Source organism: Streptomyces sp. UG1, from assembly GCF_049974585.1.
Classification (GTDB): Bacteria; Actinomycetota; Actinomycetes; order Streptomycetales; family Streptomycetaceae; genus Streptomyces.
The window spans coordinates 1-57,671 of sequence record NZ_JBNGGG010000018.1 but is presented as its reverse complement, the minus strand read 5'-3'; the positions used below and the strand labels follow the sequence as shown (position 1 = coordinate 57,671).

Sequence of the window (57,671 nt, the reverse complement as noted above, 5' to 3'; positions counted from 1 at the left end):
GGGGACGCTGTCGGTCGACAACTACGAGGCGCTGGTCTTCCACCAGGCGCGGCAGCCGCAGGCGGGTGGCGGACTGCGGCTGAGCAGGCTGGAGTTCGACCCCAGGGACACGGATCTGCTCGCCGACACGTTCCGGGCGACGGTGGTGCCGAGGCTCGACGCCCTCCCGGGATTCGCCAGGGCGTCCCTGCTGGTAGACCGGGAGCGGGGGCGCGGCCTGGTCGGGGCGATCTTCGTCGACCAGGCGTCGCTCGCGGCCTCCCGCGCGGGCCAGGCGGCGGCCCGGCACGAGGGCGCGGCCAAGGCGCATGTCACGGTGACCGGACTGGAGGAGTTCGAGGTCGTCTTCACCGACGTGCACGGCGACTGACGCGTCCGCCCGCCGCTCGAGCGCTCGAGCGGCGGGCGGATCGAAGCGGCCGGCTCTGCCGGGCCGGTGTCAGGCGCCGAACGTCGCCGGGTCCGGGCCGAGCCGCCGGTCCTCGTTCAGCGCGCTGATCGCGGCCAGGTCCTCGTCGTCCAGGCTGAAGTCGAAGACCTCGATGTTCTTCTTGATCCGCGACGGCGTCACCGACTTCGGGATCACGACGTTGCCGAGCTGGAGGTGCCAGCGCAGCACGATCTGCGCCGGGGTGCGGCCGTGCTTCTGCGCGATGGCGACGATCGCCGGGACCTCGAGGAGGCCCTTGCCGGAGCCGAGCGGCGACCAGGCCTCGGTGGCGATGCCCTGCTCGGCGTGGTACTCGCGGGAGGCGCGCTGCTGAAGGTGCGGGTGCAGCTCGATCTGGTTGACCGCCGGGATCACCGACGTCTCGGCGATGAGGTGCTCCAGGTGCTCGGGAAGGAAGTTCGAGACGCCGATCGCGCGGATCCGGCCGTCGGCGTGCAACTTCTCGAACGCCTTGTAGGTGTCGACGTACTTGCCCTGCGACGGCAGCGGCCAGTGGATGAGGTACAGGTCGACGTAGTCCAGGCCGAGCCTGCCGAGCGACACGTCGAAGGCGCGCAGCGTCGCGTCGTAACCCTGGTCGCTGTTCCAGAGCTTGGTGGTGAGGAAGATGTCCTCGCGGGGGAGACCGGAGGCGGCGATGGCTTTGCCGGTGCCCTCCTCATTGCCGTAGATCGCCGCTGTGTCGATGCTGCGGTACCCGGCCTCCAGCGCGGTGCCGACCGCCTTCTGCGCCTCGTCGTCCGGCACCTGCCAGACGCCGAAGCCGAGCTGGGGCATCTCGACGCCGTTGTTGAGGGTGATCGGGGGGACCTTGCTGCTCACGAGCTCTCGATCCTTACGGTTGTCGTCAGGTGGTACTCATATCGTCAACGATCACGAGACGTTGTGCATTCCTGACCGAGAAATCCGCTGCCGTCACGCCTGATACAGCGCCTCCACCTCGTTGGCATACGCGTTCTCGATCGCCTTGCGCTTCAGCTTCAGGGACGGGGTGAGCAGCCCGTGCTCCTCGGTGAACGGCTGGGCGAGGATGCGGAAGGTGCGGATCGACTCGGCCTGGGAGACCAGGGTGTTGGCGGCGACGACCGCCCGCCGCACCTCGTTCTCCAGGTCCGCGTCACGCACGAGCTGGGCCTGGGTCAACTGCGGCTTGTCGCGCATCATCAGCCAGTGCTCCACGGCCTCCTGGTCGAGCGTGACCAGGGCCGCGATGTAGGGGCGGTCGTTGCCGACGACGATGCACTGGGAGACCAGGGGATGGTCGCGGACGCGCTCCTCCAGCAGGCCGGGCGAGACGCTCTTGCCGCCGGAGGTGACCAGGATCTCCTTCTTGCGGCCGGTGATCGTCAGATAGCCGTCCTCGTCGAGGGAGCCCAGGTCGCCGGTGGCCAGCCAGCCGTCGTGCAGGGCCTGGTCGGTGGCCTTCGGGTTGTTGAGGTAGCCCTGGAAGACATTGGCGCCGTACAGCCAGATCTCCCCGTCGTCCGCGATGTGCACGGTCATGCCCGGGATGGGCTGTCCGACCGTGCCGTAGCGGGTGCGTTCGGGCGGGTTGGCGGTCGCGGCCGCCGTCGTCTCGGTGAGGCCGTAGCCCTCGTAGATGTGCACGCCCGCGCCCGCGAAGAACAGCCCGAGCCGCCGGTCCATGGCCGAGCCACCGGTCATCGCCTGCCGGATGCGGCCGCCCATCGCCGCCCGCATCTTCGAGTAGACCAGCTTGTCGAAGAGCTGGTGCTGCATGCGCAGGCCCGCCGACGGGCCGGGGCCGATGCCCCACGCCTTGGCCTCCGTCGCGTCCGCGTACTTCACGGCGACCTCGACGGCCTTCTCGAACGCCTCGGACCTGCCCTCCTTCTCCGCCTTGCGGCGCGCGGCGTTGAAGACCTTCTCGAAGATGTACGGCACGCCGAGGAAGAACGTCGGCTTGAACGCGGCCAGATCCGGCAGCAGCGCGGCGGCGTTCATCTGCGGCTGGTGCCCGAAGCGGACCCGGCCGCGGATCGCGGCGACCTGCACCATCCGCCCGAAGACGTGCGCGAGCGGCAGGAACAGCAGGGTCGCCGCCTCGTCGCCCTTCCTGGAGTGGAACACCGGCTCCCAGCGCTCGATGACGGTGTCCGCCTCGTACATGAAGTTGCCGTGCGAGATCACACAGCCCTTGGGGCGCCCCGTGGTGCCCGAGGTGTAGATGACCGTCGCGACCGAGTCCGGCGTGACCGCCTGCCGGTGCCGGTGGACCACCTCGTCGTCGAGGCGCGCGCCGGCGTCGTACAGCTCCAGCACGGCGTTCGCGTCGAGCTGCCAGAGCTGGTGCAGCCGGGGCAGCCGGTCGATGACGGTCGCGATCGTCATCGCGTGGTCCTCGTGCTCCACGATCGCCGCCGAGCACTCGGCGTCGTACAGCATCCAGAAGCACTGCTCGGCCGACGAGGTGGGGTAGATCGGCACGACCTGCGCCCCGATCGTCCACAGGGCGTAGTCGAAGAGCGTCCACTCGTACCGGGTGCGGGACATGATCGCGACCCGGTCGCCGAACCGGATGCCCCGGGCCAGCAGGCCCTTGGCCAGGGTCAGGACCTCGTCACGGAACTCGGCGGCGGTGACGTCCCGCCAGTGCCCGTCCTCGTCCTTGCGGCCCAGGACGACGTACGACGGGTCCTCCTGGGCATGCTGGAAGACGACGTCGGCCAGGCCGCCCACCGGCGGTGCCAACGCCAACGGAGGGTTGGTGAACTCGCGCAAACCCCGCTCCCCGCTCCGAATGCCTAGGCTGACACTCCGCACAGCGCGGTGAAAGCTACCCCACCCTTCTTTCGGACGGGAGGGGGCCGAAAATCGACTGCTGCTCAGGTTTGCACTGGTCAGTGAAGGAAAATGCGCTCACATGGGGAAGGGTCGGACAGAAAACTGACCGTTGAGTAAGTTTCGGGCCCGTAATCTCCACCGAATCTGTACACCCGATGGCCCGGCTCGAACCCCGTCGATCATGTCATCCGTGTTGTGCCGTCGCCTCTTCTGTCAGCGTCCGGGTGGCCGAATCTGTCACTGCGGCCTTCTTCACGGCTGACGCCGGTGCAACCGGTCCCCGCCCGCCAGAATCGCCGCCGCCAACGCGTCCGCCGCCCCTTGCGCGGCCGTACGCCGCCGCCCGTGCACCAGCACGAAGTCGACCCGCCCCAACTCGGGAAGCCCCGACCGGTCCGGCACCCGCGTCAGCCCCGGCGGAATCAGCCCCCGTGAGTGCGCCATCACCCCGAGCCCGGCCCGCGCGGCGGCGATCAGCCCGTTGAGGCTGCCGCTGGTGCACACGATCCGCCACTCGCGCCCCTGCCGCTCCAGCGCCTCCAGGGCCAGCGCCCTGGTGATGCCCGGCGGCGGATAGACGATCAGCGGCACCGGACGATCCGGCTCCAGGCGCAGCCGCTCCGCGCCGATCCACACCAGCCGGTCGTGCCAGACCAGCTCCCCGCGAGGGTCCTCCGGACGCCGCTTGGCCAGCACCAGATCCAGCTTTCCGGCGGCGAGCTGCTCGTGCAGGGTGCCGGACAGCTCGACCGTCAGCTCCAGGTCGACCTCGGGATGGTCGTAGCGGAAGCCCTCCAGGATCTCCGGCAGCCGGGTCAGGACGAAGTCCTCGGACGCGCCGAAGCGGAGCCGGCCGCGCAGCCGGGTGCCGGTGAAGAACGCCGCCGCCTGATCGTGCACCTCCAGGATCCGGCGCGCGAAGCCGAGCATCGCCTCGCCGTCCTCGGTCAGCTCCACGGAGTGGGTGTCCCGGGAGAACAGCGGCCGCCCGGTCGCGTCCTCCAGGCGCCGCACGTGCTGGCTGACGGTCGACTGGCGCAGGCCGAGCCGTCTGGCGGCCTGCGTGAAGCTCAGCGTCTGGGCCACCGCCAGGAACGTACGGAGGTGGGAGGGGTCGTACACGCCGATCAGGCTACCCGCTGTTATCGCGAAACGTGATGACAGTCAGAGTGGTATGCCGGATTCCCGATCGCTGACCGCCGGAGGACGATGGAGAGGGCACGTCCGTGTCCGCGACCGGAAGTTCAGCCCGGAAGTTCAGCGAAGCAAGCGACGTAGTGGAGCACAGTGAAACGCCTGCAATGGCCGCGTTGGATGCCCATCGACCCGTACATCCTGCTGCTGCTCGGGACCGTGGGCCTCGCGGCCCTGTTCCCGGCGCGCGGGACGGCCTCCGACGTGGCGTCCGGTGCCTCCACGGCCGCGATCGCCTTCCTCTTCTTCCTCTACGGCGCCCGGCTGTCCACCCGTGAGGCACTGGACGGGCTGAAGCACTGGCGGCTCCATGTCACCGTCCTGGCCTGCACCTTCGTCGCCTTCCCGCTGCTGGGCCTGGCGGCGCGCGGCCTCGTCCCGGTGATCCTGACCCACCCGCTCTACCAGGGCCTGCTGTTCCTCACCCTCGTCCCGTCGACCATCCAGTCGTCGATCGCCTTCACCTCGATGGCCCGCGGCAACGTGCCCGCGGCGATCTGCGCAGGCTCCTTCTCCTCCCTGGTCGGCATCGTCATCACCCCGCTCCTCGCGGCGGCCGTGCTCGGCAGCAGCGCGGGCGGCTTCTCCGCCGACTCGCTCGTCAAGATCGTGCTGCAACTGCTGGTGCCGTTCGTCGCCGGGCAGGTGCTGCGCCGCTGGATCGGCGGCTTCGTCGCCCGGCACAAGAAGGTCCTCGGGCTCGTCGACCGCGGCTCGATCCTGCTGGTCGTCTACACGGCGTTCAGCGAGGGCATGGTCCAGGGCATCTGGCACCAGGTGAGCCCGCTGCGGCTGGGCGGCCTGCTCGCCGTCGAGGCGGTGCTGCTGGCCGTGATGCTCGCCCTGACCTGGTACGGCGCCAAGGCGCTGCGCTTCAACCGCGAGGACCGCATCGCCATCCAGTTCGCCGGCTCGAAGAAGTCCCTCGCCGCCGGGCTGCCCATGGCGAGCGTCCTGTTCGGCGCGCACGCCTCGCTGGCCGTGCTGCCGCTGATGCTCTTCCACCAGATGCAGCTCATGGTGTGCGCGGTCATCGCCAAGCGCCGCTCCCACGACGCCCAGGAGACGATCACCGTGCCGGCGCCGCCGTCAGCGTCACGAACCGCGGTCGGTACAGGGACACGTTCCGGCTGAGCTGCGCCGCCGCGTCGCCGGTGTCCAGCCAGTTGACGTCGTAGCTGAGCACCAGCCGCCCGTCGCCGCTCAGCTCGGGGTGCACCTGCGGGTTGTAGGCGGCGACCTGGCCGCCCGCCGGCAGCGACGGGCTGAAGCCCTTCGTCGGCCCGTGCCAGGGGCCGGCGGGGGAGCAGGCCCAGTACGAGGTCACCGTCGTCAGCCCCGCGCTGCCGGCGGCCATCGTGAACAGCACGTACGTCCCGCTCACCCGCGCCACCGAGAACGCGCTGCCCACCCCCGTGCGCTGCCCGTCCCCCAGCACCGGAGGCAACCGGGCACCGGGCTTCCCCCACTCCGACCCGTTCCAGTACTGCCAGGCACCCGGCTCGGCGAGCCCGCCCTCGGGCACGCGCGCGACGTACGCGTGCGAGACCGGCCGGGAGGTCGCCTGGCCGTCGTCGCCGCCGAAGACGTACGTCCAGCCGTCCTCCTCGACCAGCGTCGTGCCGAACAGCACCCGCCGCGACGGGTCCGGCACGAGCTGCTGGTCGAGGACCTTCACCACCGACTCGACCCGCAGCTCGGGCAGCGAGAGCGTGGCGACCTCGGTCGCGGTCGGCACCCCGTAGATCCAGGGCGCCTGCCCGGCCGTGCGCACCCACAGCAGCACCCGCAGCACCTGCTCCGACGAACCGGGGGAGCGGGGCTCGACGCGGGCCGCGACCGGCCAGCGCCACTGGTTCGGGGCGGGGTTCGCAAAGAGCGGGGCGGGCAGCGTGCGCTCCAGGCGCCCGTCGCGCATGACGACCGCCGAGTTGCGCACCAGCGGGGCGGACGCCTCCCGCCAGGTGTAGGACTCGCCGAACGGGTTGGGCGGGGCGTGCACCCGGCCCAGGTAGGTGTCCGAGAACAGCCACAGCACCCGGCCGTCCGGCAGCCGCACCGAGTGCGTGCCGTCACCGCCGGTCCAGTCGTCCGCGCGGGAGGGGTCATCGCCATAGCGGGCGAACTCGCCCGTGAGGTCCTTGTCCGCCGACCAGGACGCCACCGAACGAGGCACGCACGCGCCGCCGCCCTCCCGTTCGCCGTCGTCCGGGAGGGCGGTGAGCAGCACGGCCGCGAGAACCAGGGCCAGCAGAAGTCCCAGACCGGTTCCCGTGCGCTGCCGTGCCAGGGGGTGTTTTGAAAGGCCCGCACAGCACCCGCGGCGCCCGGCACGCACCCTCGCCGCACCGGGCGAAGGCCCAAGTAGCTCCGCTACGAGGGCCTTCGCCCGGCACGCCGAGAGCACGCACCGAACACCGCGGGCACCGCACGGGCCTTTCAAAACACCCCCTGTGCGTCGTCGGGCACGCCCGGGACGTTAGTGGCCTCAGCCCACTTGGTCCATGGGCAGCCACAGGACGGTGTCGCGGGTGTTCACCTTCTTGCCGGCGCCGGCCCGCACCGCCGCGGCGGTGAGCTCCTCGTCGCCGAGCGCCCGGTTCCACACGCGCACGTCGTCGATCGCGCCGGTGAGGAAGGCCCGGCTGTCCATGCGCTGCCCGACGTGCACGCCGAACGGCGAGTTCCGGCTGACCGGCCCGGGCACGTCCATGGTGCTGACCGCCCGGCCGTCGAGGAACAGCGTCAGCCGCCCGCCGCCGCGCCGCAGGACGAGGTGATGCCACTGGCCGTCGTTCGCCGCGCCGCCGGCCCACACGGACGACGTATGCACGGTCCCGAACCCCTCCCGAGTGGTGATCAGGCCGCGCACCCGGTCGTTGTCCGGCTCGCCGCGCAGCCAGACCTGGGGCTGACTGCCGCCGATCCCGCCCATCCACAAGAACGGCTGCTCACCTCGGGTGGCGGAGTACCGGAAGAACAGCGACACGGTGAACTCACGGGTCCCGAGCGGCAGGCTGGTCCGGTACGGCAGCCGTACGGCGTCGTCGTCCCCGTCGAACTCCAGGGCGTTGCCGAGCACGCCGTCCCGCACCTCGGGACGGCCGAGCACGGTCGCGCGGGGTGCGCCGATGGCGAGGTCGGGGGTGGTCGGGTCGGGGCCGCGCCGAGGCCCGAGCCAGTCCTCGTTGAACCGGGCGAAGCGGATCTCGTCCCGCGCGTCGACCGCGCCGCCCTCGTACATCAGCCCCACCGTGGACGCGTCGATGTCCACCATGTCGGAGTACCCGGACCAGTCGGTGGTGACGACCTTGCCGCGGTCCACGCTGTCCCAGGTGGCGCCGCCGTCGTAGGAGCTGCGGATCATCATCGTCCGGCGCCGGTCCGGGTCGCCCGGGGCGGACAGCAGGATGCGGTTGCCCAGGCGGAGCGTGGCGCCCTGCACCTGGGGCGTGTAGAGGTCCGGGAGGTCGCGGAACGGCTCGGTGAAGCTGTCGCCGCCGTCGTTGCTGTACGTCTGCGCGCGGTGCCCGAGGTCGGTGCCGTCCTGCTCCCGGCCGCTGATGAGGATCGTGCCGTCCGTGCGCTCGGTGAGGGTCACCTCGGACGGCTTCTGCCGGAAGGTGCCGTCGGCGGCGGAGATGGGCCAGGAGTCGGTCGCGCCGATCCGCCAGTTGTCACCGCCGTCGTCGCTGACGATGAGGGCGGCGTGGTTGGCGGTGACCCGACTGCCGTCCCAGGTCTCGGTGTTGACGCCGAAGACCAGACGTCCGGCGTGCTTGCCCTTGGTGAGCTGGATGCCGTGCACGGGGCCGGTGGCGTACCAGGAGTTCCAGTTCGCGGGCAGTATCGAGTCGCTCAGATCGCGGGGCCGGGACCAGGTCCGGCCGTCGTCGTCGCTGTACTGCAGATGCGGTGTGCGATCACACGGCACGGAGCAACTGCGGCTGTCCGTACGCCCCGTGTTGTACGTCTCCGCCAGCAGGATGCGGCCGCTCTCGCGGTCCACGATGGGCGCCGGGTTGCCGTGCGTGTCGCCGCCGCCCTCGTTGACGACCTGGAGCGGCCCCCACGTACGCCCGCCGTCGGTGGACCGCTTGAGCACGATGTCGATGTCGGCGGCGTCCCCGCAGTTGAGCACCCGCCCCTCGGCGAACGCCAGCAGCGTGCCGTCCTTGGTCTTCACGATCGCGGGAATGCGGAAGCAGGCGTACCCGGGGTCCTGGGACGCCCTGAACAGAACCTGTTGCTCGAACACCGGCGCCGTCCTGGCCGGTTGGGACTCCGCGGGACTTAACGCCGCGGCCGTCGCCGAGAGGGCGACGGCCGTGACGAGGGCAGCTCTGAGACGTGCGCGAACTCTTGAAGGCATGGTGCGGCCCGCCCTTCATCGTCTGGTCATGCGTCCAGGCATCTGAACATTCGGACATCCCACGTCCAAAGTACGCATCACAGACGTTAATTGGGCTATCGCACACATCACAAGAACCGTGCACGTGTCACATCACGGATGGAGTACCACTTTCCCTCTGTTGCCCCGAGACTCGATCGCCGCGTGCGCCCGTGCCGCCTCCTCCAGCGCGAACTCGCCATGTACGGCGGGCTTCACGGCCCCCTCCTCGAACAGCTCCCACAGCTCCCGCCGCCATCGTTCGTACAACTCCGGCTCGCCGCGAGCGATCCGGGCCATCTGGAACCCGATGACGGACTTGGCGCCTATTAGAAGGTCGTATGCCTGAATTGTCCTGCCGCCCGAACTGTATGCCACGAGCCGCCCGCCCGGCGTGAGCGACGCGAGGGCGGGGCTCAGCATGTCGCCCCCGACCGCGTCGAGGACGTAGTCGACGGGCTCCCCCCCAGCTCCCCTCCCCGTAGAGGACCACGTCGTCGACCCCGAGGAGCGCACGAAGCCCGCCTTGCCCGCATCGGACACGGCACCCACGACCCGCCCCGCGCCCCGCACCCGCGCAAGCTGTACGGCAAGATGCCCGACCCCGCTCGCCGCGGCGGTGGCCAGCGCCGCCTCCCCCTTCCGGGGCCGGGCGGCCTCCAGGGCTCCGATCGCGACCAGGCCGCTGCGCACCAGGGCAACCGAACCGGCCGACCCCGGCGCCGACGGCCGCGACCTCGCCGGCGATCTCGCCGCCCAGCGGGACGGGCTCGGCGGCCTCGGTGACCTTGCGGACGACGGGGAGCGTCACGCCGATGGCCTCGCAGCGGACGAGGAGCTCGCCGGGGCCGGGTTCGGGGATGGCGGCCTCCTCCAGGAACAGGGGGCCGCCGGTGGATTCGTAGCGGACGCGGCGCATCGCACCTCCAGAAGTCATTGGGAAGGCCAACGTTTTCAGCGTCGCCGACGCTATCGGAGTAATCGTTGGTGAGTCCAATGAATTCCGATAGGCTGCCGCCATGTCCGAAGCCCCCCTCCCCGCCATCCGCTCCCTCCCCAGTTGGCTGCTCGGCCGTGCGGCGGCCCGGGGGCGGGCGCTGGTGGCCGAGGCGCTCGCGGCGGAGGGTATGAAGATGTGGCACCACGTCGTCCTCTCCGCCGTCCGCGACCTCGCCCCCGTCGCGCAGGCGACCCTCGGCCGCAGCGTGCGGCTCGACCCCAAGGACCTGGTCGGGATCCTCAACGACCTGCAGTCGGCCGGTCTCGTCGTGCGCGAGCCGGACCCCGTCGACCGCCGCAAGAACGCCGTCTCCCTCACGGACGAGGGTGCGCGTCTGCTCAAGCGCTGCGAGAAGGCGGCCCGAGCGGCCAACGACGAACTCCTCGCACCCCTCTCGCCCGCTGAACGCGACCGATTCATGGACCTGTTGATCCGGATTTCCGGTACGCAGAGCTGATGACGGATAACGTTCCGTCATGACCGCACCTCTCGTGCTCGAAGCCGCACGCACCGCCCTCGTGCTAGTCGATCTCATGGACCGCATCGTCGCGCTGCCCCTGGAGCCCCGTAAGGGAACCGAAGTCCTCGCGACCTGCGAGGAGTTGGCGGCGACCTTCCGCTCCGTCGGCGCCACCGTCGTCCTCGTCCGCGTCGAACGCCCCGGCGTCGCCGAGCAACCGCCGGGCAGCGGCCTGGTGGCAGGACTGCTGAAGGACGGCGACGTCGAGATCGTGAAGCGGACCATCGGCGGCTTCCATGGCACGGGCCTGGACGACCGCCTCCGCGAACGCGGCGTCACCACCCTGGTGTTCGGCGGCATCGCCACCAACCTGGGCGTCGAGTCCACGGCCCGCGCGGCCGGCGACCTCGGCTACGACCTGGTCTTCGTGCAGGACGCGATGACAGCGTTCACGGCGGCGGAACACGACGCGTCGGTCCGCCTGGACTTCCCGAGGCTGGGGTCGGTGGTGGAGGCGGCAAACCTGACCCTCACCCCCGGCTGAACAGCCAACCAGCCCACACCGACGCCGAGCAACGGCCCACCGACAGCCACCGGGCCGACGCGCCGGCCGTGAGGGAGCCGGAGGGGCGCGCCGGTGTCGAGAGCCCGAACGCGCGGAGGCGCGAAGCGCCGAGCACGATCGGGCTCTCGACACCGGCATGTGGCGCCCCGCAGGCGACCGAACCATCAAACAGCGGGGCCCCAGCACGGCGCAGGGGGCGCTCCCCGCCGGTCGGGGCCCCGCCGCCGTGTCGCGGGGAGCCGGTCAGGCCTGGGCGGCCGCGGTCCGCAGAGCGAGCCGGTGTTCGCCCGCGTACACGTTCATGGAGCTGCCGCGCAGGAAGCCCACCAGCGTCAGCCCGGTCTCCGCGGCGAGATCCACCGCCAGCGAGGACGGCGCCGAGACCGCCGCGAGCACCGGGATCCCCGCCATCACCGCCTTCTGCGCCAGCTCGAAGCTGGCCCGCCCCGAGACCAGCAGGAGCGTCCGGGACAGCGGCAGGTCGCCGTTCTGCAGGGCGCGGCCGACCAGCTTGTCGACCGCGTTGTGCCGGCCCACGTCCTCCCGTATGTCCAGCAGCTCACCGTCCTCGGTGAACAGGGCCGCCGCGTGCAGGCCCCCGGTCCGGTCGAAGACCCGCTGGGCCGCGCGCAGCCGGTCGGGGAGGCTCGCGAGCAGTTCTGGGTCGACCCGGACCGGGGGAGTGTCGGCTATGGGCCAGCGGGCCGTCGTACGGACGGCATCGAGTGACGCCTTGCCGCACAGGCCACAGGACGACGTCGTGTACACGTTCCGCTCGAGGGTGATGTCGGGGACGGTCACGCCCGGCGCGGTCTTCACGTCCACCACGTTGTAGGTGTTCGAGCCGTCCACCGTGGCGCCCGCGCAATAGACGATGTTCTGAAGGTCCTGCGCCCCTCCCAGAACCCCCTCGCTCACCAGGAACCCCGCCGCCAGCGCGAAGTCGTCACCCGGCGTGCGCATCGTGATCGCCAGCGGCTTGCCGTTCAGCCGGATCTCCAGCGGTTCCTCGGCGACGAGGGTGTCCGGCCGGGTGGAGACCGCCCCGTCCCGGATCCGGATCACCTTGCGTCGTTCCGTGACTCGTCCCATGTCGTGTCTCAGTCCCGGTTCTGTACGTGCTGGTAGCCGAAGCGGCCCTTGATGCAGAGGTTGCCGTGGGTCACCGGGTTGTCGTGCGGCGAGGTGACCTTGACGATCTCATTGTCCTGCACGTGAAGTGTGAGATTGCAGCCCACACCGCAGTACGCGCACACGGTCGTCGTCTCGGTCTGCCTGCTCTCGTCCCAGGTACCCGCCGCCCGCATGTCGAACTCGGACTTGAAGGACAGGGCCCCCGTCGGGCACACCTCGATGCAGTTCCCGCAGTACACGCACGCCGAGTCGGTCAGCGGCGCGTCGTGCTCCACCGCGATCCGCGCGTCGAACCCGCGCCCGGCCACGGAGATCGCGAAGCTGTTCTGCCACTGGTCCCCACATGCGTCCACGCACTTGTAACAGAGGATGCACTTGTCGTAGTCCCGTACGTACAGCTCGTTGTCGATCTTCGGCTCCTCGTTGAGCCGCGCCGCGTCCGGGCCGAACCGGTCCGGCTTCGCCTCGTACTCCTTGATCCACTCGGCCACGCGTGGTGTCGTCGACAGATCCACCGACGACGCCAGCAGCTCCAGCACGACCTTCCGGCTGTGCCGCGCCCGCTCGGTGCCGGTCCGCACCTCCATGCCGGCCTCGGCCTTGCGCGAGCAGGCGGGGACGAGCGTGCGCGACCCCTCGACCTCCACCACGCACACCCGGCAGGCGTTCTTCGGCCTGAGCGTGTCCCCTTCGCACAGGGTCGGGATGTCCTTCCCCGCCGCCCGGCAGGCGTCCAGGATCGTGGCGCCCTCCGTCGTGCGCACGGGCTCCCCGTCGATCGTGAACTCCAGCAGCCGGCGCGGGATCCCCAGCGGTACCACGGTCATTCGTACGCCCCCAGTCGGTCGATGGCGGATTCCACGGCGTTCCACGCGGTCTGCCCCAGACCGCAGATCGAGGCGTCCCGCATCGCGCGGCCGACCTCCCTGAGCAGGGCGATGTCATCGGCGGCCGCCGCACCCGTGCGCTCGGCGATCCGGTGCAGCGCCTCCTCCTGCCGTACGGTCCCGACCCGGCACGGCACGCACTGCCCGCAGGACTCGTCCCGGAAGAACTCGGCGATGCGCAGCAGCAGCCGCGGCAGCGGGACGGTGTCGTCGAAGGCCATGACCACACCCGAGCCGAGCGTGGTGCCTGCCTCGCGCGTGCCCTCGAAGGTCAGCGGGATGCCGAGCTCGTCCGGCCGTACGAAGCCGCCGGCCGCCCCGCCCAGCAGCACCGCCCGCAGCCCGTTACGGACCCCGGCCAGCTCCAGCAGTTCGCCCAGCGTCGCGCCGAACGGCAGCTCGTAGATCCCGGGCCGCGCCACACTGCCGGACACGCAGAACAGCTTCGGCCCGGTGGACCGCTCGGTCCCGATCGCCGCGTACGCCGGGGCGCCCATGGTCAGGATGGGCAGCACATTGACCAGCGTCTCGACGTTGTTCTCGACCGTCGGCTTGCCGAACAGCCCCTTCTCCACCGGGAACGGCGGCTTCGAGCGCGGCTCGCCCCGGTAGCCCTCGATGGAGTTGAACAGGGCCGTCTCCTCGCCGCAGATGTACGCCCCCGCACCTCGCCTGATCTCGATGTCGAAGGCGTATCCCTGCCCGAGGACGTCGTCCCCGAGCAGCCCGCGCGCGCGTGCCTGCGCGATGGCGTGCTCCAGACGGGCCAGCGCCCGCGGGTACTCGCCGCGCAGATACAGATGGCCCTTGTGGGCGCCCGTCGCATACGCCGCGATCGTCATCGCCTCGATCAGCGCGTACGGGTCGCCCTCCATGATCACGCGGTCCTTGAAGGTGCCCGGCTCCGATTCGTCGGCGTTGCAGACGAGGTAGTGCGGGTGGTCGGGCTGGGACGCCGTGGCCTGCCACTTGCGGCCGGTGGGGAAGGCGGCGCCGCCGCGCCCGACCAGGCCGGAGTCGGTGACCTCACGGATGACTCCGGCGGGACCGAGCTCGAAGGCCCGGCGCAGCGCGGTGTAGCCGCCGTGGGCGCGGTAGTCGTCGAGGCTCGAAGGGTCCACGACACCGACCCGGCGCAGCAGCACCAGCGACGGGTCCCCGGCCTGCGGCACCGCCAGCGCCGCCGGCGGCTCCTCGGGCGCCGAGTCCGGCGCGCTCGCGGCGAGGACGGCGTCGTGCACGGTCGCCGGCGCCGAGACCGCCGTACGCACCGGATCCCCGGCCTTGATGGCGAGCGCGGCCGGAGCCCGTTCGCACAGGCCCAGACAGGGGCTGCGCTCGACATGGACACCGGGACCGAGAGCCGACTCGATCCCGGCGCACAGCTCGGACGCCCCCGCAGCGGCGCACGCCAGGTCGGTGCAGACGTGCAGCACCGTCGCCGGACGCGGCTTGACCGAGAACATGGCGTAGAAGGTGGCGACGCCGTACGCCTCCGACGGCGGCACCGTCAGCCGCCGGCACAGGTAGTCGAGGGCGCCCTCGCTGATCCAGCCGATCCGGTCGTTGATGGCGTGCAGCCCCGGCAACAGCAGGTCGCGGCGGTCCCGGGCCTCGCGTCCGCCGCGCGCCCACCTGAGGTCCGCGGCCCGCATCTCATCGCGGGCGGCGCCCTCCCAGGAGGACTCCGGGGGGCCCAACAGGGCGTCGACGGCCGCCCGTTCGTCGTCCGTCGGCTTGCTGTCGCCGAAGTGCAGGTCCACTTACGTCACCTCACGATGGTCGCGACGGGGAGCTTCTCGATCCGGATCGCCGACGCCTTGAACTCCGCCGTGCCCGCGATCGGGCAGTTCGCCTCGATGGTGAGCTGGTTGGTGTCCACCTCGTCGGGAAAGTGCATGGTCATGAAGGCGAGCCCGGGCCGCAGCGCCGTGTCGACCCACACCGGCGCCACCACCGCACCGCGCCGCGAGGTCACCTGGACCTCCTCGCCGACGACGACCCCGTACCGCTCGGCGTCCTCCGGGCTGAGCTCGACGTACTCGCCGCGCCGCAGCGGGGAGGCGAAACTCCCGCTCTGCACCCCGGTGTTGTACGAGTCGAGCCGCCGCCCGGTGGTGAGCCGGAGGGGGTACTCCTCGTCGGTGAGGTCGACCGGCGGATCGTGCTGGACGATCCCGAACGGCGCCGGCATGCCGCGCCGCGCCGGGTCCGCCTCCCACAACCGGCCGTGCAGATAGGTCGGTTCGAGCTGTTCGGTGCTCGGGCACGGCCACTGGATGCCCTGGTGCTCCTCCAGTCGTTCGTACGTCATCCCGTAGTGGTCCGGGGAGACCGAGCGCAGCTCGTTCCACACGGCTTCGGCGTCCGTGTACTTCCACTCGTGGCCGAGCAGTGCCGCCAGCTCGCAGATGATGTCGATGTCCTCGCGCGCCTCGCCGGGCGCGGTGACGGCCCGGCGCACCCGCTGGACCCGGCGCTCGCTGTTGGTGGTGGTGCCCTCGGTCTCGGCCCACCCGGCGGTCGCGGGGAGGATGACGTCCGCCAGCTCGGCCGTCCTCGTCAGGAAGATGTCCTGGACGACGAGGAAGTCGAGCTGCCGCATGCGCCGTACGGCCTGCTCGCTGTCCGCCTCCGACTGCGCCGGGTTCTCGCCGATGCAGTAGACGGCCTTGAGCGTGCCCTCCTCCATCGCCTCGAACATCTGGGTGAGGTTGAGGCCGTAGTGCGGCTGGATCACGGTGTCCCAGGCCGACTCGAACTTCAGTCGGGTGTCGGGGTCGAGGATGTCCTGGAAGCCGGGGAGGCGGTTGGGGATCGCGCCCATGTCGCCGCCGCCCTGGACGTTGTTCTGGCCGCGCAGCGGCTGCAGCCCGCTGCCGTAGCGGCCGACGTGGCCGGTCAGCAGGGAGAGGTTGATCAGCGCGCGGACGTTGTCGGTGCCGTTGTGGTGCTCGGTGATGCCGAGGGTCCAGCAGAGCTGGGCGCGCTCGGCGCGGGCGTAGGCGTGCGCCAGCTCCTTGATGGCGGCGGCCGGCACGCCCGTCACCTTCTCGGCCAGCGACGGCGTCCACGGCTCGACCAGCGCCTGGTACTCCTCGAAGCCGCTGGTCGCCCGCTCGATGAACGCCTCGTTCGCCAGGCCCGCGTGGATGATCTCGCGGCCGATCGCGTGCGCCATCGGGATGTCGGTGCCGACGTTGAGGCCGAGCCAGCTCTCCGCCCACTCGGCGGTGGAGGTGCGGCGCGGATCGACCGCGTACATGCGGGCGCCGTTCCTGATGCCCTTGAGCACGTGCTGGAAGAAGATCGGGTGCGCGAAGCGGGCGTTGGAGCCCCACATCACGATGACGTCGGTGTGCTCGATCTCCTCGTACGAGGAGGTGCCGCCGCCCGAGCCGAAGGCCGCCGACAGGCCTGCCACGCTGGGCGCGTGGCAGGTGCGGTTGCAGGAGTCGACGTTGTTGGTGCCCATGACGACGCGGGCGAACTTCTGCGCCACGTAGTTCATCTCGTTGGTGGCGCGGGCGCAGGAGAACATGCCGAAGGCGCCGCGGTTGCGCTCGATGCCGCGGGCGGCGCGGTCCAGGGCCTCCTCCCAACTCGCCTGCCGGAAGGGCTCGTCGCGGGAGTCCCGTACGAGCGGGTGCGTCAGCCGGGTGTAGTTCTTCGGTTGCCGTTTCCTCATGCGGCGCTCCTCAGCGCGAGCAGGTCCGAGATGGCGTGCACGGTGCGCAGGGTGGGCACCTGGACGCCGGTGATCTCCGCCAGCTCGACGACCGCCGCGAGGAGGACGTCGAGTTCGAGCGGCTTGCCGCGCTCCAGGTCCTGGAGCGTGGAGGTGCGGTGGTCGCCGACCCGCTCGGCGCCCGCGAGCCGGCGCTCGATGGAGACGCCGACCCGGCAGCCGAGGGCCTCGGCGACCGTGAGCGTCTCGGTCATCATGATCTCGATGACCTTGCGGGTGCCGCCGTGCAGGCACATCTGCCGCATGGTGGCGCGGGCCAGTGCGCTGATCGGGTTGAAGGAGATGTTGCCGAGCAGCTTGAGCCAGATGTCATTGCGCAGGTCGGGTTCGACCGGGCATTTCAGGCCACCGGCGATCATGGCCTCGCTGAGGTCCAGGCAGCGCTTGGACACACTGCGGTCGGGCTCGCCGATGGAGAACCGGGTGCCTTCCAAGTGCCGTACGACACCCGGGCCTTCGAGCTCGGTCGCGGCGTAGACGACGCAGCCGACGGCCCGTTCGGGCGCGAGCACCGCGCTGACCGCGCCGTCGGGGTCCACGCTCTCGACGCGGTGGCCGTCGTGCGGGCCGCCGTGCCGGTGGAAGTACCACCAGGGGATGCCGTTCTGGGCGGCCACGACCGCGGTGCGATCGTGCAGAAGGGGCTCGATCAGCGGCCCGCACGCCGCGTACGAGTTGGCCTTCAGGCCCAGGAAGACGTAGTCGACCGGGCCGACTTGGGCCGGGTCGTCGGTGGCGTGGGCGCGGGCGGTGAAGTCGCCGCGCGGACTGAGCACCCGCACTCCGTGCTGCCTCATGGCCGCCAGATGCGGTCCACGGGCGATCAGGTGCACGTCGGCGCCGGCGCGATGGAGCGCGGCTCCGACGTAGGCGCCGATGGCACCGGCGCCGAGGACTGCGACTTTCACTTCGGAACGCTCCGTTCGGTCGAGGGAGTACCGCGGAGGTGGCTGGGAAGTTGTCGGACCGGCCGCAAGGCGGCCGAATCCTGTCGACGGAATATTGTCTACAGTATGGATGAGGGGTCAGCAAGGGTTCGCGCACGGCGTTCGACCGTTCGTCGCGCCCTGCATACCGCTCACCGCATACGGTCGACGCGCCGCCTTCTCAACTTCCTTGGTCATCCCTACCGTTCGGGATCATGAGTCCACCGCTCGCACCCGCGGGATGGAGCCGCTGGCTGGTTCCCCCCGCCGCACTCTCGGTCCATCTGTCCATCGGCCAGGCCTACGCGTGGAGCGTGTTCAAGCCCCCGCTCGAATCCGCACTCGGCCTCAGCGGCACGCAGAGCGCGCTGCCCTTCCAACTCGGCATCGTCATGCTCGGGCTGTCGGCCGCGTTCGGCGGCACGCTGGTGGAGCGCAACGGCCCGCGCTGGGCGATGACCGTCGCCCTGGTCTGCTTCTCGTCCGGCTTCCTGCTCTCCGCCCTCGGCGCGGCCACCGAGCAGTACTGGCTGATCGTCCTCGGCTACGGCTTCGTCGGCGGCATCGGCCTTGGCATCGGCTACATCTCGCCGGTCTCCACTCTGATCAAGTGGTTCCCGGACCGGCCCGGCATGGCCACCGGCATCGCCATCATGGGCTTCGGCGGCGGCGCGCTGATCGCCTCGCCCTGGTCGGCGCAGATGCTGGAGTCGTTCGGCAGCGACAGCTCCGGGATCGCGATGGCGTTCCTGGTGCACGGGCTGTCGTACGCCGTCTTCATGCTGCTCGGCGTGCTGCTGGTCCGCGTGCCGCGCACCGAGAAGCCCGTCGGCGAGGGGCCCGGCGCCTTCGACGGGCCGCAGGTCTCCGCCCGCAGCGCCGTGCGCACCCCGCAGTTCTGGTGTCTGTGGATCGTGCTCTGCATGAACGTGACCGCCGGCATCGGCATCCTGGAGAAGGCCGCGCCGATGATCACGGACTTCTTCGCGAACACCTCGACAACGGTGTCGGCCTCGGCCGCGGCCGGCTTCGTCGCCCTGCTGTCCGCCGCCAACATGGCGGGCCGCATCGCCTGGTCGTCGACCTCCGACCTGATCGGACGCAAGAACATCTACCGGGTGTACCTGGGGGTGGGCGCGCTGATGTACGGGCTCATCGCGCTGGCCGGTGACTCCTCCAAGCCGCTGTTCATCCTGTGCGCGCTGGTGATCCTGTCCTTCTACGGCGGCGGCTTCGCGACCATCCCCGCCTATCTGAAGGACCTCTTCGGCACCTACCAGGTGGGCGCCATCCATGGCCGGCTGCTCACCGCCTGGTCCACGGCCGGCGTCCTCGGGCCGCTGATCGTGAACTGGATCGCCGACCGGCAGGAGGAGGCCGGCAAGGACGGATCGTCCCTGTACACCATGTCCCTGTTCATCATGATCGGGCTGCTCGTCATCGGGTTCGTCGCCAACGAACTCGTCCGGCCCGTCCATCCGCGCCATCACGTTCCCGCCCCGGCGTCGAACGCGCAGCAGGAGAAGGAGGCCGCCGATGTCCAGCGACAGCAGTAGCAGTCCGCCTCGCCGGCGTGGGCTGATCGCCTTCGCCTGGGTGTGGGTGGGGGTTCCGCTCGCCTACGGGCTCTACGAACTCGTACAAAAGGCGACGCAGCTGTTCACCGGGTAGGTGTTCGGGAGTTGTCCGGGCGTCCGAGGGGCTGATGGAAGCTGACAATACGGGCGCCCGATTCCTGTGGCATCACGTGCCGCCGTACCCGTGAGTCACTGATCAGACTGGTGAATCCCGCTACCCGAGGCCCGAGGGGATCACCATCGATGAACGGCTCGCGCATCGCCGCAGTCGGCCACTATCAGCCCGCGAAGGTACTCACCAACGAGGACCTCGCGGGCATGGTCGACACCAGTGACGAGTGGATCACATCCCGGGTGGGCATCCGTACGCGCCACATCGCCGGGCCCGACGAACCGGTCGACGAGCTCGCCGCGCACGCTGCCGCCAAGGCGCTCGCGGCGGCCGGCCTCGCGCCCGGCGACATCGACCTGGTCCTGGTCGCCACCTCCACCGCCATCGACCGCTCCCCCAACATGGCCGCACGCGTCGCGGCCCGGCTCGGCATCCCCTCGCCCGCCGCGATGGACGTCAACGTCGTGTGCGCCGGCTTCACCCATGCCCTGGCCACCGCCGACCACGCCGTGCGGGCGGGGGCCGCGGCCCGGGCGCTGGTGATCGGCGCCGACAAGATGTCCGACGTGACGGACTGGAGCGACCGTACGACCTGTGTGCTGGTCGGCGACGGGGCCGGCGCCGCCGTCGTGGAGGCGGCCGAGGAGGCCCGCATCGGGCCGGTGCTGTGGGGTTCGGTGCCCGAGATGGGGCACGCGGTGCGCATCGAGGGGCAGCCGGCGCGGTTCGCGCAGGAGGGGCAGAGCGTCTACCGCTGGGCGACGACGCAGCTCCCGGCCATCGCCCGCCGGGCCTGCGAGCGCGCGGGCCTCGCACCCGAGGACCTCGCCGGGGTCGTGCTGCACCAGGCCAACCTGCGCATCATCGAGCCCCTCGCCCTCAAGATCGGCGCGGTCAACGCCGTGGTCGCGCGGGATGTCGCCGAGTCGGGGAACACCTCGGCGGCGAGCATTCCGCTGGCGCTGTCCAAGCTGGTGGAGCAGGGGCGGATCTCGACCGGGGACCCGGTGCTGCTGTTCGGGTTCGGCGGGAACCTGTCGTATGCGGGCCAGGTCGTGCGCTGTCCCTGACGCTGTGCGACGACCCGCGTGTGACGTGGCCAACTCCCCGGCCCCCTGGCCTTTGTGCGCCGTAGACTGTAGACGAAAGACAATTGATACTGGCTTTCAGTGACGGCCCGCTACGGGACGCAGTCGCCCGGCGTTCGCCCAGGAGGGGAACCGATGTTGTCGACAGGACTGCCGCAGGGTGCGGTGCCCAAGCTCGAACGGCCCGGCCCGCTGCGCGACCGTGTCTACGAGGCGCTGCTGGAACTCATCACCACCCGCGCCCTCCAGCCCGGCCAGCACCTGGTCGAGAGCGAGCTGGCAGGTCACCTCGGCGTGTCACGCCAGCCGGTGCGCGAGGCGCTGCAGCGGCTGAACACCGAGGGCTGGGTCGATCTGCGGCCCGCGCAGGGCGCGTTCGTGCACGAGCCGACGGAGGCGGAGGCCGACCAGCTCCTCACCGTCCGCACCCTGCTGGAGGCCGAGGCCGCCCGGCTCGCCGCCGCCCACGCCGACACCGCCGGCATCAAGGCCCTGGAGGAACTGTGCGCCGAGGGCGAGAAGGCCGTCGCCGCCGATGACGTGGACGCCGCCGTCGCCCTCAACGCCCGCTTCCACGCGAAGATCATGGAGCTGGCGGGCAACGCGGTCCTCGCGGAACTCGCGGCCCAGGTCGACCGCCGTGTCCGCTGGTACTACACGCCGGTCGCCCGCCAGCGCGGCCACCAGTCCTGGATCGAGCACCGCGGCATGATCGCCGCGATCACCGCCCGCGACGAACAGCGGGCCACCCAGCTCATGCGGGAGCACACGGAGCACACGCGACGGTCGTATCACGCGCGCGCCAAGTCCTGAGCGCGGCGTTGCCGGGGGGCGGCTGTGCGGCGGCCGGAGGCTGTGCGGCCTACGGGTTCATGCGGCCTATGGGTTAGTGCGGCCTACGGGTTCATGCGGCCTGCGGGCCCTCTCTGAACCGGGACCGAGACGGAGACTGCCGTCCGCGACCTCGCACGCTCTCGTCTTTGTCCTGTGAGTGGAGAAAGTTGACGGCAATCTCTGCTCAAGTTCTTCCCACCTTCGGCAGCCGCTGCTACGTTCCCCTCGAAAGCAGGTCACGGAAGTGGCCGAAACCCGGCGCGCTCAGGCCGATTGAGGCGGGGAGGGGCTCGTGAGACGCATGACGGCACGACCCGCGAACGCCCATCAGGCCAAGCTGCTCCGGCTGCTGCGCGACGCAGGGCCCAACTCCCGGGCTCAGTTGGGCGATCGGATCGACCTCTCACGGTCCAAGCTGGCCGTGGAGGTGGACCGCCTGCTGGAGACGGGCCTGGTCGTGGCCGACGGACTCGCCGCCTCGCGCGGTGGCCGGCGCTCCCACAACATCCGGCTCAACCCCGGGCTGCGCTTCTTCGGCGTCGACATCGGCGCGACCTCGGTCGACGTCGCCGTCACCAACGCCGAACTGGAGATCCTCGGCCACCTCAACCAGCCCATGGACGTACGCGAGGGCCCGGTCGCGGTCTTCGAGCAAGTCCTGTCCATGGCCGCGAAGTTGAAGGCCTCCGGGCTCGCGGAAGGATTCGACGGCGCCGGCATCGGCGTCCCCGGACCGGTCCGCTTCCCCGAGGGCGTCCCGGTGGCCCCGCCGATCATGCCGGGCTGGGACGGCTTCCCGGTGCGGGAGGCCCTCAGCCAGGAACTGGGCTGCCCGGTCATGGTCGACAACGACGTGAACCTCATGGCGATGGGGGAGCAGCACGCGGGCGTCGCACGCTCCGTGGGCGACTTCCTCTGCGTCAAGATCGGCACCGGCATCGGCTGCGGCATCGTCGCCGGCGGTGACGTCCACCGCGGTGTCACCGGCAGCGCGGGCGACATCGGGCACATCCAGGCCGTGCCCGACGGCCGTCCCTGCGCCTGCGGCAACCGGGGCTGCCTGGAGGCCCACTTCAGCGGGGCGGCCCTGGCCCGGGACGCCGTGGAGGCGGCCCAGGCGGGGCGGTCGGAGGAACTCGCCTCGCGGCTGGAGGCGAACGGCACCCTGACCGCCGTAGACGTCGCCGCCGCGGCCGCCGCCGGCGACGCCACCGCACTCGACCTGATCCGCGAGGGCGGCAACCACGTCGGCCAGGTCATCGCCGGACTCGTCAGCTTCTTCAACCCCGGCCTGGTGGTGATCGGCGGCGGGGTGACCGGCCTCGGCCACAACCTGCTCGCCGCGATCCGCACCCAGGTCTACCGCCAGTCGCTGCCCCTGGCGACCGGCAACCTCCCCATCGTCCTGGGCGAGTTGGGCCCCACCGCCGGCGTCATCGGCGCGGCCCGGCTCATCAGCGACCACCTGTTCTCACCCGCGTAAGCACTCAGTTCAGTACGGCTGTACCAGCACCGCGCCCTGCTTCGCCCTGCCCTGAAACCGGCCCGCACGCCCGCCAAGGGGACCTCATGGCACCAGAACCACCGCTGCTCAGCATGAACGGCATCACCAAGTCGTTCCCCGGAGTCCGCGCCCTCGACGGCGTCGACCTCGACGTCCAGGCCGGTGAAGTGCACTGTCTGCTCGGCCAGAACGGCGCCGGCAAGTCCACCCTCATCAAGGTCCTGGCCGGCGCCCACCAGCCCGACACCGGCACCATCCGCTGGCGCGGCGAGGAGGTCACCCTCCGCTCGCCGATCGCCGCGATGCGCCTCGGAATCGCCACCATCTACCAGGAACTCGACCTGGTGGAGCACCTGTCGGTGGCCGAGAACGTCCACCTCGGCCATGAACCCACGGCGGCCGGCTTCGTCGTCCGCGGAAAGGCCGCCAGGGCATCGACCACTCAACTCCTCAAGCGGCTTGGACATCCCGAGATCGAACCGGGACGCCTGGTGGGGGACCTGTCGGCGGCCCAGCAGCAGATCGTCTCGATGGCCCGGGCGCTCTCCCACGACGTACGGCTGATCGTGATGGACGAGCCGTCCGCCGCCCTCGACCCCGACGAGGTCGACAACCTCTTCCGCATCGTCGGCGACCTCACCACCGCCGGCGTCGCCGTCGTCTACATCTCGCACCGGCTGGAGGAGATCCGCCGGATCGGCGACCGGGTGACCGTGCTGAAGGACGGGCGGGCCGTGGCGGGCGGGCTGCCGGCGAAGACGACGCCGACGCGTGACGTGGTGGCGATGATGACGGGACGCAACGTCGAGTACGTCTTCCCCGAGCGGCCGATGAAGGACGTCACGGCCGACAAGCCGCTGCTGGAGGTGCGCGCACTCGCCCGCGAAGGGGAGTTCGAGCCCCTCGACCTGAGCGTGCGGCCCGGGGAGATCGTCGGGCTCGCCGGACTGGTCGGCTCGGGGCGCTCCGAGATCCTGGAGACGATCTACGGCGCCAGGAAACCCACCGCGGGCCAGGTCCTCGTGGACGGCCGGGCGCTGAAGCCGGGCAGCGTACGGGCCGCCGTGCGCGCCGGGCTCGGGCTCGCCCCCGAGGAACGCAAGGCGCAGGCCCTGCTGATGCTGGAGTCCGTCACCCGCAATGTCTCGGTGTCGTCCATGTCCCGCTTCTCGCGCGGCGGCTGGATCGACCGCACCGCCGAACTGGGTGCGGCGCGGGCCGCGACGCGCGAGCTGTCGCTGCGCCCCGACAACCCTTCGGTGCCGGTGCGCACCCTCTCCGGCGGCAACCAGCAAAAGGCCGTCCTGGCGCGCTGGCTGCTGCGCGGCTGCCGCGTCCTGCTGCTCGACGAACCCACCCGCGGCGTCGACGTCGGCGCCCGCGCCGAACTGTACGCGGTCGTACGCCGACTGGCCGACGAAGGCCTCGCCGTGCTGCTGGTCTCCAGCGAGGTGCCCGAGGTGCTGGGCCTCGCCGACCGCGTCCTGGTGCTGCGCGAGGGCCGCGTCGTACACACGGCGCCCGCGCGCGAACTCGACGAACACCGCGTACTCGACCTCGTCATGGAAGGAAGCCCGGCGTCATGACGCAGCACGCCTCCCCGCCGCGCGACAGCACCGGCAAGGTGCCGTCGGCCGACGGAGCCCCCGCCTGGCGGGGCCTGATGGCCCGCGCCGACGTGCGCACCCTCTCCCTGCTCGGCGTCCTCGCCGCGCTGATCATCATCGGCGGCATCACCAAGCCGGACCAGTTCCTGGACACCCGCAACCTCCAGCTCGTCCTCACCCAGGCCTCCGTGATCGGCGTCGTCACCGTCGGCATGACCTTCGTCATCATCTCCGGCGGCATCGACCTGTCCGTCGGCGCGATCGTCGCGCTCGCCTCGGTGTGGGCGACGACGGTCGCGACCCAGGACTTCGGCTTCGGCGGCATCCTCTTCACGGCGGTGCTCGTCGGCGTGGGGTGCGGGCTGGTCAACGGGATGTTGATCGCGTACGGCGGGATGGTCCCGTTCATCGCCACGCTCGCCATGCTGGCCTCCGCCCGCGGACTGGCCCTGCAGATCACCGACGGCAAGACGCAGATCGTCACCGTGCCCTCCGTGCTGGACCTCGGTGAGCGCGACGCGTATGTGCTCGGCATCCCGCCGCTGGTCATGGTGTTCGCGGTCGTGACGATCATCGGCTGGCTGATCCTGAACCGCACGACCTTCGGGCGCCGCTCGGTCGCCGTCGGCGGCAACGCGGAGGCCGCCCGCCTCGCCGGCATCGACGTACGCCGCCAGCGGCTCTACCTCTACCTGCTGTCCGGACTGTGCTGCGGCATCGCCGCCTTCCTGCTGATCATCCTGTCCGGCTCCGGCCAGAACACCAACGGCAACCTCTACGAACTCGACGCCATCGCCGCCGCCATCATCGGCGGCACGCTGCTCACCGGGGGCCGCGGCACCATCGTCGGCTCCGTGCTCGGCGTCCTGATCTTCACCACGATCACCAACATCTTCGCCCTGAACAACCTGCAGAGCGACGTCCAGCAGATCGCCAAGGGCGCGATCATCGTCGCCGCCGTGCTGGTCCAGCGCCGTACCGCGAGCACGACCTGAGGAAAGGGTTCACCGCCATGCCAGAGCTCACCAGTCGCAGAGGGCTGCTGTTCGGAACCGCCGCCGTAGGGGCGGGTGCCCTCCTTGCGGGTTGCACGAGCAACGAGCCCAAGGACGAGCCGGCCGCCAACGACCAGCCGGCCGCCGACGACAAGCCCGGCAAGCAGGTCACCATCGGCTTCGCCGGACCGCAGGCCGACCACGGCTGGCTCAACGCGATCAACGACAACGCCAAGAGCCGGGCGCAGAAGTACTCCGATGTGACGCTGGAGATCACCGAGGGCTCCAACGACACCGCCGCGCAGATCGGCCAGATCGAGACGCTGATCAACAAGAAGGTCGACGTGCTGGTGGTGCTGCCCGCCGACGGCAAGGCCCTCACCCAGGTCGGCCTGAAGGCGATGCGCGCGGGCATCCCGGTCATCAACCTCGACCGGATCTTCAACACCCCGCAGGCGTACCGCTGCTGGATCGGCGGCGACAACTACGGCATGGGCCTCAACGCCGGGCACTACATCGGCGAGAAGCTCAAGGGCAAGTCGGGCGCCACGGTCATCGAACTGGCCGGCCTGGACAACCTGGAGCTGACCAGGCAGCGCACCCAGGGCTTCGACGACGCGCTGAAGAACTACCCCAACATCAAGAAGGTGGCCCGGCAGGCGGCCGAGTTCACGGTCGAGTCGGGGCAGGCGAAGATGGCGCAACTGCTGCAGGCCCAGCCGAAGTTCGACGCGCTGTGGAACCATGACGACGACCAGGGTGTGGGCGCCATGCGCGCCATCGACCAGGCCGGGCGCGACGACTTCCTGATGGTCGGCGGCGCGGGCGCGCTGTACGCCTTCGAGGCCATCAAGCAGGACAACGGCGTCATGAAGGCCACGGTGCTGTACCCGCCGACCATGGCCGCGTCCGCCGTCGACCTGGCCCGTGCGCTGGGCCAGAGCAAGGGCGTCGGCGGCATGGCGGAGTTCGAGATTCCCGCCTCGATCACGCTCTACTCGGCGGTCGTCGACAAGACCAACGTCGACCAGTACATGTCCACCGGCTTCAAGTGAGGCGCACCCTGCCCGAGGGGACCGAGCGTCCGTCGGGCAGGGCAGCCGGGAGCGTCAAGCGGATCGAGCCGGGGAGATGCCGGGCGGGCTGTTTCGTGGTCCAGGTTCGTGGCCCGGGTCGTCGTACCTGCGCGGCCGGGCCGGCCACACGGCGGACGGGTTTCGCGAGTGGGTCGGGCCGGGGCACCGGTTCGGGACGCGGGTCCGGGGCCGACGCCCGGGGCGCGGGCCTTGGCCGGTGCGCGGGCCGACGCCCGTGCGCGGGCTGGCTTCGGCTGGTGCGCGGGCCTGGGGCCGGTGCGCAGGCCTCGGGTCGGTACGCGGGCCTCGGGCCGGTGCGCGAGCCGGCTCTGCGGTCCGGGCCGGCACCGCAGTCCGGGCCGGCACCGCCGCCCCGGGCATGGCCACCGCGCCGCCCGTGACACGGCTCCGGCCGCTCCGGACACGGCCGTGGTCACGGTCACGGCGGTGACGACCGCCAGGTCCGTGCGCCAGGCGGTCAACGCCCGCACGACTCGACCGCGACGTTCGCAGGACGCCCCCAACCCCCCACCGCTCCACGACGACGAGGAGGACCATCGCATGGGACAGCCGCAGCAGCCCGAAGAGGCCGAGGCGGAGGCACGGGCCACGGCCGGCGAGGCGGGAGCACCGGGCACGGGAGCCGGCAGGCCACCGCTGCGCGTCGGCATGGTCGGCTACGCCTTCATGGGCGCCGCCCACTCGCAGGGCTGGCGCACCGCGGGCCGTGTCTTCGACCTCCCCCGCACCCCGGTCATGGCCGCGATCTGCGGACGGGACGCGGCGGCCGTGCGCGCGGCGGCCGACCGGCACGGCTGGGCGGCGGCCGAGACCGACTGGCGGGCCCTGATCGAGCGGGACGACATCGACCTCGTCGACATCTGCACCCCGGGCGACAGCCACGCCGAGATCGCGCTCGCCGCGCTGGCCGCGGGCAAGCACGTCCTGTGCGAGAAGCCCCTCGCGAACAGCGTCGAGGAGGCCGAGGCGATGGTCGCGGCGGCCGAAGAGGCCCACGGACGGGGCCAGTTGGCGATGGTCGGCTTCAACTACCGTCGCCTGCCGGCCACCGCCCTCGCCCGCAGCATGGTCGCCGAGGGCCGTCTCGGCAGCCTGCGCCACGTGCGGGTGACGTACCTTCAGGACTGGCTGGTGGACCCGCAGTTCCCGCTCACCTGGCGGCTGCGCAAGGAGCTGGCCGGCTCGGGCGCGCTGGGCGACCTGGGCGCGCACATCATCGACCTCGCGCAGTACCTGGTGGGGGAGCGGCTGAGCGGCGTGTCCGCCCTGACCGAGACCTTCGTAGGGGAGCGCCCGCTGCCCGGCGGGGCCGTGAAGGGCCTGTCCGCCGTCTCGGCCGAGGGCGCCACCGGCCAGGTCACCGTCGACGACGCCGCCGTGTTCACCGGCCGCTTCGGCTCCGGCGCCCTCGCCTCCTTCGAGGCCACCCGCTACGCCACCGGCCGCAAGAACGCGCTGCGCATCGAGCTCAACGGCGAACGCGGCTCGATCGCCTTCGACCTGGAGCGGCTCAACGAACTCGCCTACCACGACGGCACGGAAGCCGCCGCGCACGCCGGCTTCCGCCGCATCCTCGTCACCGAACCCGACCACCCCTACCTGGAGGCCTGGTGGCCCCCGGGCCACGGCCTCGGCTACGAGCACACCTTCGTCCACCAGGCCCGCGACCTGGTCCACGCCATCGCCGAGGGCCGCCGGCCCGAGCCCTCCTTCGCCGACGGGCTGCAGGTGCAGCGCGTGCTCGCGGCGGTGGAGGAGAGCGCCGAGAAGAACTCCGTCTACACCCCGATCGCGGTCTGAGGAGGCTGACGCGCCATGCCGCGTACGTTCACACTGTTCACCGGCCAGTGGGCCGACCTGCCACTGGAGGAGGTCTGCCGGCTCGCCCGCGACTTCGGCTACGACGGGCTCGAACTCGCGTGCTGGGGCGACCACTTCGAGGTCGACAAGGCACTGAGCGACCCCTCGTACGTGGAGTCCAGGCGCCAGCTCCTCGACAAGTACGGCCTCAAGTGCTGGGCGATCTCCAACCACCTGGTCGGCCAGGCCGTCTGCGACGCCATCATCGACGAACGCCACCAGGCCATCCTGCCGGGCGAGGTGTGGGCCGACGGCGACCCGGAAGGGGTACGGCGGCGGGCCGCGGACCGTATGAAGGACACCGCGCGCGCCGCGGCCGCCTTCGGCGTCGACACCGTGATCGGCTTCACCGGCTCCGCCATCTGGCATCTGGTCGCCATGTTCCCGCCCGCGCCGGAGTCGATGATCGAACGCGGCTACGCGGACTTCGCCGAGCGCTGGAACCCGATCCTCGACGTCTTCGACGCGCAGGGCGTGCGGTTCGCGCACGAGGTCCACCCGAGCGAGATCGCCTACGACTACTGGACGACCGTACGCACCCTCGAAGCCGTCGACCACCGCCCGGCCTTCGGGCTGAACTTCGACCCGTCGCACTTCGTGTGGCAGGACCTCGACCCCGTCGGCTTCCTCTGGGACTTCCGCGACCGCATCTACCACGTCGACTGCAAGGAGGCCCGCAAGCGCCTCGACGGACGCAACGGCCGCCTCGGCTCCCATCTGCCGTGGGGCGACCCGCGCCGCGGCTGGGACTTCGTGTCGGCCGGGCACGGCGACGTGCCCTGGGAGGACGTCTTCCGGATGCTGCGCTCCATCGGCTACCAGGGACCGATCTCCGTCGAGTGGGAGGACGCCGGCATGGACCGGCTCCAGGGCGCCCCCGAGGCGCTGGCCCGCCTCAAGGCGTACGACTTCGAGCCGCCGTCCGCCTCCTTCGACGCGGCGTTCGGCAACTGACCTCCTCTCAAGGGCTCGTCGAGCCCTGCCCTCGCTCTCCGGGATGACGGCGCATCCCGGCGTACGCACCCGCCCGTACAACCGGCCCCATTCTGGAGGCACTCGTGCACGGGAACGACCGCACCACCAGCACCGGCAGAAGCGAGACCCACAGACGACGCCCGACCTTCCGCAAGGCGGTGGCGCTGCTGAGCGGCGCGCTGCTGGCGGGCGCCACGCTCACCTTCACCGCGCCCCAGGCCGGCGCAGCCGTCGCCGGCGAGGCGACCTCCGCCGCGGCGGAGGACTTCCAGCAGGTCACCCTCGCCAAGGGCGAACCGGAGGTCGGCGAGCCCATGTCGCTCGCCGTCCTCCCGGACCGCTCGGTCCTGCACACCTCCCGCGACGGCGAACTGCGCGTCACCGACGCGGCCGGCAACACCAAGCTCGCGGGCAAGCTCGACGTGTACACGCACGACGAGGAAGGCCTGCAGGGCGTCGGCGTCGACCCCGGATTCGCCGAGAACCGCTTCATCTACCTCTACTACGCACCCCCGCTCGACACCCCTGCCGGTGACGCCCCCGAGACCGGAACGGCGGCGGACTTCGCCCCGTTCGACGGCGTCAACCGCCTCTCCCGCTTCGTCCTCAAGACCGACGGCACGCTCGACACTGCCAGCGAGACGAAGATCCTCGACATCCCCGCCTCCCGCGGCCTGTGCTGCCATGTCGGCGGTGACATCGACTTCGACGCGGCGGGCAACCTGTATCTCTCAACGGGCGACGACACCAATCCGTTCCAGTCGGACGGCTTCACCCCGATCGACGAGCGCTCCAACCGCAACCCGGCCTTCGACGCCCAGCGCTCCGCCGGCAACACCAACGACCTGCGCGGCAAGATCCTGCGCATCAAGGTGAACGCCGACGGCTCCTACTCGATCCCCGAGGGCAACCTCTTCGCGCCGGGCACCGACAAGACGCGGCCCGAGATCTACGCGATGGGCTTCCGCAACCCGTTCCGCTTCAGCGTCGACCAGAAGACGGGGATCCTCTACGTCGGCGACTACGGCCCCGACGCCGGCGCCGCCGACCCGGCGCGCGGCCCGGCGGGAAAGGTCGAGTTCGCCCGCGTCACCGCCCCCGGCAACTACGGGTGGCCGTACTGCGTCGGCGACAACGAACCCTACGTCGACTACGACTTCGCCACTGGCCAGTCCGGCGCGTCCTTCGACTGCGCCGCCCCGAAGAACACCTCACCGAACAACACCGGCCTGACCGACCTTCCCCCGGCCCAGGCCGCCTGGATCCCCTACGACGGCGGATCCGTACCCGAGTTCGGCACCGGCTCCGAGTCCCCGATGGGCGGCCCGGTCTACCACTACGACCCCGCGCTCGACTCGCCGGTGAAGTTCCCCGAGGCCTACGACGGGAACTTCTTCGCCGGGGAGTTCGGCCGCCGCTGGATCAAGCGGATCGTCAGCGACGACGCCGGGACCGTGCAGTCGATCAACGACGTCCCGTGGACCGGCACCCAGATCATGGACATGGCCTTCGGCCCGGACGGCGCGCTGTATGTGCTGGACTACGGCACCGCCTGGTTCGGCGGTGACGAGAACTCGGCCCTGTACCGGATCGAGAACGCCACCGACGGACACTCGCCGGTCGCGCAGGCCGCGGCGAGCAGGACGTCCGGGAAGGCCCCGTTCAAGGTCCGGTTCTCCTCGGAGGGCACGTCCGACCAGGACGGCGACGCCCTGACGTACAGCTGGGACTTCGGCGACGGCGGCAAGTCCACGGCGGCCAACCCGACGCACCGCTACAAGAAGAACGGCACCTACACCGCGTCCCTGACCGCCGAGGACCCCTCGGGCCGCACCGGCAGCGCGAGCGTGCAGATCGTGGTCGGCAACACCGCGCCCAAGGTGACGCTGGAACTGCCGCGGGACGGGCAGCTCTTCAGCTTCGGTGACGCGATCCCGTTCAAGGTGCGGGTCAGTGACCCCGAGGACCGGACCATCGACTGCTCCAAGGTCAAGGTCAGCTTCATCCTCGGCCACGACAGCCACGGCCACCCGCTGACCTCGGCCAACGGCTGCACGGGCACCCTGCAGACCAGCGCCGACGGCGGCCATGACGAGGACGCCAACATCTTCGGCGTCATCGACGCCGAGTACACCGACAACGGTGGCGGCGGCCAGGCCTCGCTCACCACAAACGACCAGAACGTCACCCAGCCCAAGCACCGCCAGGCCGAGCACTTCGGCAACGGCTCCGGCGTCTCCGTCATCACCAAGGACACCGCGCACGGCGGCCGGACGGTCGGCAACATCCACAACGGCGACTGGATCTCCTTCACGCCGTACGCCCTGAGCAACGCGCGGCAGATCACGGCCCGTATCTCCTCGGGTGGCGCGGGCGGCACGCTCGAGGTCCGTGCGGGATCCTCGACGGGCAAGCTGCTCGGCAAGGCGACCGTGCCGGTGACCGGCGGCTGGGAGACCTTCCAGGACGTCAGCGCCGACCTGTCCAGCGCGCCCAGGGGCACGACCACGCTGTACCTGGTCTTCAAGGGCAGCGGCACCGCGGCCCTGTACGACGTGGACGACTTCACCTTCACGACGGGTTGAGAGGAGGCACGGAGCATGCGTCCAACCGGACGACTGACAACGGCAGCCGTAGGAGCCGCCGTACTCCTGGGCTGCGTCTCGGAACCGGCCGCGTCCCAGGCCCCGCGGCCCGGCGCGAAGAGTGAACGGGTACTGGTCTTCTCCAAGACGGCCGGCTTCCGCCACGACTCCATCCCCGACGGCGTCGCCGCGGTCAAACAGCTCGGCGAGCAGGGCGGCTTCACGGTCGACGCGACCGAGGACGCCGCTGCCTTCACCGCCGGCAACCTCGGCCGCTACGCCGCGGTCGTGTTCCTGTCGACGACCGGAGACGTCCTGAACGCCGCCCAGCAGCGGGCGTTCGAGGGCTACATCCGGCAGGGCGGGGCGTATGTCGGCATCCACGCGGCCGCCGACACCGAGTACGACTGGGAGTTCTACGGCGGCCTCGCCGGCGCCTATTTCCAGTCGCACCCGGCGATCCAGCCCGCGACGGTCGACGTCGAGGACCACGCCCACCCGGCGACCTCGGGGCTCGCCCAGACCTGGAACCGCACGGACGAGTGGTACAACTACCGCTCGAACCCCCGTGAGCGGGCCCATGTCCTGGCGTCCCTCGACGAGTCCTCGTACACCGGCGGCACCATGAACGGCGACCACCCGATCGCCTGGTGCCAGAACTACCAGGGCGGCCGCGCCTTCTACACCGGGGGCGGCCATACGAAGGAGTCCTTCGCCGAGCCCGAGTTCCGCGAGCACCTGCTCGGCGGGATCCGCTGGGCCATCGGAGACGCGCAGGCCGACTGCCGCCCGGAGAACGGCTACCGTCCGCTCTTCGACGGCACGCAGGCCTCGCTGGACGCCTGGCGACAGGCGGGCCCCGGCTCCTTCACCCTGGCCGCCGACGGCACCCTCACCTCGACCGGCGGGATGGGGATGCTCTGGTACGCCGGATCGGGTTTCGGATCGTACTCCGTGAAGCTCGACTGGAAGATGGCCGGCGACGACAACTCCGGTGTGTTCGTGGGCTTCCCGCCCTCGGACGACCCGTGGTCGGCCGTAAACAACGGTTACGAGATCCAGATCGACGCGACCGACGCCGCCGACCGCACCACCGGCGCGGTGTACGGCTTCAAGTCCGCCGATCTGAAGAAACGCGACCGTGCGCTGAACCCGCCGGGTGAGTGGAACACGTACGAGATCCGCGTGCAGGGCGAACGCCTGCGCGTCTATCTCAACGGTGTGAAGATCAACGACTTCACCAACACCGACCCGGCCCGGAGCCTCACCGACGGACACATCGGCATCCAGAACCACGGGGCCGACGACGAGGTGTCCTTCCGTGACATCCGGATCAAGGAACTGCCCGCGAAGTCCACGCAGGGCGACTGAGCGACGGCGGGCGGGCGACGCCGGACTCCCGCCCGCCGTCTTCACCCCACCGGGCCTCGCCGCAGGCCCGGCCCATGGGGCTCGCATACGACGCGCTCGACAAGGAGGCTGCCATGTCCGCGTCCGTTCCCCCGCCCGCATCACGCGTCGGCGTCTGGCTGATCGGGGCGCGCGGCTCCGTCGCCACGACCGTGGTCGCCGGATGCGCCGCCGTCACCGCGGGACTGCACCCGCCGACGGGCCTGGTCACCGAGACGCCGATGTTCGCGGACAGCGGCCTGCCCGCGCTGTCGTCCCTCGTCTTCGGCGGACACGACACGGTGGACTGCCCCCTGCCCAAACGCGCGGAAGCCCTGGCAGCGGGCGGCGTGCTACCCCCCGGCCTGCCCACGGCGATACGCGCCGAACTCGCCACCGCGGACGCGGAGATCAGGCCCGGCGGCCCGCTCCCCGGCGACACGCGCAGCGAATCGGACCTGATCACCGCCTTCGCCGAAGACATCCAGGACTTCATACGGCGATGCGACCTCACCCGCGCGGTCGTGGTGAACGTCGCCTCCACCGAGCCCCCACCCACCGGCACCGCCCTGCCCCCGAGTTCGCTGTACGCGACGGCGGCCCTGCGAGCGGGCTGCCCCTACGTGAACTTCACCCCCTCGACCGGCCTGGACCACCCGGCGCTGGCACCCCTGATGGCGTCGGCCGGGCTGCCCTACGCGGGCCGCGACGGCAAGACGGGTCAGACACTGCTGCGGTCCGTGCTGGGCCCGATGTTCGCCCAACGCGCCCTGGTTGTGCGCGCCTGGTCCGGCACCAACCTGCTGGGCGGCGGCGACGGCGCCTCCCTCGCCGACCCGGCCGCCGCGGCGGCGAAGAACGCCGGCAAGGAGAGGGTCCTGACCGACACCCTCGGCACCCCTGTCGAGGGCGAGGTCCACATCGACGACGTCCCCGCCCTCGGCGACTGGAAGACCGCCTGGGACCACATCGCCTTCGACGGCTTCCTCGGCACCCGCATGATCCTCCAGACCACGTGGCAGGGCTGCGACTCCTCCCTCGCGGCACCGCTGGTCCTCGACCTGGCCCGCTTGACGGCCCGCGCCCACGAGGCCGGCCTGTCCGGCCCGCTTTCCGAACTCGGCTTCTACTTCAAGGACCCGGCGGGGGAGGGGCCCGCGGCCCTTGGGGAGCAGTACGCGGCACTGGCGGGCTTCGCGCAACGACTGACGGCCGCACGCCTCGGAGAGCCGGCGCCGCACTCCGGTTCCGACTCCGACGAGGAGCGGCAGTGAACCGGCACCGTCGGCGCCGGGAGACGCCCACGCCGCCGACCCCCGGCGATACGGGAGAGCCGCGCCGTCCGGCACTCGCCTGGGCCGAACTGCTCCGCCTCCCCGCCCTGTTCACCGTCCCCGGCGACGCCCTCGCCGGCGTCGCCGCGACCGCCGCCCGCCCCGACTCCCGCACCCTGCTCGCCATCGGTTCCTCCCTCTGTCTGTACGAGGCAGGAATGGCCCTCAACGACTGGGCGGACCGCGCGGAGGACGCCGTCGAGCGCCCCCATCGCCCCCTCCCGTCCGGCCGCGTCCACCCCGCAGCCGCCCTCACCGCGGCCTGTGCCCTGACCGGCGCGGGCCTCGCACTCGCCGCCTGTGCCGGCCGCCCCGCCCTCACGGTCGCCGCGCCGCTCGCGGCCGCCGTCTGGGCCTACGACCTCGCCCTGAAGCACACCCCCGCCGGCCCCGCAGCCATGGCCACGGCCCGCGCACTCGACCTCCTCCTCGGCGCCGCGGCCACCACCGGCCACACCCGCGAGGCCCTCCCGTCAGCCGCCCTGCTCGGCACCCACACGCTGGCCGTCACCACGGTGTCCCGCCAGGAGACGAGGAGCGGTTCGCCCATGGCACCGCTCGCGGCGCTGACCACCACGGCACTCCTGAGCCGCCTGCTGACACGCCGACCCACGGCATCTGCGGCGGGCGGCGGGTCTGCGGCCGCCCACGCTCTGCCGGGGCCCTGGCGCGACGACGCCCTCGCGGTTGCCGGCCGGGGGCGGCGCCGGTCCGGCGGGCCTGGGCCGACCAGCGGTACCGGGTTGCCGGGCACGCTTCCACTCGCCTTCGAGCACGGCACCTCGGCCGCTGCCCCTGCCACTGCCGCTCGCCGCCGAGTGCCGGTGCTCGGCCAGGCCCGGCCGCCCGCCCGCGCCCTGTGCATGGCCCTGGCCGCCACCTACGCCGCGACCGCCGGCCGCCCTTACTTCCACGCCACGCTCAACCCCTCACCTCCACTCACCCAACGGGCCGTCGGCGGCGGCATCCGCGCCACCATCCCGCTCCAGGCCGCACTGTCCGCCCGATCCGGCGCGGCCCTCACCGCCCTGTGCGTCGCGGGACTCGCCCCGCTGGGCCGGAGATTCGGAAGGAAGGTGAGCGTCACATGAGCCACGAGACGGCCGGCCCGGGCGGGTCCGACGGGGCGTCGGGCCGCAGCGCCCCGTCCTCGCCGAGCCGTGCGACGGCTGTCCCGGCGCGTCCCGCCGAAGTCCCGGGCTCCACAGCCCCGGGCGTCGCAGGCCGCCCGGGCACCGACGGCCGCTTTCCGCCCGGCACCGGCACCGAGCCCGGCGGCCTCCTCCGCTTCGGCTATGGCACCAACGGCCTCGCCGACCTCCGCCTCGACGACGCCCTGGCCCTGCTCGCCGACCTCGGCTACGACGGTGTCGGTCTGACCCTCGACCACATGCACCTCGACCCGCTCGCCCCGGACCTCGCCGCCCGCACCCGCCGCCTGGCGCAGCGGCTCGACGCGCTCGGCCTGGACGTCACCGTGGAGACGGGCGCCCGCTATGTGCTCGACGCGCGCCGCAAGCACGGCCCCTCCCTGCTGGACCCCGACCCGGACGACCGCGTCCGCCGCATCGACCTGCTGATCCGCGCCGTCCGGGTGGCCGCCGACCTCGGTGCCCACGCCGTCCACTGCTTCAGCGGAATCACACCGCAGGGCACGGACCAGGACACCGCCTGGCACCGTCTGACCGACGCGCTCTCCCCGGTCCTGGACGCCGCCACCGCCGCCGGCATCCCGCTCGCCGTCGAACCCGAACCCGGCCACCTCCTCGCCACCCTCGCCGACTTCCACCGACTCCACCGGGCCCTCGGCGACCCGGAACACCTCGGCCTGACCCTCGACATCGGCCACTGCCAGTGCCTCGAACCCCTCTCTCCCGCCGACTGCGTACGCGCCGCCGCCCCCTGGCTGCGCCACGTCCAGATCGAGGACATGCGCCGCGGCGTCCATGAACACCTCCCCTTCGGTGACGGCGAGATCGATTTCCCACCCGTCCTCGCCGCCCTCTCCGCCACCGGCTACCAGGGCCTGACCGTCGTCGAACTGCCCCGCCACTCCCACGCGGGCCCTCACTTCGCCGAACTCTCCCTCCCGTTCCTGCGCCGCGCCGAAGCAACGGCCACCCGATCTCCCGTACTCGTCCCACCCCATGGCGATCCCTCCGCCACCCCTGAAGGGAGCACCTCATGACCCGCCCCCGCACCAGCCCGGCGACCCCGGGCGCGGACACCGAGCGCCGAGCGGACACCGAGTGCCAAGCGGACACCGAGCGCCGAGCGGACATCGAGCACAGAGCGCGCACCGAGGCCGGAACGCGTGCCGAGCCCCGAACGCCCGCCGAGGGCGGAGTCGGCGCCGAGGGCAGGGTCGGCACGGCGGGCCGTGCTGCCGCCGAGCACAGGCCTGACGCCGAGGGCCGAGCGGGCACCGCAGGCCGAGCGGGCACCGACGGGCGGGCCGGCACCGAGGTCCGGCCGGACACCGAGCGCCGGCCGGACGCCGAGGGCCGGCCGGACACCGAAGGCCAGGCAGACGCCTCACACCCGTCAGCCAGCCCAGGCACACCCCTCGCCCTCACCTCACCGCCAGACCTGCGCGCCCACCTCACCGCGCACCTCGATCCAGCCGCCCGCGCCTGGCTCCACCGCGCCCTCGACGAGGCCGCCGCGCACCCTGGAACCCACGGCCCCATCTCCGTCTGGGAGTTGCGCATCGCCGAGGCCGGGCGCCGCTGCGGCTCCGAGTACGCCGACGCCGCCCGCGTCCTGATCCTGCACGCGGCCCGCGCCGACACGGACGCCCTCTCCCGGGTCTACTTCCAGGGCACCGCCGCCGAACGCCGCGCCGTCCTGCACGCGCTGCCCCATCTCGTACCCGGCCCACAGGCCCTCCCGCTCGTCGAGGACGCGCTGCGCACCAACGACACCCGTCTCCTCGCCGCCGCCGTCGGCCCCTACGCCGGCCGGCACCTCGACCCCCACCAGTGGCGGCACGCCGTCCTGAAGTGCCTGTTCACCGGTGTCCGCATCGACAGCGTGGCCGAACTGGACCGCCGCGCCCACCGCGACGCCGAACTCGCCCGCATGCTCGGCGACTACGCCGCCGAGCGCACCGCCGCGGGCCGTTCCGTGCCCGAAGACCTGCACCGCGTCCTGACCCTGACCGACCCCACGGCCATCCCGCCCGCGCCTACTGCCGAGCGCGGCAGCCGCGGCACCGACGGCAAGGAGTCCTGATGCGCCTCTTCGACCCCCACATCCACATGACGTCCCGCACCACCGACGACTACGAGGCCATGCACGCCGCCGGCGTCCACGCCGTCGTCGAGCCCTCCTTCTGGCTCGGCCAGCCCCGCACCTCTGTCGCCTCCTTCCTCGACTACTTCGACTCCCTCCTGGGCTGGGAGCCTTTCCGCGCCGCGCAGTACGGCATCGCCCACCACTGCACGATCGCCCTCAACCCCAAGGAGGCGAACGACCCGCGCTGTGTCCCGGTCCTCGACGAACTGCCCCGCTATCTCGTCAAGGACCAGGTCGTCGCCGTCGGCGAGATCGGCTATGACTCGATGACCCCCGCCGAGGACACCGCCCTCGCCGCGCAGCTCCAGCTCGCCGCCGACCATGAACTGCCCGCGCTCGTCCACACCCCGCACCGCGACAAGCTCGCGGGCCTGCGCCGCACCCTCGACGTCGTCCGGGAATCCGCACTGCCCCCGGAGCGCGTCCTCGTCGACCACCTCAACGAGACGACGGTCAAAGAGGCCAAGGACAGCGGCTGCTGGCTCGGTTTCTCCGTCTATCCCGACACCAAGATGGACGAGGAGCGGATGATCACGATCCTCCGCGAGTACGGGCCCGAGCAGGTCCTGGTGAACTCCGCCGCCGACTGGGGCAGGAGCGATCCCCTGAAGACCCGCAAGGTCGCCGACCTGATGCTGGCCGAGGGCTTCGGTGAGGACGACATCGACCTGGTGCTGTGGCGCAACCCCGTCGCCTTCTACGGGCTCAGCGGCCGGCTGAACCTCGACGTCACCCCGCCCGGCGCCACCCATGAGGGCAACTCCGTCCTGCGCGGCGGGGAGTGAACCATGCGCTTCCGCCACCCCGACGGCTCCACCGTCCACCTCGCCTACTGCACCAACGTCCACCCGGCCGAGACCCTCGACGGCGTCCTCGCCCAACTCCGCGACCACTGCGAACCCGTCCGCCGACGGCTCGGCCGAGACCGCCTCGGCATCGGCCTGTGGCTCGCCAAGGACGCCGCCCACGCCCTCGTCACCGACCCCTCCGCCCTGCGCGGCCTGCGCACCGAACTCGACCGGCGCGGCCTCGAGGTCGTCACCCTCAACGGCTTCCCCTATGAGGGATTCGGCGCAGAAGAGGTCAAGTACCGCGTCTACAAGCCGGACTGGGCCGATCCCGAACGCCTCGACCACACCACGGCCCTGGCCCGCGTCCTCGCCGGCCTCCTCCCCGACGACGTCACCGAAGGCAGCATCTCGACCCTGCCCCTCGCCTGGCGCACCGCCTATGACGAGCACCGCGCCGAGACCGCCCGCACGGCCCTGCGCAGCCTCGCAGAACGCCTCGACGCCCTGCAGGAGCTGACCGGCCGCGACATCCGCGTCGGTCTCGAACCCGAACCCGGCTGCACCGTCGAGACCACCGGGGACGCCATCGGCCCCCTCACCGCGATCGGCCACGACCGCATCGGCATCTGCGTCGACACCTGCCACCTCGCCACCTCCTTCGAAGATCCGCACACCGCCCTGGACGCGCTCACCGAAGCACGCGTCCCCGTCGTCAAGTCCCAGTTGTCGGCCGCACTGCACGCCGAACACCCGTACCTCCCCGATGTCCGCGGGGCCCTCGCCGCCTTCGACGAGCCCCGCTTCCTGCACCAGACCCGCACGGCCACCGCCGCCGGCCTGCGCTGCACCGACGACCTCGGCCAGGCCCTCAACGGTGACGCCCTCCCGGACGCCTCCCCGTGGCGCGCCCACTTCCACGTCCCGCTCCACGCGGCCCCCGCCGCACCCCTCACCTCCACACTCGATGTCCTGAAAGCCGCACTGACCCGTCTGGTCGGCGGACCGCAGCCGCTCACCCGCCACCTCGAGGTGGAGACGTACACCTGGCAGGCCCTCCCGGCCGAACTGCGGCCCCGCGCCCGCAGCCAGCTCGTGGACGGCATCGCCGCCGAACTCACCCTCGCCCGCGACCTGTTGACCGATCTGGGTCTGAAGGAGCTGCCATGACCGAGCCATCGGACTCCGCGGTCCCGGCGGCCCCGGCCGGCCGCCCGGCACCCCGACCGGACACCACCGCCGCGCGCCGCCCCACACCCCTCCTCGTCCTGGACGTCGTGGGCCTCACCCCCCGTCTCCTCGATCACATGCCTCACCTCAAGGCCCTCGCCCGGTCCGGCTCCCGCGCGCCGCTCGGCACCGTCCTGCCGGCCGTCACCTGCGCCGCCCAGTCCACCTTCCTCACCGGCACCCATCCGTCGGAGCACGGCATCGTCGGCAACGGCTGGTACTTCCGCGACCTCGGCGACGTACTCCTGTGGCGCCAGCACAACGGCCTGGTCACCGGCGACAAACTCTGGGACGCCGCCCGCCGCGCCCACCCCGGCTACACCGTCGCCAACATCTGCTGGTGGTACGCCATGGGCGCCGACACCGACATCACCGTCACCCCCCGTCCGATCTACTACTCCGACGGCCGCAAGGAACCCGACTGCTACACCCGCCCGCCCGCTCTCCACGACGAACTCACCGACACATTCGGCGCCTTCCCGCTCTTCCACTTCTGGGGCCCCGGCGCGGACCTCGTCTCCAGCCGCTGGATCATCGACGCGACCCGGCACATCATCCGCACCCGCCATCCCGACCTGACGCTCTGCTACCTCCCTCACCTCGACTACGACCTGCAGCGCTTCGGCCCCGACGACCCACGCTCGCTGAAGGCGGCCGCCGACCTGGATGCGGCCATGGCCCCGCTCCTGGACGACGCCCGGGCGGAGGGCCGTACCGTGGTGGCGCTCTCCGAGTACGGCATCACCCGCGCGGACCGACCCGTCGACATCAACCGGGCCCTGCGCCGCGCAGGACTGCTCGAAGTGCACACCCAGGACGGCATGGAGTACCTGGACCCGATGGCCTCACGTGCCTTCGCGGTCGCCGACCACCAGATCGCCCATGTCTATGTGCGCCGCCCGGAGGACCTCGACGCGACCCGGGCCGCCCTCGACGGACTGACCGGCATCGAGCAACTGCTCGACGACGAGGGCAAGAAGACCCATCATCTCGACCATCCGCGCTCCGGCGAACTCGTCGCCGTGGCGGAGCCGGACGCCTGGTTCACGTACTACTACTGGCTCGATGACGCCCGCGCGCCCGACTTCGCGCGACTCGTCGAGATCCATCGCAAACCCGGCTACGACCCGGTCGAACTCTTCATGGATCCCCTCGACCCCTACGTCAAGGTCAAGGCCGCGACCGCGCTCGCGCGCAAGAAGCTCGGCATGCGCTATCGCATGGCGGTCGTGCCCCTGGATCCGTCACCTATTCGCGGCAGCCACGGCCGCCTTCCTGTGAGCGACGACGACGGTCCGCTCCTCATCTGCTCCACCCCCCGCGCTGTCGGCGACCGCGTCGCGGCCACCGATGTGAAGTCACTCCTGCTCCAACTCGCCGGTCTCGGCTGACGGGTCACGGCCGGCAGCAACCAGCTCGCCGGTCTCACCGACCCGTCTCTTCCGACTGGTCCCAAGTGAAGCACTCACCACTGACAACGGCCTTCGATCACAGGGAGTTCCAGGCATGAGCCGCTTTTCCCAGACGGATCCCGAACTCACCCACCGCCTCACCAGACGAGGCATGCTCGGCGTGGCCGCGGGCACCACGGCCGCCGCCCTGCTGGGCGCCGCCGCGGCCCCCGCGAGCGCCGCCCCCGGCACCGCGTCCGCCCCGGGCGCGGCCTCCCGCGGGCACGGCCGCGGCCGCCCCGTCCTGCCGCCCGGCCGCCTCGGCATCCAGCTCTACAGCCTGCGCGACAAGGTCTCCACGCTCGGCTTCGCCCCCGTCTTCGCCGAACTGGAGAAGTACGGCTACGACGAGGTGGAGTTCGCCGGATACACCCAGGGCTCGGCCGGCCCGATCACCCTCGCCCAGCTCAAGCGGCTGGCCCGGAACCACGGCCTGAACCCGATCGGCAGCCACGTCGGCTACTACTCCAACGACCCGAACGCCTACACGTTCGCCCAGAACCTCACCAAAGTCCTGGACGACGCCCAGGCCCTCGGCCTGAAGCACATAGGCACCGCCTCCGGGCCGTTCCGCTACGGGTCCACCGTCGACGCCTGGAAGCGCGCCGCCGAGGAGTTCAACACCTACGGCGCCGCGGCGAAGGCGCGCGGCATGAAGTTCTACCAGCACAACCACTCCGAGGAGTTCTCCTTCGCCACCGACAATCCCAAGGTCCGCCTCTACGACGTGCTGCTCGCCGAGACCGACCCCGACCTCGTCTACCTGGAGATGGACATCTTCTGGGCGTACTCCGGCCAGTTCCGCTTCTCGAAGCGGCCGGACGGCTCACCCGCCCCCTTCGAGCCCCTGGACTACGTGCTGAAGCAGCCCCACCGCTACCCGCTCTTCCACGTCAAGGACGGTGTGAGCGACCCGGACAATCAGTACGGCTACCAGATGGTCGACGTCGGCGACGGCGACATCGACTACAAGCGGTTCATCTCCGCCGTGACGAGACTGCGGGGGCATCGTTTCGCCCACCACTGGCAGGCGGAGCACGACAACCCGACCGAGTCCTTCACCTTCGCCCGGCGTTCCAGCGAGCATCTGCACTCGCTGCGGGAGAAGTGCTGACGGCCGCACCGAAATGAGGAGGCCCTCCCCGGGCGGGGAGGGCCTCCTCAAGTTCACGATCATTCAACCGGCTGGATGCGGCGTCGCCGCCCGTCCCGGCTGCCGCAGCAGCAACGCGATCGCGGCCGCCGCCAGCGACACGCCGCCGGCCAGCGCGTAGGCGCCGTCGTAGCCCCAGGCCGCGACGACCATGGAGCCCAGGCCGCCGCCGAAGAGGCCGCTGATCAGCTTGCCGCTGTAGACGAGGCCGTAGTTGGTCGCGTTGTAGTTCTCCCCGAAGTAGTCCGGGGTGAGCGCCGCGAACAGCGGATAGAACGCGCCGCCGCCGAAGCCGGAGAGGAACGCGAAGAACAGGAACAGCCACTCGCTCCTGAGGTCTCCGGCCCAGATCACGCCGAACTGGGCCAGACCCAGCACGACGATCACGAACACGAGGGTCGACTTGCGGCCCCACCGGTCGGACAGCCAGCCCACGACGCCGCGGCCGATGCCGTTGATGACCGCCATCACCCCCATCGACGACGCCGCGACCAGGGGGCCGAACCCCACCTCCTTGGCGTAGTCGACCTGGAAGGAGATGCCGAAGATCGACACCCCTGCGGTCAGCACGACGGACAGCCACATCAGCGGCAGCATGCCCGTCCTGATGGCCTCCCGGGGCGTGTACTGCTGCACCGCCGGAGGGTTCTTGGCCAGGCTCGCCGCGTTCTTCCGATCGCCCGCGTACGTCAGCGGATCGACGTCCGCGGGCCACCAGTTCTTCGGCGGGTCCTTGAAGAAGAACGCGCATCCGAGGACGACGATCATGATGTAGCAGCCGATGAGGTCCAGCACCCGGTGGTAGTTCGCGGTGTCGAACCCGTAGTTGAAGATGAAGATGAACGGCAGCGATCCGTACGCGAACCCGCCGTTGACGAACCCGGTACGGGCACCGCGCCGTTCGGGGAACCATTTGCCGACCATGTTGATGCAGGTCGCGTAGATCAGGCCGGCACCGATTCCACCGACGACACCGAAGCCCAGGATCGCCAGCAGGACATTGCTCAGGTGTGACAGAGCCAGGAACCCCAGCAGGCACATGCCCGAGCCCAGGTACATGGCCCTGCGGGCCGTCAGGATGCCCTTCTCCCGCAGCCAGCCCGCCGGGAAGGCGACACCGGCCTGGAAGAACACCCAGACGCTGAGGATCCAGAAGGTGTTGCTCTGCGTCCAGCCGTGCGCGTGGGACAGGGTGTCCTCCGCGGAGCCGTACGCGTATTCGAAGACGCTGATGGCCATCATGGCGATCCACGGGAGATACACCATGAACTTGCGGGAGTGGCCGAGGATGTCCCGGTCGGTTTCGCCGACACGGTAGACGCGCCCGCGCGCGTCGGTGACCTCACGGTAGGGACGGTGTGCGGCGTCGGACGGTGCGGACGAGCTGCTTGCTGCGTGCGGATCTGCCGTCATGTCAGGACATGTCCTCGCCGAGCGGTTGCGGGTTGGGAGCGATACGGCGCGTTTCCTTGTCGCGTCCGGGTGGGCTCAGGAACAGCGCCATGCAACCGGCGAAGAGTGAGATGGAGCCCGCCAGGATGAAGGCGCCGGAGTGTCCCCAGGCGCTGACGACCACGGCACCCATGCCGGCGCCCAGACCGGAGACGAGCTTGGCGCTGTAGACCATGCCGTAGTTGGACGCGTTGTTGTTCTCGCCGAAGTAGTCGGCGGTGAGCGCGGCGAACATCGGGAAGATGGCGCCGCCGCCGAAGCCGGAGATCGAGGAGAAGATCAGGAACAGCGGAAGGTTCTTGGCCTCGGCCGACCAGAGGATGCCGTACTGGGAGAGGCCCAGGATGACGCACACCACGAGCAGGCACCGCTTGCGGCCGTACAGGTCGGAGAGCCAGCCGATGACACCGCGGCCGGTGCCGTTGACGATCGCCTTCAGGGACATGGCCGTGGCCACGATCCCGCCCGCGAAGCCGGCCTCCTCGCCGATTTCCACCTGGAAGGCGATACCGAAGATGTTCACGCCGGACGTGCATGCCAGACAGAACCACATCAGGGCCACCCGGCCGGTCTTCCACGCCTCCTTGGGGGAGTACTGGTGGACCGCAGGCGGGTTCATCCGCAGCGAGCGGGCCGCGCGCGGGTCCTTCGGCGGGTTGAGCGGGTCGATCGCGGCGGGCCACCAGTTCATCGGCGGGTCCCTGAAGAAGAAGCCGGAGAACGCGACGATCCCGGCCAGGAACACACCCACCGAGACCAGCACCCAGCGGAAGTTGGTCAGGTCCATGTAGCCGTTGAAGATGAAGACGAAGGGCACCGAGCCGTAGGCGAAACCGCCGTTGACGAAGCCGGTCTTGCCGCCCTTGCGCTCCGGATACCACTTGCCCACCATGTTGACGCAGGTGGCGTACACCATGCCCGCGCCCATGCCGCTGAACACACTGAAGCCGATATAGGCGACGATGACGTGCGGTGCGAAGGCCAGCGACAGATAGCCGAGCAGAGTGCCCGTCGCGCCGAACATCATCGCCCAGCGGGCCGGCAGTTTTCCGCTCTCACGCAGCTTTCCCGCGGGGAAGGCCACCGCGGCCTGGAAGAAGACCCACACGGTCATCATCCAGAAGATGTGCATGCTGTTCCAGTGATGCGCCGTGTGCAGGGTGTCCTCGGCGGACGCGAACGCGTACTCGGCCGAGGAGATGCCCATCATGCCGATCCAGGGCAGGATCACCATCCACTTGCGCTTGCGGCCCATGATGTCGATGTCGGACTCGCCGATGCGGTAGACGCGTCCGTTCTTGTCGGTCACCTCCCGGTAGGCGGCGACCCTTGTCACGTCGGTGGTTGTCACGTCAGTTGCACCCCTTGCGTCGAAAGTTCTGGCCAGCGCCCCCTGTCCATTGCCTTTCGTGCGCGTGCGGGTCCCGGGGCCGGCCGACGCGCACCGTCGGCCGGCCCCCCGCTGCCTCACCTCATGAACCGCCCCCCAGGAGTCCCGCCGCCCGCGCCCACCGGTACTTGGCGCCCAGCACGGCCACCGGCTTCTCGGTCGTGTACGGGTACGCCACGACCCCCCGCTCGTACAGGTACTGGCAGGCCTCCTCGACCTCGACATCGCCCGCGAGTGACGCGACGACGGGCTTCTGTATGCCGCGCTCCCGGAATTCGGCCACCACGCGCGCGGTGAGCTCCGCGAAGACCATCGGGGGAGTGACGATCGTGTGCCAGTAGCCCAGGACCAGCGCGTGGATGCGCGGATCCTCAAGCCCGAGCCGGATCGTCGCCTCGTACGTCGACGGCGGCTCGCCGCCCGTGATGTCGACCGGGTTGCCCGCCGCCCCGAAGGGCGGGATGAACTTCCGGAACGCCTCGTCCAGGTCCGGCGGGATCTCCATCAGGGACAGGCCGTTGTCGGTCACCGCGTCCGACAGCAGCACCCCGCTGCCGCCGGCGCCGGTGATGATCACGACGTTGTCGCCCTGGGGGACGGGAAGCACCGGCAACGCGCGCGCGTACTCCAGCATTTCGTTCAGCCCGGGCGCCCGGATGACACCGGCCTGCTTGAGGATGTCGTCGTACACGGCGTCATCGCCGGCGAGGGCTCCGGTGTGCGAGCCGGCCGCCTTGGCGCCCGCCGCCGTGCGGCCCGCCTTGAGGACGACGACCGGCTTCTTCGGCACGGTCGCGCGCGCGGCCTCGACGAAGGCGCGCCCGTCCTTGAGGTCCTCCAGGTGCATCGCGATGCACTCGGTGTGCGGGTCCTCGCCGAACCAGGTCAGCAGGTCGTCCTCGTCCAGGTCCGACTTGTTGCCGAGGCCGACGATGGCCGACACGCCCGTCTTCGTGGTCCGCGCGAAGCCCAGGATGGCCATCCCGATGCCGCCGGACTGCGAGGTCAGGGCCACCCCGCCCTTGACGTCGTACGGTGTGCAGAACGTGGCGCACAGGTCCTGCCACGTCGAGTAGTAGCCGTAGATGTTCGGGCCCAGCAGCCGGACGCCGTGCCGCTCGGCGATGGCGACGATCTCCGTCTGGAGTTCGTGCTCACCGGTCTCCGCGAACCCGGAGGGGATCAGCACGGCGTTAGGGATCCCCTTGCGTCCCACCTCCTCCAGGGCCGAGGCCACGAACTTGGCGGGGATAGCGAAGACCGCCACATCCACCTCACCGGGAACGTCCGTGACACTCTTGTACGCCTTGCGGCCCAGAATGTCATCGGCCTTGGGATTCACCGGATGGATGTCCCCGGCGAAGCCACCGTCGATGAGGTTGCGCATGACCGAGTTGCCGATCTTGCCCTGCTCGTTGGACGCGCCGATGACGGCGACCGACGACGGCTGCATCAGCCGGCGCATGGAGGTGAGGATCTCCTCGCGCGTGTAGCGGCGGCGTGGCTTCGCGGGCGTCTCGGAGAGGATCACGCGGATGTCGGCGGCGACCGCGCCCTGTGCGGTGGCGATCACCGGGTTGAGGTCGACCTCGGCGATCTGCGGGAAGTCCGCGACGAGCTGCGACACCCGGCGGATCTGCTCGGCGACCGCCCACCGGTCCACCGCCGCCTGGCCGCGCACCCCGCGCAGGATCTCCGCCGACCGGATCGAGTCCAGCATGGACAGCGCCTCGTCGGCGGTCACGGGCGCGAGCCGGAAGGTGACGTCCTTGAGGACCTCGACCAGCACTCCGCCGAGCCCGAAGGCGACGACCTTGCCGAACGTCGGGTCGGTGACCGCGCCGACGATGACCTCCTGCCCCTGTGGGAGCAGCTCCTGCACCTGCACGCCCTCGATGCGGGCATCGGCGTTGTAGGCGCGCGCGTTGTCGACGATCCTGTGGAAGGCGGCCCGTACGTCCGTCGCCCCCTCGACGCCGACGATCACGCCGCCCGCGTCGGTCTTGTGCAGGATGTCCGGCGAGACGATCTTCATCACCACGGGCCCGCCGAAGCGCGCCGCGTAGGCCACCGCCTCGTCGACGTCCGTCGCGAGCTCCTCGCCCGGTACGGCGATCCCGTACGCGTCGGCGATCACCTTGCCCTCGGGCGCGGTCAGCGCCGTACGGCCCTCGGCCCGCACGGAGTCGAGGAGTGTCCGCACCCTCAGGACGCGGTCTTCGGCCATCACGTCAGATCACTCCGTTCGACTTGAGCAGGCGCACTTCCTCGTCACCGAGGCCCAGTTCGCCGATGTAGACCTCTTCGTTGTGCTGGCCGAGCAGCGGTGAAGTGGACACCTCGACGGGGGAGTCGGAGAGCTTGAGCGGGCTGCCGACGGTCCTGAACTCGCCCCGCTCGGGGTGTGGCACGGTGACGACCATCTCGTTGGCGACCAGCGAGGAGTCCTCGATGATCTCCTGGGTGGACAGGATCGGCCCGCACGGGATGTTGTGGGCGTTGAGCTTCTCCAGTACCTCCCACTTGGGCAGGGTCGAGGACCACTCCTCGATGAGCTGGAACATCTTGTTGAGCTTGGGCAGCCGGGCCTGAGGCGTCGCCCACTCGGGGTCGTCGGCGAGTTCGGGCCGGCCGATGAGCTCGCTGATGGGCTGCCAGCCGACGGGCTGCACGATGACGTACACGTAGTCGTTCGGGCCGCCCGGCGCACACTTCACCGCCCAGCCGGGCTGACCGCCGCCGGACGCGTTTCCCGAGCGGGGAACCTCGGTGCCGAAGTCCTCGTTGGGATATTCAGCGAGCGGCCCGTGTGCCAGGCGTTGCTGGTCCCTCAGCTTCACCCGGCACAGGTTGAGTACAGCGTGCTGCATGGCCACGTTGACCCGCTGCCCACGCCCGGTGTTCTCGCGCTGGAACAGCGCCGCGAGAATCCCCGCGACGGCGTGCACACCCGTACCCGAGTCCCCGATCTGGGCTCCCGTCGCCAGCGGCGGCCCGTCCTCGAAACCGGTGGTCGACATCGACCCGCCCATGGCCTGCGCGACGACCTCGTACGCCTTGAAGTTGGTGTACGGGCCCTCGCCGAACCCCTTGATGGAGGCATAGACGATACGCGGATTGATCTCCTGGATACGGTCCCAGGTGAAGCCCATGCGGTCGACCGCGCCCGGTCCGAAGTTCTCGACCATGACGTCGGAACGCCGGATCAGCTCGGTGAGGATCTCCTTGCCGCGCTCGGTCTTGGTGTTGAGGGTGATGCTCCGCTTGTTGCAGTTGAGCATCGTGAAGTAGAGGGAGTCGACGTCCGGGAGGTCGCGCAACTGCTTGCGCGTGATGTCACCGGACGGCGCCTCCAGCTTGACGACGTCCGCGCCGAGCCAGGCGAGCAGCTGGGTCGCGGAGGGCCCGGACTGGACGTGGGTCATGTCCAGAACGCGGATGCCTTCGAGAGCCTTGGACGGAGTACCCGTCGTGCCGGTCATGCAGGCCACCTCACTTGTACATGGTCTGGTTCATGGTTCCGGGGGCGTACGCGTCCGGGTCGACCCAGACGTTGATCAGCGACGGCTTGCCGGACTCGCGGGCGCGCCTGAGCGCCGGGCCGATGTCGGCGGGGTCCCGGACCTCCTCGCCGTAACCGCCCAGCATCTGCGCGAACTTGTCGTAGTGGACGTCGCCGAGGGTGTTGCCGACCCGCTCGCGCTCCATGCCGTACTTCTGGGCCTGGCCGTAGCGGATCTGGTTCATGGAGGAGTTGTTGCCGACGATGCCGACGAAGGGGAGGTCGTAGCGGACGAGCGTCTCGAAGTCCCAGCCGGTCAGGGAGAACGCGCCGTCGCCGAAGAGCGCGACGACCTCCTTGTCGGGCCGCGCCTGCTTGGCCGCGAGCACGAACGGCACCCCGACGCCGAGCGTGCCCAGCGGTCCCGGGTCCATCCAGTGGCCGGGCGACTTGGGCTGCACGACCTGACCGGAGAAGGTGACGATGTCGCCGCCGTCGCCGATGTAGATCGAGTCCTCGGTGAGGAAGTCGTTGATCTCGCTGACCAGCCGGTACGGGTGGATCGGCGAGGCGTCCGACCTCAGGTTCGGCAGCCGCTTGTCGATGGCGGTCTGCTCGGCCGCGCGCAGCTCGTCGAGCCACTCCTTGCGCTTCGACGCGCCGCCGTTGACCCGACCGGAGGCCGCCTCGGTCACCGACTTCAGCACCAGCCCGGCGTCGCCCACGATCCCGAGGTCGATGTCGCGGTTCTTGCCGACCGTGCGGTAGTCGAGGTCGATCTGCACGACGGTGGCGTCCGGCGACAGCCGCTTGCCGTAGCCCATGCGGAAGTCGAAGGGCGTGCCGACGATGACGATGACATCGGCGCCTGAGAAGGCGTACCGGCGTGACAGTTGGAAGTGGTGCGGGTCGCCGGGCGGAAGCGTGCCGCGGCCGGCGCCGTTCATGTACGCGGGGATGTTGAGGGTGCGCACCAGCTCGATGGCCGCCTCGGTGCCGCGTGTCGTCCACACCTGGCTGCCGAGCAGGATGGCCGGCTTCTCGGCGTGGACCAGCAGGTCGGCGAGTTTCTCGATGGCCTCGGGGTCACCGGCCGAGCGAGTGGAGGCGCGGTAGGCGCCCTGCTTGGGCACGCGCGCCTTGGCGGCGGGCACCTTGGCGTCGAGGACGTCGCGCGGGATCTCCAGGAAGGAGGGCCCGGGCGCGCCGTGGTAGCACTCGCGGAACGCCATGGACACCATGTCCGCCGCGCGCGCCGTGTCCGGCACGGCCGCCGCGAACTTGGTGATCGGCGTCATCATGTCGACGTGCGGCAGGTCCTGCAGGGACCCCATCTTGTGCTGGGTGAGGGCGCCCTGGCCGCCGATGAGCAGCATGGGTGACTCGGCGCGGAAGGCGTTGGCGACGCCGGTGACGGCGTCGGTGGTGCCGGGGCCGGCGGTGACGACCGCACAGCCGGGCTTGCCGGTGATGCGGGCGTAGCCGTCGGCGGCGTGGGCGGCGACCTGCTCGTGACGGACGTCGACGACCTCGATGCCCTCGTCGACGCAGCCGTCGTAGATGTCGATGATGTGGCCGCCGCACAAGGTGTAGATGCGGTCGACCCCCTCGGCCTTCAGCGCCTTGGCTACGAGATGACCACCGGAAATGACGTCCTGGGTGTCGTCGGGCATGGCGAAGTCCTGTCCCTTCGTAGGGGGTTGGAACGGCTCTCGCGGTACATTGCATACAGTCGACGAATACTGTATGAACCTTGTTATCCCGCATCCGGTGGGTGGTGTCCAGGGGGCGTGCGGCACTTTTGAGTCAGGAGCCGAAATGGACCTGTACGAACACCAGGCAAGGGAACTTTTCGAGGAACACGGCATCTTGGTGCCACGGGCAGAGGTGACGGACTCACCCAAGGAAGCCCGCGAGATCGCACGCCGGCTCGGCGGCCGAGTCGTGGTCAAGGCGCAGGTGAAGACCGGTGGCCGCGGCAAGGCGGGCGGCGTGAAGCTCGCCGCGGACCCGGCAGCCGCGGAGATCACGGCACGTCAGATCCTCGGCATGGACATCAAGGGCCACACGGTCGGCAAGGTGATGCTGGCCCAGCCCGTGGACATCGAGACCGAGTTCTATGTGTCCTACGTGCTCGACCGCGCGGCGGGCGGCTTCCTCGCGATCGCCTCGGCCGAGGGCGGCATGGAGATCGAGGAGGTCGCCGCCGACCGGCCCGAGGCGGTGGCGCGCATCCCGGTCGACCCGGCCGAGGGTGTCACGTCCGCGAAGGCGGGGGAGATCGCCGAGGCGGCCGGACTGCCGCCGCAGACCGTCGACGTCCTCGTACGACTGTGGGAGGTGCTGGTCCGCGAGGACGCCCTCCTCGTCGAGGTGAACCCGCTCGTGCGCACCCGGCAGGGCCGGATCCTCGCCCTCGACGGCAAGGTCACCCTCGACGACAACGCCCGCTTCCGGCAGGCACGCTGGGGCGCCGACGACGTGGAGCACGATGACGCCCTGGAGGCGGCGGCCGCGGCCAAGGGCCTCAACTACGTCAAGCTCGATGGCGAGGTCGGCATCATCGGCAATGGCGCCGGCCTCGTCATGTCCACCCTCGACGTCGTCGCGGGCTGCGGCGCCCGCCCCGCCAACTTCCTCGACATCGGCGGCGGCGCATCGGCCCAGATCATGGCCGACGGCCTCTCCGTCATCCTCTCCGACCCGGCCGTGAAGTCGGTCTTCGTCAACGTCTTCGGCGGGATCACCGCGTGCGACGCGGTCGCCGACGGCATCGTGCGGGCCCTGGACAACGTCCAGTTGACCAAGCCGCTCGTCGTACGCCTCGACGGCAACAACGCCGCCCGCGGCCGCGCCATCCTCGACGACCGCGCCCACCCCCTGGTCCAGCAGGCCACCACCATGGACGGCGCCGCGCTGCGGGCCGCCCGACTCGCCGCCGCCACAGCCTGAGGAGACACGACGACATGGCCATCTACCTCACCAAGGAGAGCAAGGTCCTCGTCCAGGGCATGACCGGCGGCGAGGGCATGAAGCACACCCGGCGCATGCTCGCCGCCGGCACGAACGTCGTCGGCGGCGTCAACCCGCGCAAGGCGGGCCGCACCGTCGACTTCGACGACCGCGCCGTCCCCGTCTTCGGCTCGGTCGCCGATGGCATCCGCGCGACCGGCGCCGACGTGGCCGTCGTCTTCGTGCCGCCCGCCTTCGCCAAGGCGGCCGTCCTCGAGGCCGCCGACGCCGGCATCGGACTCGCCGTCGTGATCACGGAGGGCATCCCGGTCCACGACTCCGTCGCCTTCACCACGTATGCCAAGGCGCGCGGCACCCGCATCATCGGCCCCAACTGCCCCGGCCTGATCACCCCCGGCCAGTCCAACGCGGGCATCATCCCGCCCGACATCACCAAGCCCGGCCGCATCGGCCTGGTCTCCAAGTCCGGCACCCTCACCTACCAGCTCATGTACGAGCTGCGTGACATCGGCTTCTCCACCTGTGTCGGCATCGGCGGCGACCCTGTCGTAGGCACGACCCACATCGACTGCCTGGCCGCCTTCCAGGACGACCCCGACACCGAACTGATCGTCCTCATCGGGGAGATCGGCGGCGACGCCGAGGAACGCGCGGCCGCGTACATCCGCGACCACGTCACCAAGCCGGTCGTCGGCTACATCGCCGGATTCACCGCACCCGAGGGCAAGACCATGGGGCACGCGGGCGCGATCGTGTCCGGATCGTCCGGTACGGCCGCGGCGAAGAAGGAGGCGCTCGAGGCGGTGGGCGTCGGGGTCGGCAGTACGCCCACCGAGACCGCGCGCCTGGTGCTGGACCGCCTCGGCTCGAAGGCCTGACGTCGCTCATGGTCCGGGCGAGACCACTCTCACGTGTACCTGCGCCTGGCCTGCCTCGTCGTAGCCGTCACCAACCGCCCCCGACCGTGCACCGAGAGCGGAGACCCCATGGCCACCACCCTCACCCTCAAAGCAGGCACCTCCTGGGCCGACGCATGGCAGCGCTGCCTCACCGTCGCCCCGGAGGCATTCCGGGACGACCGGGTCCTCAACCTCTGGAACTCCACCTGGCAGGCGGACGGCCGCGCCCTGCCCGCCATGAGCCCCGTCGACGGCGGACCGATCGCCGGGCCGCCGCGCCTGGACCGGGCCGCCGCCCACCAGGCCGTACGCGCTTCCCTCGACCAGCACCGAGCCTGGCGGCACATCCCGCTGGACGAACGCCGGGCGCGCGTCGCGGCCACCCTTGACGCCCTGACCCAGCACCGGGAGCTGCTCGCCCTGCTCCTCGTATGGGAGATCGGCAAGCCCTGGCGGCTCGCGCAGGCGGACGTCGACCGGGCCATCGACGGCGTGCGCTGGTACGTCGACGGCATCGAGCCGATGGTCGCCGGCCGGGCCCCGCTGGAAGGGCCGGTTTCCAACATCGCGAGCTGGAACTACCCGATGAGCGTGCTCGTTCACGCAGTGTTGGTACAAGCACTGGCGGGCAACGCGGTCATCGCCAAGACCCCGACCGACGGCGGTGTCGCCTGTCTGACCCTGGCCTGCGCACTGGCCGCCCGCGAAGGGATTCCCGTCACCCTCCTCAGCGGCAGCGGAGGCGAGCTGTCCCAGGCGCTGGTGCGGGCGCCCGAGATCGGCTGCGTCTCCTTCGTCGGCGGCCGCGACACCGGCGCCGCGGTGGCCACGGCAGTCGCCGACCTGGGCAAACGACATGTACTCGAACAGGAAGGACTGAACACCTGGGGCATCTGGAACTACACGGACTGGGACGCGCTCACGGCGGTCATCCCCAAGCTCTTCGACTACGGCAAACAGCGCTGCACGGCGTACCCGCGCTTCGTCGTCCAGCGTGAGCTGTTCGACGAGTTCCTCGCGGCGTACCTCCCCGCAGTGCGCACGCTCAGGGTCGGCCACCCCCTGGCGGTCGAGAACCGGGACGACCCCTACCCGAAGCTGGACTTCGGTCCGGTCATCAACGCGGCCAAGGCCAAGGAGCTGGAGGACCAGGTCGCCGAGGCGATCGACCGCGGCGCCGTCCCGCTGCACCGGGGCAAGCTGTCCGAGGTGAGCTTCCTGCCCGGTCAGGACACCTCGGCGTACGTCCAGCCGGTCACGCTGCTGAACCCGCCCCCGTCCTCCCCTCTTCACCACGCGGAACCGTTCGGCCCGGTGGACACCATCGTCCTGGTCGACACCGAGGCCGAGCTGTTGGCGGCGATGAACGCCTCCAACGGCGCGCTGGTCGCCACGCTGTCCACGGACGACCGGACGACCTACGACCGCCTGGCCCCGCAGATCCGCGCGTTCAAGGTCGGCCACGGCAAGCCGCGCTCGCGCGGTGACCGCGATGAGCTGTTCGGCGGATTCGGCGCGTCCTGGCGCGGGGCGTTCGTCGGCGGCGAGCTGCTGGTGCGCGCGGTGACGCAAGGTCCGGCCGGGGAGCGGCTGCCCGGGAACTTCCCGGACTACCACCTCATGCCGTGACGGGACACCGGTGGCGCCCATCCACGCGGGCGCCACCGGTAACGGCCGACCTCACCCGTGCGTGCCCCCGCGGTCACCTGCCGTGAGGCACCGCCGACTGCCTGGCGGGACGTCTCCTGCGGCCGTCCGGCACACGGATATGCAGGTGAAAGGCACTCCGAAACCTTGGTATTGTTGTCCACGTCGCTGCGGGGAAGACCCCCGGCAAGGCGGCAGACACCTAGTCCGGGTGGCGGAATGGCAGACGCGCTAGCTTGAGGTGCTAGTGCCCTTTATCGGGCGTGGGGGTTCAAGTCCCCCCTCGGACACAACCAACTACTGACGATACGGAGACGAGGGCCTCGACCTTACGGTCGCGGTCCTCGTCGCGTGTTCGTAGCTGATGGTGATGCCCAGGGCTTCGTAAAGCGGGCCTTTCTGCTCGGCGCCGCTTCTCTGGATTCGCAGCGCAATGTCTCCAAGACTCTCAGCGATCTCTCGGATCTGTTGCGCGTCGAGTGGGGGTTCCTCCTTCCGGGTGATGGCGGGGAGCGCGTCGAGTTTCCTGCGTGCCGCCTCCTTGTCTCTCTGCGAACTGATCCAGGGCATCGGACCCGTCCGCGCAGGGCGTAGGGGCGTCCGCCCTGCTTGCCGGCTCGTTCCTGTCGGCCCTGGTTGCGGGCCCGTTGTCGGCGGACGGTTGCCGCGGTGTCGAAGAGATCGGGGCTGATGATCGCTTCGTGGGCGGGTTCGTTGGAGCGGACCATCGAGGAGGCGTTCTTCCTTGCGTTGCTTGTTCCAGACCTCGTAGCCGGTGTACCGGGCGTTGATGAGGATGGCCCGCACGGCGCCCTGTCGCCATGCGGTCTTCTTGCGATGCGGATTGCGGCTGGCGTCGTGGGCGGAGGGGCAGGGGAGCCTCCCCGGGTGAGCTGGGCGGCAATGGCCTTGTCGCTCATGCCGTCGAGGCACATGGTGAAGATCCGCTGCACGATGGGGGCGGCGACGGGGTCGGGCTCGAGTTTGTGGATCCGTTGGCCGGTGCGCACCGACGTCCAGCCCCACGAGGGCTATCGCCGCATTGGGGAGTACCGCAACGCCCACCTCGACGGCTTCGAGGACTTCATGGCGAACCGCGGCCTCGTCGAGCGCTTCAGGCAGCAGCTCACTCTCTACGTCGGCGAGGTGACGGGGGCGCCCTCCCCGGGGTGGCTCGGCCTGCATCCCGGGCGCTGACCGGGATGGCGGCCCGGCGCGACGAACCCCGGATCGGCGACTGGGGTTTCATCGCCGTGCGCGGATCTCGTCCAGTCGGCTCTCCGGCCCGCAAGACCGTGACTGCGCCCGCCCGGCAGGCTCAGACGGCGTCGACGAGGGCCTGGTAGGCGCTGTCGGAGAGCCGGATCCGAGCCGCGCCGATGTTCTCCTCCACGTGGGCCACCGAGGAGGTGCCGGGGATCGGCAGCAGCGCCGGCGAACGGCGCAGCAGCCAGGCCAGCGCGAGCTGGGAGGGCGTCGCGTCGTACTCCTTGGCAACGGTGTCGAGAGGGCCGCCGGGCTTGGCCAGCTGTCCGGTGGCGATGGGGAACCAGGGGATGAAGCCGATGCCGTTCGCCTCGGCGTAGTCCAGGACGTCTTCGGACTTGCGCTCGGCGAGGTTGTACATGTTCTGCACCGAGGCGATCTCGGTGATCGCCCGGGCCTGCTCCAGTTCGGCCACGGAGACCTCCGACAGGCCGATGTGCCGGATCTTGCCGGCGTCCCGCAGCTCGGCCAGGGCGCCGAGCTGGTCGGCGAGGGGCACCTGCGGGTCGATGCGGTGCAGCTGGTAGAGGTCGATCCGTTCCAGGCCGAGGTGGCGCAGGCTCAGTTCGACCTGCTGGCGCAGGTACTCGGGGCGGCCGACCGGCCGCCATTCGCCGGGGCCCTGCCGGGTCAGGCCGCCCTTGGTGGCGATGACCAGGTCGTCCGCGTAGGGGTGCAGTGCTTCGCGGATGAGCTGCTCGGCGGTGAAGGGGCCGTAGGAGTCGGCGGTGTCGATGAAGGTGACGCCCAGCTCGACCGCACGGCGCAGCACGCGTACGGCCTCGGCGCGGTCGGTGGGCTCGCCCCAGACTCCGGGGCCGGGCAGGCGCATGGTGCCGTAGCCGAGGCGATGGACCGGCAGGTCGCCGCCGAGGCGGAAGATGCCGCTTTCGGCTGCGGGACGGTTCGTGGTTCCGGTCGTGTTCGTGATCACGTGCGGGTCCTCTCAAGGCTGAGCCGGCTGCAAAGGTGAAGTGTTCATGCCTGCCGCGACCACGCCGAACCCTGCCCTGACTCGACGGAGGTGGAGCGGATGGGATGGGTGTTGCGGATGGGGAGGGATCAGAGGGCGCTCGTCGATCAGTCGCGCCGTTGATCCTGGATCATTTGTAGCACTGCCAGTACATCGATGCACTGAGAGTGCATATTTTTTGCCATACCCATAGCCATCCGAGCGCGCGACGGGGCCCTGTCGAAAGCGGCGTGTCGCCAGTTCCGAGGTGCCGTCAGTCCCGCGGCGCCGTGAGGCCGTCGAGGAGGAGGTCGAGTTTCACCCGAAGGGCCGGGCTGAGAGGGAATGGCTGGTCGGTGTGCTGATGTGCCTGGAGCCAGCGGTGGAGGGTTTCGGTGTAAACGGCGCTGAGGGTTTCCGCGACCGCTTCCGCGGTCACGGAGGAGCGGAAGTCGCCGTTCTTCTGGCCGAGGCGGACGCTGTCGCGGAACGAGTCGAAGACCGGGAAGGGGCTGTCGAAAGTCCCCAGTTCGCTCAGCCAGCCCAGCGAGAGGACGCGGGCCATCCTGGGGTCCTCCTCGTTCACCTTGGCCAGGGCCTCCATCTGGAGTTCGAGCTGGCGGCGGGCGGGGGCTCGGCGGACGCCGCCGTCACTCAGCCGGGCGGCCACGAGCTCCCGGCGCTCACCCCTCCAGGCGTCGAGCATGTCGCGCTTGCGGGGGAAGTGGTTGAAGACGGTTCGGCGGGCAAGGTCGGCACGTTCCGCGATCTGGTCGATGGTCGTGGCGACGTAGCCCTGTTCGGCGAACAGTTCCAGGGCGGCATCCAGGATCGCGGAGCGGATCCGCTGCCGCTGCCGCTCCCTGCGGCCCATCGCCTGCTGGGTCGGGCCTGTCGGGTTCTTGGCTGCCGCGGGTGTACGGGTCACGTGTGTTCCCTCGCCTGGAAGTCGTCGTCGGTGTACTCGATTCGCGCAGGCTCCATTCTATGGATGCATCGCTGGTGCATGTGTGCACTATGATGCATACTTAGGTTGGGACTCGCCGTCCCGCCGTCTCACCGTCTGGAGGGCCGCATCATGCCGTTCACCTTCGCCGTAGACCCCGCCGAACTCATCGAGGAACGCGCGCCCCAGTGGCGGTTCGGGGGTATCG

At 70.7% G+C, this 57,671-nt stretch carries 47 protein-coding genes and 1 tRNA gene (1 of these 48 running past the window's edge); 29 read left to right on the top strand and 19 right to left on the bottom strand.

Annotated elements, in window-relative coordinates:
• Positions 1-370: the 3' portion of a hypothetical protein gene (locus ACP4J3_RS21045; RefSeq protein WP_426536627.1), read on the top strand. Its footprint begins 242 nt before the window's first position; the window shows 370 of its 612 coding nt (coding positions 243-612); its start codon lies beyond the left edge, outside the window; it ends in the stop codon at positions 368-370.
• 69 nt (positions 371-439) lie between these two features.
• Here ACP4J3_RS21045 and ACP4J3_RS21040 read toward each other — a convergent pair whose 3' ends face one another.
• From ACP4J3_RS21040 to ACP4J3_RS21030, 3 genes are all read right to left on the bottom strand, one after another.
• Entirely contained in the window at positions 440-1,273 is an 834-nt protein-coding gene (locus ACP4J3_RS21040; protein WP_426536625.1) for an aldo/keto reductase, read from the bottom strand.
• A gap of 93 nt (positions 1,274-1,366) precedes the next feature.
• Positions 1,367-3,193 carry an AMP-dependent synthetase/ligase gene (locus ACP4J3_RS21035; RefSeq protein ID WP_426536623.1) on the bottom strand — a complete coding sequence of 609 codons (1,827 nt, stop codon included), beginning with the start codon at positions 3,191-3,193 and terminating at the stop codon, positions 1,367-1,369.
• Between the two features lie 315 nt (positions 3,194-3,508).
• On the bottom strand, positions 3,509-4,378 hold the full coding sequence (locus tag ACP4J3_RS21030; protein WP_426536621.1) for a LysR substrate-binding domain-containing protein: 870 nt from the start codon (positions 4,376-4,378) through the stop codon (positions 3,509-3,511).
• Positions 4,379-4,570: 192 nt separating this feature from the next.
• On the opposite strand from ACP4J3_RS21030, the gene ACP4J3_RS21025 reads away from it, so the two are divergent.
• Positions 4,571-5,584, top strand: coding sequence for a bile acid:sodium symporter family protein (locus ACP4J3_RS21025; protein ID WP_426536619.1), 1,014 nt, complete (start codon positions 4,571-4,573; stop codon positions 5,582-5,584).
• Here ACP4J3_RS21025 and ACP4J3_RS21020 read toward each other — a convergent pair.
• The 3 genes from ACP4J3_RS21020 to ACP4J3_RS21010 all read right to left on the bottom strand — a co-directional run bounded on the left by ACP4J3_RS21020 (position 5,520) and on the right by ACP4J3_RS21010 (position 9,533).
• Positions 5,520-6,680: a DUF4185 domain-containing protein gene (locus tag ACP4J3_RS21020; RefSeq protein WP_426536617.1), complete on the bottom strand. Its 1,161-nt coding sequence runs from the start codon at positions 6,678-6,680 to the stop codon at positions 5,520-5,522. The genes ACP4J3_RS21025 and ACP4J3_RS21020 overlap by 65 nt on opposite strands.
• A gap of 258 nt (positions 6,681-6,938) precedes the next feature.
• Positions 6,939-8,822, bottom strand: coding sequence for an exo-alpha-sialidase (locus ACP4J3_RS21015; protein ID WP_426536615.1), 1,884 nt, complete (start codon positions 8,820-8,822; stop codon positions 6,939-6,941).
• A 132-nt stretch (positions 8,823-8,954) separates the two neighbouring features.
• On the bottom strand, positions 8,955-9,533 hold the full coding sequence (locus ACP4J3_RS21010) for a zinc-binding dehydrogenase (protein WP_426536613.1): 579 nt from the start codon (positions 9,531-9,533) through the stop codon (positions 8,955-8,957).
• Positions 9,534-9,859: 326 nt separating this feature from the next.
• Here ACP4J3_RS21010 and ACP4J3_RS21005 point away from each other — a divergent pair, with 326 nt between their 5' ends.
• Both ACP4J3_RS21005 and ACP4J3_RS21000 read left to right on the top strand, forming a co-directional pair.
• Entirely contained in the window at positions 9,860-10,297 is a 438-nt protein-coding gene (locus tag ACP4J3_RS21005) for a MarR family winged helix-turn-helix transcriptional regulator (RefSeq protein ID WP_426536611.1), read from the top strand.
• A gap of 19 nt (positions 10,298-10,316) precedes the next feature.
• Positions 10,317-10,844, top strand: coding sequence for an isochorismatase family protein (locus ACP4J3_RS21000; protein WP_426536609.1), 528 nt, complete (start codon positions 10,317-10,319; stop codon positions 10,842-10,844).
• Positions 10,845-11,108: 264 nt separating this feature from the next.
• On the opposite strand, the gene fdhD is transcribed toward ACP4J3_RS21000, so the two are convergent.
• The 5 genes from fdhD to ACP4J3_RS20975 are packed head-to-tail and all read right to left on the bottom strand — an operon-like array spanning position 11,109 to position 17,542.
• Complete coding sequence (gene fdhD, locus ACP4J3_RS20995) at positions 11,109-11,957, bottom strand: formate dehydrogenase accessory sulfurtransferase FdhD (protein WP_426536607.1); 849 nt, start codon at positions 11,955-11,957, stop codon at positions 11,109-11,111.
• An 8-nt stretch (positions 11,958-11,965) separates the two neighbouring features.
• Positions 11,966-12,826: a 2Fe-2S iron-sulfur cluster-binding protein gene (locus ACP4J3_RS20990; RefSeq protein ID WP_426536605.1), complete on the bottom strand. Its 861-nt coding sequence runs from the start codon at positions 12,824-12,826 to the stop codon at positions 11,966-11,968.
• Positions 12,823-14,649, bottom strand: a complete 1,827-nt coding sequence (locus tag ACP4J3_RS20985) for an NADH-ubiquinone oxidoreductase-F iron-sulfur binding region domain-containing protein (protein ID WP_426536603.1) — start codon at positions 14,647-14,649, stop codon at positions 12,823-12,825. Before ACP4J3_RS20985 ends, ACP4J3_RS20990 begins: the two co-directional genes overlap by 4 nt.
• A 5-nt stretch (positions 14,650-14,654) precedes the next feature.
• Positions 14,655-16,574 carry a molybdopterin oxidoreductase family protein gene (locus ACP4J3_RS20980; protein WP_426536601.1) on the bottom strand — a complete coding sequence of 640 codons (1,920 nt, stop codon included), beginning with the start codon at positions 16,572-16,574 and terminating at the stop codon, positions 14,655-14,657.
• Positions 16,571-17,542 (bottom strand): 2-dehydropantoate 2-reductase, encoded by a 972-nt coding sequence (locus tag ACP4J3_RS20975; protein ID WP_426536599.1) that lies wholly within the window; start codon positions 17,540-17,542, stop codon positions 16,571-16,573. Before ACP4J3_RS20975 ends, ACP4J3_RS20980 begins: the two co-directional genes overlap by 4 nt.
• A 233-nt stretch (positions 17,543-17,775) precedes the next feature.
• Here ACP4J3_RS20975 and ACP4J3_RS20970 point away from each other — a divergent pair, with 233 nt between their 5' ends.
• The 20 genes from ACP4J3_RS20970 (at position 17,776) to ACP4J3_RS20875 (ending at position 42,397) form a co-directional block, all read left to right on the top strand.
• Complete coding sequence (locus ACP4J3_RS20970; RefSeq protein ID WP_426536597.1) at positions 17,776-19,116, top strand: OFA family MFS transporter; 1,341 nt, start codon at positions 17,776-17,778, stop codon at positions 19,114-19,116.
• Positions 19,097-19,231, top strand: coding sequence for an MFS transporter small subunit (locus ACP4J3_RS20965; RefSeq protein ID WP_426536595.1), 135 nt, complete (start codon positions 19,097-19,099; stop codon positions 19,229-19,231). The genes ACP4J3_RS20970 and ACP4J3_RS20965 overlap by 20 nt, the downstream gene beginning before the upstream one ends.
• Before the next feature lie 149 nt (positions 19,232-19,380).
• Positions 19,381-20,319, top strand: a complete 939-nt coding sequence (locus tag ACP4J3_RS20960) for a beta-ketoacyl-ACP synthase III (RefSeq protein WP_426536593.1) — start codon at positions 19,381-19,383, stop codon at positions 20,317-20,319.
• 153 nt (positions 20,320-20,472) lie between these two features.
• Complete coding sequence (locus tag ACP4J3_RS20955) at positions 20,473-21,150, top strand: GntR family transcriptional regulator (protein ID WP_426536591.1); 678 nt, start codon at positions 20,473-20,475, stop codon at positions 21,148-21,150.
• A gap of 322 nt (positions 21,151-21,472) precedes the next feature.
• The gene (locus ACP4J3_RS20950) at positions 21,473-22,654 is read left to right on the top strand and encodes an ROK family transcriptional regulator (RefSeq protein ID WP_426536589.1); all 1,182 of its coding nucleotides are present in this window, start codon (positions 21,473-21,475) and stop codon (positions 22,652-22,654) included.
• Between the two features lie 86 nt (positions 22,655-22,740).
• Entirely contained in the window at positions 22,741-24,261 is a 1,521-nt protein-coding gene (locus tag ACP4J3_RS20945; protein WP_426536587.1) for a sugar ABC transporter ATP-binding protein, read from the top strand.
• Positions 24,258-25,277: an ABC transporter permease gene (locus ACP4J3_RS20940; protein ID WP_426536585.1), complete on the top strand. Its 1,020-nt coding sequence runs from the start codon at positions 24,258-24,260 to the stop codon at positions 25,275-25,277. Before ACP4J3_RS20945 ends, ACP4J3_RS20940 begins: the two co-directional genes overlap by 4 nt.
• A 17-nt stretch (positions 25,278-25,294) precedes the next feature.
• Entirely contained in the window at positions 25,295-26,332 is a 1,038-nt protein-coding gene (locus ACP4J3_RS20935; protein WP_426536583.1) for a substrate-binding domain-containing protein, read from the top strand.
• A 582-nt stretch (positions 26,333-26,914) separates the two neighbouring features.
• Positions 26,915-28,174: a Gfo/Idh/MocA family protein gene (locus ACP4J3_RS20930; protein WP_426536581.1), complete on the top strand. Its 1,260-nt coding sequence runs from the start codon at positions 26,915-26,917 to the stop codon at positions 28,172-28,174.
• A gap of 15 nt (positions 28,175-28,189) precedes the next feature.
• Entirely contained in the window at positions 28,190-29,188 is a 999-nt protein-coding gene (locus tag ACP4J3_RS20925; RefSeq protein WP_426536579.1) for a sugar phosphate isomerase/epimerase family protein, read from the top strand.
• A gap of 104 nt (positions 29,189-29,292) precedes the next feature.
• Complete coding sequence (locus ACP4J3_RS20920; protein WP_426536577.1) at positions 29,293-31,794, top strand: PQQ-dependent sugar dehydrogenase; 2,502 nt, start codon at positions 29,293-29,295, stop codon at positions 31,792-31,794.
• Positions 31,795-31,809: 15 nt separating this feature from the next.
• A complete protein-coding gene (locus ACP4J3_RS20915; RefSeq protein WP_426536575.1) occupies positions 31,810-33,165 on the top strand; it encodes a ThuA domain-containing protein in 1,356 nt (451 codons plus the stop codon).
• A gap of 113 nt (positions 33,166-33,278) precedes the next feature.
• Entirely contained in the window at positions 33,279-34,457 is a 1,179-nt protein-coding gene (locus tag ACP4J3_RS20910) for an inositol-3-phosphate synthase (protein WP_426536573.1), read from the top strand.
• Positions 34,454-35,608 carry an SCO3242 family prenyltransferase gene (locus tag ACP4J3_RS20905; RefSeq protein WP_426536571.1) on the top strand — a complete coding sequence of 385 codons (1,155 nt, stop codon included), beginning with the start codon at positions 34,454-34,456 and terminating at the stop codon, positions 35,606-35,608. The genes ACP4J3_RS20910 and ACP4J3_RS20905 overlap by 4 nt, the downstream gene beginning before the upstream one ends.
• On the top strand, positions 35,605-36,705 hold the full coding sequence (locus ACP4J3_RS20900) for a sugar phosphate isomerase/epimerase family protein (RefSeq protein WP_426536569.1): 1,101 nt from the start codon (positions 35,605-35,607) through the stop codon (positions 36,703-36,705). Before ACP4J3_RS20905 ends, ACP4J3_RS20900 begins: the two co-directional genes overlap by 4 nt.
• A gap of 401 nt (positions 36,706-37,106) precedes the next feature.
• Positions 37,107-37,751: an EboA domain-containing protein gene (locus tag ACP4J3_RS20895; RefSeq protein WP_426536822.1), complete on the top strand. Its 645-nt coding sequence runs from the start codon at positions 37,107-37,109 to the stop codon at positions 37,749-37,751.
• Entirely contained in the window at positions 37,751-38,599 is an 849-nt protein-coding gene (locus tag ACP4J3_RS20890) for a TatD family hydrolase (protein ID WP_426536567.1), read from the top strand. The genes ACP4J3_RS20895 and ACP4J3_RS20890 overlap by 1 nt, the downstream gene beginning before the upstream one ends.
• A gap of 3 nt (positions 38,600-38,602) precedes the next feature.
• Positions 38,603-39,772 (top strand): metabolite traffic protein EboE, encoded by a 1,170-nt coding sequence (eboE, locus tag ACP4J3_RS20885; protein WP_426536565.1) that lies wholly within the window; start codon positions 38,603-38,605, stop codon positions 39,770-39,772.
• Positions 39,769-41,223: a nucleotide pyrophosphatase/phosphodiesterase family protein gene (locus ACP4J3_RS20880; protein ID WP_426536563.1), complete on the top strand. Its 1,455-nt coding sequence runs from the start codon at positions 39,769-39,771 to the stop codon at positions 41,221-41,223. Before eboE ends, ACP4J3_RS20880 begins: the two co-directional genes overlap by 4 nt.
• Before the next feature lie 115 nt (positions 41,224-41,338).
• On the top strand, positions 41,339-42,397 hold the full coding sequence (locus ACP4J3_RS20875; protein WP_426536561.1) for a sugar phosphate isomerase/epimerase family protein: 1,059 nt from the start codon (positions 41,339-41,341) through the stop codon (positions 42,395-42,397).
• A 63-nt stretch (positions 42,398-42,460) separates the two neighbouring features.
• On the opposite strand, the gene ACP4J3_RS20870 is transcribed toward ACP4J3_RS20875, so the two are convergent.
• The 5 genes from ACP4J3_RS20870 to ACP4J3_RS20850 all read right to left on the bottom strand — a co-directional run bounded on the left by ACP4J3_RS20870 (position 42,461) and on the right by ACP4J3_RS20850 (position 50,453).
• On the bottom strand, positions 42,461-43,849 hold the full coding sequence (locus ACP4J3_RS20870; protein ID WP_426536559.1) for an OFA family MFS transporter: 1,389 nt from the start codon (positions 43,847-43,849) through the stop codon (positions 42,461-42,463).
• 1 nt (position 43,850) lies between these two features.
• Positions 43,851-45,239, bottom strand: coding sequence for an OFA family MFS transporter (locus tag ACP4J3_RS20865; RefSeq protein WP_426536557.1), 1,389 nt, complete (start codon positions 45,237-45,239; stop codon positions 43,851-43,853).
• Positions 45,240-45,360: 121 nt separating this feature from the next.
• A complete protein-coding gene (locus ACP4J3_RS20860; RefSeq protein ID WP_426536555.1) occupies positions 45,361-47,505 on the bottom strand; it encodes an acetate--CoA ligase family protein in 2,145 nt (714 codons plus the stop codon).
• Positions 47,506-47,509: 4 nt separating this feature from the next.
• Positions 47,510-48,760: a formyl-CoA transferase gene (frc, locus tag ACP4J3_RS20855; RefSeq protein WP_426536553.1), complete on the bottom strand. Its 1,251-nt coding sequence runs from the start codon at positions 48,758-48,760 to the stop codon at positions 47,510-47,512.
• Positions 48,761-48,770: 10 nt separating this feature from the next.
• Positions 48,771-50,453 (bottom strand): thiamine pyrophosphate-binding protein, encoded by a 1,683-nt coding sequence (locus tag ACP4J3_RS20850; protein ID WP_426536551.1) that lies wholly within the window; start codon positions 50,451-50,453, stop codon positions 48,771-48,773.
• Positions 50,454-50,598: 145 nt separating this feature from the next.
• On the opposite strand from ACP4J3_RS20850, the gene sucC reads away from it, so the two are divergent.
• The 4 genes from sucC (at position 50,599) to ACP4J3_RS20830 (ending at position 54,589) form a co-directional block, all read left to right on the top strand.
• Complete coding sequence (sucC, locus tag ACP4J3_RS20845; protein WP_426536549.1) at positions 50,599-51,732, top strand: ADP-forming succinate--CoA ligase subunit beta; 1,134 nt, start codon at positions 50,599-50,601, stop codon at positions 51,730-51,732.
• A gap of 14 nt (positions 51,733-51,746) precedes the next feature.
• Entirely contained in the window at positions 51,747-52,631 is an 885-nt protein-coding gene (gene sucD / locus ACP4J3_RS20840; protein ID WP_426536547.1) for a succinate--CoA ligase subunit alpha, read from the top strand.
• Positions 52,632-52,739: 108 nt separating this feature from the next.
• The gene (locus ACP4J3_RS20835) at positions 52,740-54,281 is read left to right on the top strand and encodes an aldehyde dehydrogenase family protein (protein ID WP_426536545.1); all 1,542 of its coding nucleotides are present in this window, start codon (positions 52,740-52,742) and stop codon (positions 54,279-54,281) included.
• A 223-nt stretch (positions 54,282-54,504) separates the two neighbouring features.
• Positions 54,505-54,589, top strand: a tRNA-Leu gene (locus ACP4J3_RS20830).
• A gap of 7 nt (positions 54,590-54,596) precedes the next feature.
• Here the strand turns inward: ACP4J3_RS20830 and ACP4J3_RS20825 are convergent.
• Complete coding sequence (locus ACP4J3_RS20825; RefSeq protein ID WP_426536543.1) at positions 54,597-55,232, bottom strand: recombinase family protein; 636 nt, start codon at positions 55,230-55,232, stop codon at positions 54,597-54,599.
• 69 nt (positions 55,233-55,301) lie between these two features.
• Between ACP4J3_RS20825 and ACP4J3_RS20820 the strand changes: the two genes are divergently transcribed.
• Positions 55,302-55,496 carry a hypothetical protein gene (locus ACP4J3_RS20820; protein ID WP_426536541.1) on the top strand — a complete coding sequence of 65 codons (195 nt, stop codon included), beginning with the start codon at positions 55,302-55,304 and terminating at the stop codon, positions 55,494-55,496.
• 121 nt (positions 55,497-55,617) lie between these two features.
• On the opposite strand, the gene ACP4J3_RS20815 is transcribed toward ACP4J3_RS20820, so the two are convergent.
• Both ACP4J3_RS20815 and ACP4J3_RS20810 read right to left on the bottom strand, forming a co-directional pair.
• Complete coding sequence (locus ACP4J3_RS20815) at positions 55,618-56,496, bottom strand: aldo/keto reductase (RefSeq protein ID WP_426536820.1); 879 nt, start codon at positions 56,494-56,496, stop codon at positions 55,618-55,620.
• 295 nt (positions 56,497-56,791) lie between these two features.
• Positions 56,792-57,445: a TetR/AcrR family transcriptional regulator gene (locus ACP4J3_RS20810; RefSeq protein ID WP_426536539.1), complete on the bottom strand. Its 654-nt coding sequence runs from the start codon at positions 57,443-57,445 to the stop codon at positions 56,792-56,794.
• Positions 57,446-57,671 lie beyond the last annotated feature (226 nt).

Excerpts from the sequence above, each read along its gene's own strand:
- ACP4J3_RS21025 (WP_426536619.1), top strand. The coding sequence starts at position 4,571 with ATGCCCATCGACCCGTACATCCTGCTGCTGCTCGGGACCGTGGGCCTC.
- ACP4J3_RS21015 (WP_426536615.1), bottom strand. The coding sequence starts at position 8,822 with ATGCCTTCAAGAGTTCGCGCACGTCTCAGAGCTGCCCTCGTCACGGCC.
- ACP4J3_RS21005 (WP_426536611.1), top strand. The coding sequence starts at position 9,860 with ATGTCCGAAGCCCCCCTCCCCGCCATCCGCTCCCTCCCCAGTTGGCTG.
- ACP4J3_RS21000 (WP_426536609.1), top strand. The coding sequence starts at position 10,317 with ATGACCGCACCTCTCGTGCTCGAAGCCGCACGCACCGCCCTCGTGCTA.
- fdhD (WP_426536607.1), bottom strand. The coding sequence starts at position 11,957 with ATGGGACGAGTCACGGAACGACGCAAGGTGATCCGGATCCGGGACGGG.
- ACP4J3_RS20990 (WP_426536605.1), bottom strand. The coding sequence starts at position 12,826 with ATGACCGTGGTACCGCTGGGGATCCCGCGCCGGCTGCTGGAGTTCACG.
- ACP4J3_RS20980 (WP_426536601.1), bottom strand. The coding sequence starts at position 16,574 with ATGAGGAAACGGCAACCGAAGAACTACACCCGGCTGACGCACCCGCTC.
- ACP4J3_RS20970 (WP_426536597.1), top strand. The coding sequence starts at position 17,776 with ATGAGTCCACCGCTCGCACCCGCGGGATGGAGCCGCTGGCTGGTTCCC.
- ACP4J3_RS20965 (WP_426536595.1), top strand. The coding sequence starts at position 19,097 with ATGTCCAGCGACAGCAGTAGCAGTCCGCCTCGCCGGCGTGGGCTGATC.
- ACP4J3_RS20960 (WP_426536593.1), top strand. The coding sequence starts at position 19,381 with ATGAACGGCTCGCGCATCGCCGCAGTCGGCCACTATCAGCCCGCGAAG.
- ACP4J3_RS20955 (WP_426536591.1), top strand. The coding sequence starts at position 20,473 with ATGTTGTCGACAGGACTGCCGCAGGGTGCGGTGCCCAAGCTCGAACGG.
- ACP4J3_RS20950 (WP_426536589.1), top strand. The coding sequence starts at position 21,473 with ATGACGGCACGACCCGCGAACGCCCATCAGGCCAAGCTGCTCCGGCTG.
- ACP4J3_RS20945 (WP_426536587.1), top strand. The coding sequence starts at position 22,741 with ATGGCACCAGAACCACCGCTGCTCAGCATGAACGGCATCACCAAGTCG.
- ACP4J3_RS20940 (WP_426536585.1), top strand. The coding sequence starts at position 24,258 with ATGACGCAGCACGCCTCCCCGCCGCGCGACAGCACCGGCAAGGTGCCG.
- ACP4J3_RS20935 (WP_426536583.1), top strand. The coding sequence starts at position 25,295 with ATGCCAGAGCTCACCAGTCGCAGAGGGCTGCTGTTCGGAACCGCCGCC.
- ACP4J3_RS20930 (WP_426536581.1), top strand. The coding sequence starts at position 26,915 with ATGGGACAGCCGCAGCAGCCCGAAGAGGCCGAGGCGGAGGCACGGGCC.
- ACP4J3_RS20925 (WP_426536579.1), top strand. The coding sequence starts at position 28,190 with ATGCCGCGTACGTTCACACTGTTCACCGGCCAGTGGGCCGACCTGCCA.
- ACP4J3_RS20915 (WP_426536575.1), top strand. The coding sequence starts at position 31,810 with ATGCGTCCAACCGGACGACTGACAACGGCAGCCGTAGGAGCCGCCGTA.
- ACP4J3_RS20910 (WP_426536573.1), top strand. The coding sequence starts at position 33,279 with ATGTCCGCGTCCGTTCCCCCGCCCGCATCACGCGTCGGCGTCTGGCTG.
- ACP4J3_RS20900 (WP_426536569.1), top strand. The coding sequence starts at position 35,605 with ATGAGCCACGAGACGGCCGGCCCGGGCGGGTCCGACGGGGCGTCGGGC.
- ACP4J3_RS20890 (WP_426536567.1), top strand. The coding sequence starts at position 37,751 with ATGCGCCTCTTCGACCCCCACATCCACATGACGTCCCGCACCACCGAC.
- eboE (WP_426536565.1), top strand. The coding sequence starts at position 38,603 with ATGCGCTTCCGCCACCCCGACGGCTCCACCGTCCACCTCGCCTACTGC.
- ACP4J3_RS20880 (WP_426536563.1), top strand. The coding sequence starts at position 39,769 with ATGACCGAGCCATCGGACTCCGCGGTCCCGGCGGCCCCGGCCGGCCGC.
- ACP4J3_RS20875 (WP_426536561.1), top strand. The coding sequence starts at position 41,339 with ATGAGCCGCTTTTCCCAGACGGATCCCGAACTCACCCACCGCCTCACC.
- ACP4J3_RS20870 (WP_426536559.1), bottom strand. The coding sequence starts at position 43,849 with ATGACGGCAGATCCGCACGCAGCAAGCAGCTCGTCCGCACCGTCCGAC.
- ACP4J3_RS20860 (WP_426536555.1), bottom strand. The coding sequence starts at position 47,505 with ATGGCCGAAGACCGCGTCCTGAGGGTGCGGACACTCCTCGACTCCGTG.
- frc (WP_426536553.1), bottom strand. The coding sequence starts at position 48,760 with ATGACCGGCACGACGGGTACTCCGTCCAAGGCTCTCGAAGGCATCCGC.
- ACP4J3_RS20850 (WP_426536551.1), bottom strand. The coding sequence starts at position 50,453 with ATGCCCGACGACACCCAGGACGTCATTTCCGGTGGTCATCTCGTAGCC.
- sucC (WP_426536549.1), top strand. The coding sequence starts at position 50,599 with ATGGACCTGTACGAACACCAGGCAAGGGAACTTTTCGAGGAACACGGC.
- sucD (WP_426536547.1), top strand. The coding sequence starts at position 51,747 with ATGGCCATCTACCTCACCAAGGAGAGCAAGGTCCTCGTCCAGGGCATG.
- ACP4J3_RS20835 (WP_426536545.1), top strand. The coding sequence starts at position 52,740 with ATGGCCACCACCCTCACCCTCAAAGCAGGCACCTCCTGGGCCGACGCA.